Source organism: Rhizobium sp. SVR5-9E, assembly GCF_056755095.1.
This window is the reverse complement of the sequence record NZ_JBNDHS010000057.1, coordinates 1-40863: the sequence shown is the minus strand read 5'-3', so window position 1 is coordinate 40863 and position 40863 is coordinate 1. Positions and strand designations below refer to the sequence as shown.

The 40863-nt window shown below is 59.2% G+C and carries 31 protein-coding genes and 9 pseudogenes; 23 read left to right on the top strand and 17 right to left on the bottom strand.

Annotated features, from left to right (window positions below; all coding sequences use genetic code 11):
- Positions 1 to 428: 428 nt before the first annotated feature.
- The 5 genes and pseudogenes from ACPYOJ_RS22755 to ACPYOJ_RS22735 all read right to left on the bottom strand — a co-directional run.
- Positions 429 to 779, bottom strand: a pseudogene (locus tag ACPYOJ_RS22755) (DDE-type integrase/transposase/recombinase); the annotation flags it as partial.
- 86 nt (positions 780 to 865) lie between these two features.
- Entirely contained in the window at positions 866 to 3112 is a 2247-nt protein-coding gene (locus ACPYOJ_RS22750) for a glycosyltransferase (protein ID WP_481418263.1), read from the bottom strand.
- Positions 3109 to 6357: a glycosyltransferase gene (locus tag ACPYOJ_RS22745; protein ID WP_481418262.1), complete on the bottom strand. Its 3249-nt coding sequence runs from the start codon at positions 6355 to 6357 to the stop codon at positions 3109 to 3111. Before ACPYOJ_RS22745 ends, ACPYOJ_RS22750 begins: the two co-directional genes overlap by 4 nt.
- Positions 6338 to 8578 (bottom strand): UDP-galactopyranose mutase, encoded by a 2241-nt coding sequence (glf, locus tag ACPYOJ_RS22740; protein WP_481418261.1) that lies wholly within the window; start codon positions 8576 to 8578, stop codon positions 6338 to 6340. Before glf ends, ACPYOJ_RS22745 begins: the two co-directional genes overlap by 20 nt.
- Before the next feature lie 152 nt (positions 8579 to 8730).
- Positions 8731 to 9894, bottom strand: coding sequence for a glycosyltransferase (locus tag ACPYOJ_RS22735; RefSeq protein WP_481418264.1), 1164 nt, complete (start codon positions 9892 to 9894; stop codon positions 8731 to 8733).
- A gap of 483 nt (positions 9895 to 10377) precedes the next feature.
- Here ACPYOJ_RS22735 and ACPYOJ_RS22730 point away from each other — a divergent pair.
- Positions 10378 to 10641: pseudogene (locus ACPYOJ_RS22730) on the top strand (low affinity iron permease family protein); the annotation flags it as partial.
- A 248-nt stretch (positions 10642 to 10889) separates the two neighbouring features.
- Here ACPYOJ_RS22730 and ACPYOJ_RS22725 read toward each other — a convergent pair.
- Positions 10890 to 11565 (bottom strand): annotated as a pseudogene (locus ACPYOJ_RS22725) (HAD family hydrolase).
- 134 nt (positions 11566 to 11699) lie between these two features.
- A complete protein-coding gene (locus ACPYOJ_RS22720) occupies positions 11700 to 11888 on the bottom strand; it encodes a hypothetical protein (RefSeq protein ID WP_481418260.1) in 189 nt (62 codons plus the stop codon).
- 231 nt (positions 11889 to 12119) lie between these two features.
- On the opposite strand from ACPYOJ_RS22720, the pseudogene ACPYOJ_RS22715 reads away from it, so the two are divergent.
- Positions 12120 to 12466 (top strand): annotated as a pseudogene (locus ACPYOJ_RS22715) (SDR family NAD(P)-dependent oxidoreductase); the annotation flags it as partial.
- 366 nt (positions 12467 to 12832) lie between these two features.
- Here ACPYOJ_RS22715 and urtE read toward each other — a convergent pair.
- The 5 genes from urtE to urtA all read right to left on the bottom strand — a co-directional run bounded on the left by urtE (position 12833) and on the right by urtA (position 18480).
- Complete coding sequence (urtE, locus tag ACPYOJ_RS22710) at positions 12833 to 13528, bottom strand: urea ABC transporter ATP-binding subunit UrtE (RefSeq protein WP_481418259.1); 696 nt, start codon at positions 13526 to 13528, stop codon at positions 12833 to 12835.
- Position 13529: 1 nt separating this feature from the next.
- A complete protein-coding gene (gene urtD / locus ACPYOJ_RS22705) occupies positions 13530 to 14285 on the bottom strand; it encodes an urea ABC transporter ATP-binding protein UrtD (RefSeq protein ID WP_481418258.1) in 756 nt (251 codons plus the stop codon).
- Between the two features lie 6 nt (positions 14286 to 14291).
- Complete coding sequence (urtC, locus tag ACPYOJ_RS22700) at positions 14292 to 15455, bottom strand: urea ABC transporter permease subunit UrtC (protein WP_481418257.1); 1164 nt, start codon at positions 15453 to 15455, stop codon at positions 14292 to 14294.
- Positions 15452 to 17071 carry an urea ABC transporter permease subunit UrtB gene (urtB, locus tag ACPYOJ_RS22695; RefSeq protein ID WP_481418256.1) on the bottom strand — a complete coding sequence of 540 codons (1620 nt, stop codon included), beginning with the start codon at positions 17069 to 17071 and terminating at the stop codon, positions 15452 to 15454. The genes urtC and urtB overlap by 4 nt, the downstream gene beginning before the upstream one ends.
- Positions 17072 to 17187: 116 nt before the next feature.
- Entirely contained in the window at positions 17188 to 18480 is a 1293-nt protein-coding gene (gene urtA, locus ACPYOJ_RS22690; protein ID WP_481418255.1) for an urea ABC transporter substrate-binding protein, read from the bottom strand.
- Positions 18481 to 18698: 218 nt separating this feature from the next.
- Between urtA and ACPYOJ_RS22685 the strand changes: the two genes are divergently transcribed.
- From ACPYOJ_RS22685 to ACPYOJ_RS22605, 17 genes and pseudogenes are all read left to right on the top strand, one after another.
- Entirely contained in the window at positions 18699 to 22085 is a 3387-nt protein-coding gene (locus ACPYOJ_RS22685) for a hybrid sensor histidine kinase/response regulator (protein ID WP_481418254.1), read from the top strand.
- Complete coding sequence (locus ACPYOJ_RS22680) at positions 22078 to 22989, top strand: response regulator (protein WP_481418253.1); 912 nt, start codon at positions 22078 to 22080, stop codon at positions 22987 to 22989. Before ACPYOJ_RS22685 ends, ACPYOJ_RS22680 begins: the two co-directional genes overlap by 8 nt.
- 271 nt (positions 22990 to 23260) lie before the next feature.
- Complete coding sequence (locus ACPYOJ_RS22675) at positions 23261 to 23395, top strand: hypothetical protein (protein WP_481418252.1); 135 nt, start codon at positions 23261 to 23263, stop codon at positions 23393 to 23395.
- Between the two features lie 599 nt (positions 23396 to 23994).
- Positions 23995 to 24114, top strand: a pseudogene (locus ACPYOJ_RS22670) (IS6 family transposase); the annotation flags it as partial.
- A gap of 342 nt (positions 24115 to 24456) precedes the next feature.
- Entirely contained in the window at positions 24457 to 25782 is a 1326-nt protein-coding gene (locus ACPYOJ_RS22665; RefSeq protein WP_481418251.1) for an ABC transporter substrate-binding protein, read from the top strand.
- A 101-nt stretch (positions 25783 to 25883) separates the two neighbouring features.
- Positions 25884 to 26852, top strand: coding sequence for a carbohydrate ABC transporter permease (locus ACPYOJ_RS22660; RefSeq protein WP_481418250.1), 969 nt, complete (start codon positions 25884 to 25886; stop codon positions 26850 to 26852).
- Positions 26849 to 27802, top strand: coding sequence for a carbohydrate ABC transporter permease (locus tag ACPYOJ_RS22655; RefSeq protein ID WP_481418249.1), 954 nt, complete (start codon positions 26849 to 26851; stop codon positions 27800 to 27802). The genes ACPYOJ_RS22660 and ACPYOJ_RS22655 overlap by 4 nt, the downstream gene beginning before the upstream one ends.
- Positions 27799 to 28011 (top strand): hypothetical protein, encoded by a 213-nt coding sequence (locus ACPYOJ_RS22650; protein WP_168832212.1) that lies wholly within the window; start codon positions 27799 to 27801, stop codon positions 28009 to 28011. The genes ACPYOJ_RS22655 and ACPYOJ_RS22650 overlap by 4 nt, the downstream gene beginning before the upstream one ends.
- A gap of 3 nt (positions 28012 to 28014) precedes the next feature.
- The gene (locus tag ACPYOJ_RS22645) at positions 28015 to 29112 is read left to right on the top strand and encodes an ABC transporter ATP-binding protein (RefSeq protein ID WP_481418248.1); all 1098 of its coding nucleotides are present in this window, start codon (positions 28015 to 28017) and stop codon (positions 29110 to 29112) included.
- Positions 29105 to 30109 (top strand): ABC transporter ATP-binding protein, encoded by a 1005-nt coding sequence (locus ACPYOJ_RS22640; RefSeq protein WP_481418247.1) that lies wholly within the window; start codon positions 29105 to 29107, stop codon positions 30107 to 30109. Before ACPYOJ_RS22645 ends, ACPYOJ_RS22640 begins: the two co-directional genes overlap by 8 nt.
- 49 nt (positions 30110 to 30158) lie before the next feature.
- Complete coding sequence (locus ACPYOJ_RS22635) at positions 30159 to 31799, top strand: dihydroxyacetone kinase subunit DhaK (protein WP_481418246.1); 1641 nt, start codon at positions 30159 to 30161, stop codon at positions 31797 to 31799.
- 28 nt (positions 31800 to 31827) lie between these two features.
- Positions 31828 to 32442 carry a dihydroxyacetone kinase subunit DhaL gene (gene dhaL / locus ACPYOJ_RS22630; protein WP_481418245.1) on the top strand — a complete coding sequence of 205 codons (615 nt, stop codon included), beginning with the start codon at positions 31828 to 31830 and terminating at the stop codon, positions 32440 to 32442.
- Complete coding sequence (gene dhaM, locus ACPYOJ_RS22625; RefSeq protein ID WP_481418244.1) at positions 32439 to 32837, top strand: dihydroxyacetone kinase phosphoryl donor subunit DhaM; 399 nt, start codon at positions 32439 to 32441, stop codon at positions 32835 to 32837. The genes dhaL and dhaM overlap by 4 nt, the downstream gene beginning before the upstream one ends.
- A complete protein-coding gene (locus ACPYOJ_RS22620; protein ID WP_481418243.1) occupies positions 32837 to 33181 on the top strand; it encodes an HPr family phosphocarrier protein in 345 nt (114 codons plus the stop codon). The genes dhaM and ACPYOJ_RS22620 overlap by 1 nt, the downstream gene beginning before the upstream one ends.
- Positions 33165 to 34745, top strand: coding sequence for a putative PEP-binding protein (locus tag ACPYOJ_RS22615; RefSeq protein ID WP_481418242.1), 1581 nt, complete (start codon positions 33165 to 33167; stop codon positions 34743 to 34745). The genes ACPYOJ_RS22620 and ACPYOJ_RS22615 overlap by 17 nt, the downstream gene beginning before the upstream one ends.
- A gap of 2 nt (positions 34746 to 34747) precedes the next feature.
- Entirely contained in the window at positions 34748 to 35158 is a 411-nt protein-coding gene (locus ACPYOJ_RS22610) for a hypothetical protein (protein WP_481418241.1), read from the top strand.
- A gap of 55 nt (positions 35159 to 35213) precedes the next feature.
- Positions 35214 to 36206, top strand: a complete 993-nt coding sequence (locus tag ACPYOJ_RS22605; RefSeq protein WP_481418240.1) for a dihydroxyacetone kinase subunit DhaK — start codon at positions 35214 to 35216, stop codon at positions 36204 to 36206.
- Between the two features lie 69 nt (positions 36207 to 36275).
- Here the strand turns inward: ACPYOJ_RS22605 and ACPYOJ_RS22600 are convergent.
- Positions 36276 to 36371 (bottom strand): annotated as a pseudogene (locus ACPYOJ_RS22600) (flavin reductase family protein); the annotation flags it as partial.
- Between ACPYOJ_RS22600 and ACPYOJ_RS22595 the strand changes: the two are divergent.
- Together ACPYOJ_RS22595 and ACPYOJ_RS22590 are read left to right on the top strand one after the other, a co-directional pair.
- Positions 36357 to 36760, top strand: a pseudogene (locus tag ACPYOJ_RS22595) (transporter substrate-binding domain-containing protein). The pseudogenes ACPYOJ_RS22600 and ACPYOJ_RS22595 overlap by 15 nt on opposite strands.
- 158 nt (positions 36761 to 36918) lie before the next feature.
- Positions 36919 to 37143: a transporter substrate-binding domain-containing protein gene (locus tag ACPYOJ_RS22590; protein ID WP_481418239.1), complete on the top strand. Its 225-nt coding sequence runs from the start codon at positions 36919 to 36921 to the stop codon at positions 37141 to 37143.
- Between the two features lie 208 nt (positions 37144 to 37351).
- Here ACPYOJ_RS22590 and ACPYOJ_RS22585 read toward each other — a convergent pair.
- The 3 genes and pseudogenes from ACPYOJ_RS22585 to ACPYOJ_RS22575 all read right to left on the bottom strand — a co-directional run.
- A pseudogene (locus ACPYOJ_RS22585) lies at positions 37352 to 37692 on the bottom strand (type II toxin-antitoxin system RelE/ParE family toxin).
- Positions 37689 to 37928: a type II toxin-antitoxin system ParD family antitoxin gene (locus ACPYOJ_RS22580; protein ID WP_481418238.1), complete on the bottom strand. Its 240-nt coding sequence runs from the start codon at positions 37926 to 37928 to the stop codon at positions 37689 to 37691. Before ACPYOJ_RS22580 ends, ACPYOJ_RS22585 begins: the two are co-directional and overlap by 4 nt.
- A gap of 78 nt (positions 37929 to 38006) precedes the next feature.
- Positions 38007 to 38413 (bottom strand): annotated as a pseudogene (locus ACPYOJ_RS22575) (IS6 family transposase); the annotation flags it as partial.
- A 280-nt stretch (positions 38414 to 38693) separates the two neighbouring features.
- Here ACPYOJ_RS22575 and ACPYOJ_RS22570 point away from each other — a divergent pair.
- A complete protein-coding gene (locus ACPYOJ_RS22570) occupies positions 38694 to 39410 on the top strand; it encodes a transcriptional regulator (RefSeq protein ID WP_481418237.1) in 717 nt (238 codons plus the stop codon).
- 210 nt (positions 39411 to 39620) lie between these two features.
- Complete coding sequence (locus tag ACPYOJ_RS22565) at positions 39621 to 40034, top strand: hypothetical protein (protein WP_481418265.1); 414 nt, start codon at positions 39621 to 39623, stop codon at positions 40032 to 40034.
- A gap of 142 nt (positions 40035 to 40176) precedes the next feature.
- Here ACPYOJ_RS22565 and ACPYOJ_RS22560 read toward each other — a convergent pair.
- On the bottom strand, positions 40177 to 40863 hold a 687-nt coding region (locus ACPYOJ_RS22560; RefSeq protein ID WP_481418236.1), incomplete at its 5' end, for an IS3 family transposase.

Here is a 40863-nt window from a genome sequence, read left to right as displayed (position 1 = left end):
CTCCCACCGCGCCATTTGGCCTATTGAAAGCCGCCGAGGCTCTAATCGCAGTCGGATGAAAGTTCAGTGGCAGGTCAGCCGAGCTCTAATCGTATCGGATGAAAATTTAGTGGCAGGTCAGAACGGGGTCATCTCCGCGGAGGAGGCAGGTGTCGTGATGCCACGTCCTCAGCTGGATCGGTCTCCAGCAACGCCAATGCTCGCTCAAAGATTGCTTCTTTGCCGCACCTCATCGAACAGCATCCACAAAATGAAATCCCTCAATGGGTCAAGGCCACGGTTTAATACGACCGCGACCGGAACATTAGGGGCGTCTTATTGCTGGATGTCTGGGATTGCGCGGCGAGTTTAACTGCTTTGTCGCCTCCTTGCCCTTGGTTTCGTCAAACTGCCCCGCCCCGGCGGGCATCCGCAGCCGTTCTGCATCGCTTTCCTGGCGCAATATAGTGCCACTCGACCTTGTGATCCTTGGCCCAAGCTAGGATTGTGTCGAGGTAAACTCCGTCCCCGTATCGGAAACGATCATACCTGGCTTGCCGCGGCGCTCGATGAGCGTGGTCAGTTCGCGTGCGACACGACCCCGAGATCGATGTATCCGGGATCGCAGCCAGGCACTCGCGTGTCGCTTCGTCCACGACATTGAACGCGCGGAAGCGCCTGCCGCGGGCGAACTGGTCGTGGACAAAATCCAGTGACCAGCGTGCATTGGCTTTTGCTTGCGCCAGGATCGGCGTACAGGTGCCCACGACACGCCGCCTGACCTTTCGCTTGCGAACACTTGCGCTGAAAACGGGAACTGACACCTACAATGAATGCTCGTCAGACCTTCGCCGCGTCGTACGGCAACGGCATGCATGTTCTCTTCTCAAGTCAGCACGTGACGGTTCTCACCTATCTTAGCCGCGAGGGGCTGGTAAAACTTACGTCCAAACGGTGTGACCTCTGAAGCTAAAAGTCCATTCTCGCACGGTCGGTCATCGTCCCAACCCGGGTGACTAACCACGGGATAAAGGCAAATTCCCTCCAAAGGAACACCGGCTCGCATGGCACACTCTGCTTGAGCGACAACGTACTCGAACCACGAAGCGCGTCGTTCGTTCTCGATTCCTGTCTCCGCGATCACGATTGGCTTGCCATAGCGGGCATAGGTCTCAATCAAGATTTTAGCGAGAGGCTTGTAGAGTGGGTGGCCGATGTCAATTGGAGCGCCCCCATGTATCCACTGGTTCTCGAAATAGTAATTGACTCCGATTATGTCGAGATGGCGTTCGCTGCCTCCGATCTGCGGCCACAGCCGACCCGCGATCATGTCCCAGCCCTGGAACTGCGATAGCCGATGCGCCTCGGCCACGCTTTTCTCCAAGGGACGCAAAGGATCCGCGACAACGTTGATTATGGGGTCGCAATGAACGAAGCGGGCACGCGAATCGACAGCAAGGATCGCCTCCATCGCCGAGACCGTTGCACGCACGAGCTGCGCTTTGAGTTCGAAGCCTCGCCCGCAGGCAAACGGGTTCAAATAGCCTACGTCGCCTCCTCCCCATGAGAAGAAAGATATTTCGTTTACCGGGCAGTAGAAGGGAACATCATCACTCTCCTCCCGAACAACCTTGGCGCAGGCGCCGGCGAACCTCGCAAATCGATCGACAAAGCGCGGGCACCAAATATCGATATCGCTCGGCCAGCCATAATGCAGCAGATCCCAGATGACCTGTGTGCCGGTCTTGGCTGCCGCCTCCAACATCGGCCGAATACTCGTCCAATCATAGTTGCCGGCGTTATCGATCATGTGCCAGCGAAACCCGTCGCGAACAGTACGGATGTTGAAGCCTGCGAGCTGCTGATAGTCCTGGGCCGCATAGCGGTCATGTTCGACGGCCGCGATCATGTCCAGGCGGCGGCCTCCGGCTTCGTCGTGACCCGGCCTAAGTCGATGAGTTGAGCACTCGAAGCCTCCTTGCAGGAAGGATCTAAAAAGCCCCGTGGGATGCGCTGGCTTTCGCTCATCGAGAACCTCGACAAAGAGTTTCTGCCACTGAGGGAGACACGCTTCGACAGAATAGGTTAACTCGACCTTCCGCCGTAATGCTAATCCAAGTTGGCGTCTGCGGTCCGGAGCATCGATTAGCAGACGGATCTGCCGGGCAACCGCTTCCGGTTCGTTGTATGGGACAAAGATACCGGACACGCCATCCTGAATCTGCTGAGCTGCGCCGTTGTCGGGCGTGGCGATGACGGGCAGTCCCGCCGCACCCGCCTCAGCAATGACGTGGGGCATACCTTCTCCGCGTGAGAGCCAGACGAAGATATCGAAGGCCGCCAACAGATCAACGACATCCTCGCGGTCGCCAAGAAATTGAAGGCGATCCTTTAAGCCCCGTAGGCGCGCCAGTCCCTTCAATCCCTCCGCATAACCCGGATTAAAAGCGTCCGGCCCCCCGACGATGACGAACCGGGCCCGATCCTCACGGGCACTGACAAGGGCGGCGGCTTCGATAAAGTCCTCGACGTTCTTCTTCGGATCAAGCCGGCCGACCCACCCGATTAGAATTTGGTCGTCAGTTGTTCCAAAACTAGACCTCATCTTACGGCGGCACGTTGATTTGACGTCCGAGATTTCAACCATAGACGGGATCTCCACCGCAAGCTCCTCTTTTCCCGGCATGCGAGACGCTGCGGCATCACGAATCGAACGGCACACACCAACGTATCGGGTCGTATAATGCTTCGGTCCCGCCAGCGCTTCCGAGACGAGCCCTCCATGCTCGATAAGCGGCGGCCGCAGATGCAACCGCTCCAAAGCGGGATAAACGTCGGCGACGTTCTGGCACGAAACAATCACGTCATAGCTCGGGATCTTTGCGGCAAGATAGTTCACGGTGTCTTCAAATGAGAGCTCATAAGGTGTGGTATCAACATCGACATCCAAGGCGCGAAGCTGTTCGTGGGTTTGCTCCGGCATGCCGGGTCTGTGAAAACAGGCGATGACATCAATCAAAAAGCGTCTTCGATCGAGGTTCTTGGCGAGCAGTCGAACTTCGGTTTCTTCGCCACCGACAACCAGCCACGCGAAAACGAATAGAATGCGAACGGGCATCGCTTCGGTGTTCATTCGCCCACCTGGAATACGACCTGCAAGAAATCCAGGCGTTTTTCAAGAAGATCCCTCAGAAAGGCCGGCGCGTCATCCATCGGGACGACGTGGGTAATCATATGCTCTCGGATGGAACCGCCTTCGGTCGCCAGAAGGTCTACGGTGGCAAGAGCAAGCCTTCGTCGGTTCCAGAACGGTGCGAGCCCCCTCGGGACACGATTGATCTGGGCGCAGCGGATGTTGAGACCGTTGTGGTGAAATTCCTCACCGAGCCGCAGGGTGTCAGCACCTGCCTGATAAAAGGCGAGATCAATTACCGTTCCTTGCGGCCGCAAGGCCTTCAACCCGCTATGTAAGCTGCTAGCGTGGGCCCTTGTTTGAAAGACGAAATCAGCGCCCCGCCCCATCGCACCATCATGCCAGTAGGCCTTAGCATGCTGCCACGCCTGATCCTCCGACACGGCGTGCAGCCCCAAGGCTTCAGCCTTGCCACGCCGGAAATGAGAGGGATCCGCGACCACCACGTCGGAAGCTCCTAGCGATCGGGCAAATAGCGCCGTCATCAAACCCACGCTTCCAGCTCCAATGACGATCACTGGACGACCCTTTATCCCAGCGCCGAGGTAGGGAATGTTTGCACCAAATGCTTCTGCATCGGCATGTAGGATGCCGTTCGCCGCGATTGGTCCCATTTGAGCGACCAGGACACCGAGGAGTGGATCGATTCCCGGAGGTAGCGGTACGAGGAGATCATGGACGGGGTTCGCGATGTGCCCCGTCTTGTGAGCATACGTCGTGGCAACGATCGCTCCCTGGGGTAAGCAGTCGACACGAGAGTCGCATATGCGCGCGACTTCCATATACCCTAAGAATGGAACAGGGTAATGCAGTTCAGGCTCACTTTCTATAAAGACTCCGCGTTCGCCATCAAAGCGTGAGCGGAAATATGGGTTCGTATTCTTCAAGAAGGTAAGTTCTGTGCCGGCCGATAGACCGGTATAGATGGTATCCAGCCGTACCTCGCCGTCCCCCGGCGGCCCCTCCTCGTATTCAAAAAAGTAGGGTTGACCCGAGGCTTCGACCCCGAGCGAGCGGACCACGCGATAACCCGGCTGCAGCCCCCGCAGCGGCTCGGATCGGGGCCGGAACTGGAGGGGTGCGAGCGCAATCGGCTCCGTCGGCGGCTGATCAAGACGGACTGGCTCTCCGAGGCGCGCGGAAGAAACGATTGCGTGAGCAAGACGATGGGTCGCAAGTGCCTCGCTGTAGGGGCACCGAATGCGACTCTCGCCTCCGCGCACGGCGTCCACGAAGGCGCGATCCTCGCGCCAGACCGGGTCTCCGTCCGCACTCCGGACCGGTCGACCTTTTCCGACATCTACCATGATCTCCCGATCGGTCAATTCAATGGCCAACCGATCGGCGAAAATGTGCAGCCCGACGCGGTGATTCCAGCCGAGCAGACAAGTGGAAGCGATGTTCGCGATCACTCCTGTTTCGAAGGTCAGGCTCGCGGTGCTTACCGTCGGAACGTCAAGGCCGGGGAAGTCCGGCCGGTCCTTGTGTCCAATGCGGCCATACACCTCGGTGACCTCCCCCACCAGGAAGCGCACAAGGTCCAACAGGTGGGTTGTCTGCTCGACCATCTGTCCGCCCGATCTATCTTCCCTCCACCACCATCGTGGTGGCGGTGTCGAGTCCAGCCAATAGCCTGATAAGAGCTGGGCTGGGTTTTCGGCGAGAAGGCCGCGCGCTTCATCAACGATATCGAGGTAGCGCCAATGGTATCCGACGGCCGTAATAAGGCTTTGGTCGGTAATGGCTGCCGAGATCTTTTCGGCGGTGGCAAGGTCCAACGACACCGGCTTCTCCACGAAGAAGGGAATGCGGCGTTCGATCAAATCGAGCTCGAGCTCGCCATGTGCAAACGGTGGGACGCAGACGTAGACAGCGTCAGGTTGAACGGTAGCCAGCATCTCGCGTTGATGGGCAAAAGACTTTGCGCCAAAACGCATGGCCGCCTGATCGGCTCGCGAGAGGTCGGGGTCTGCGAAGCCGACGACATCGACGTCATCGAATTCAGCTAAAATGTCGAGATGGCGCTGAGCGATACCTCCGGCGCCAATGAAGGCGATACGCGTCTTTTCCATGAAGTTTTCCTCTTGCACGGATTGAGTTGGGTTGCTCAGGAAGCGGTCGTATATCGCCGCCGTCTCGGCTACCATTCGATGAGCAGAAAATTTGGCCTTGTAGCGTTTACGAGCTTCCTCGCCGATGTTCGTCGAGCGGCGTGGTTCGGCGAGGGCGCGACAGATGACGAACGCCAATGAGTTTGGATCGCCCGGTTCGGCGAAAAAGGGATAATCGTTCCCCAATGCCTCCATCGTCCCAGCAATTTTGGATGCGACGACCGGGAGGCCGAGTGACATGGCCTCGAGAACGACAAGTGGCAGGCCCTCGAAACGCGATGGAAGAACAAACAGGTCGGAAATTCGCATCAGATCAGCGATATCCGATCTATGGCCGAGAAAGCGAACATGGTCGGTTATGGCAAGTTCAATCGCCCGATGCTCAACGGCGTCCCGCTCTTCGCCCGACCCCGCAAGCAACAATATCACGGACGGCTCGGCTTCAAGTATAGAAGGCAGTGCCCGCAACAGCGTCACGTGATCCTTCTGGGCAGAGAAGCGGGCCACGGTTAGTAAAACACTCCTGCCGACCAGTCCCAGCTCCTGTTTCAGCCTGGCGGCAGAGTTCGACCGCTGAAAGGGGAAAACACCATTGTGAACGACGCTCAGACGTTCGCGTCCAATCTGCTCCAGATAGCTTTCGCGCGACGCCTCAGACACGACGATGAGATGAGAAAGAGCTTCCGTTTCAATACGGTATTGCGCGCATTGTTCGGGGTCTGTCAGGAGATAGGGTAGATGCTCAGTTCTAATGATTGGGATGCCTTTCGCCGTGCCAGCCGCGGCAAACGGGTGCCCCTCCCATCCAATACCAGCATGTACATGCAAAAGACCGAAGTTTGCTCTCATCAACCAGTGGCGAAAGTCATCGTGATTTTTGGAGAGCTTTACACGAAGGCCATATCGCGCTGCACGCGGAAGGAAGCCGCTCCTATCCTCGCCGATCATCGCCAGGGTTACGTCCCACCGCTCGGTCAGCCCGCGGCCCAACGCAAGCATGTGCTCCCCCATGCCCGACGGGTCGAGACTATCAGTCGCCAAAAGAATGCGTGGCTTATCGGTCCCGCTGGACATCGGCCATCACCCTGCCCTCATGCCGCTTTTTCAACCGCCTGTAAGTCGCAAGCGCCTGACCGACGACCTGATCCATGTTGTAGTACTTGTAGGTGCCGAGGCGACCGACGAAGGTCACTTCCGACTGCTCGCGCGCCAACGCTTCGTATCGCCTGTACAGCGCTTGGTTTTCGGGCCGTGGAATAGGATAGTAGGGATCTCCATCGGCGCAGGGATATTCGTAGCTGATACTGGTTTTTGGATGTACTTGGCCCGTCAAATGCTTGTACTCGGTGACGCGAGTATAAGGCACGTCCTCCAATGGATAGTTGATCACTGCGACAGGTAGCGCGCGTCGCAAATCCTGAGTTTCATGGCGAAACTCGAGGCTTCGATAAGGCAGCGTGCCGAAGCGATGGTCAAAGTACTCGTCGATCGGGCCGCTGAAGATAAGATGCGGTGCAAGGCCCTCCCGCCTGAGGTCGCTGAAATCGGTTGCGACCATGACGGTGATATTCTCATGATCTAGCATGTGTTCGAACAAGCGGGTGTATCCATCGCGTGGCATGGCTTGGAACGTGTCTTGGAAATAACGGTCGTCCAAGTTGGTGCGCGTTGGAAGGCGCGCGGTGACCGAACGATCCAGATCGGCCGGGTCAAGCCCCCATTGCTTGCGAGTGTAGCCTTCGAAAAAAGTTTGATAAAGGTCCAAGCCAATTTGAGAAATCACGACATCGCGCGACGTCATGACGGGATCGCAGGGAACTGCCCTTTCTGCCAAAAATCGAGCGGCATCCGCTTCGCTTGAAAGATTGATCCCGTAAAATTCGTTCAGCGTCGAGCGATTGATAGGCATCGGAAGCCGCAGATTGCCTACCTGTGCAAGAACGCGATGCTCATATGGCCGCCACGCCGTAAACCGAGAGAGATAATTGAAGACATCCTCGCTGTTGGTATGAAAAATATGAGGACCATATTTATGCACAAGGATCCCAGCCTCGTTGTAATGATCATATGCGTTGCCGGCGATGTGCGGTCGCCTGTCGCACACAAGAACTTTCTTTTTGCCGTCCTCGGCTAGTCGCTCGGCAAGTACCGATCCGGCAAAACCCGCCCCGACAATAAGATAATCATAAGGCTTCCGCAGACGGGCGTGAGCCTTGGGCAGGTATGCAACCGCGGGTTCGGGGCGGTCGGCGCCCCTGCTCGCCACTGTGCGCTCGATGATGCTCGACATGTTTCTGAAGGTGGCATCCCACGACGATTGCCCCAGCAGATGATCTACCGCGTCTACCCAGGTGTTATCAAAGCGAGCCTGTACGATTGCTGCATCGCAAGCGTCGGCGAACCCATCCGGATCGTCCGCCAAATAGACGCCCGGTAAGGATCCGTAAGTGCGAACGACATCGACAATGCGCGTACTTACGACAGGTCGCCCCGCAGCAAGATATTCCAAGGTTTTCGTAGGACTGATGAACCGCGTGGCTTCGTTCAGTGCAAAGGGCATAAGCGCTGCATCCCAGCCAGAGAGGTAGGCGGGGAGTTCCGCATAGTCTTTCTGGCCCAGGTAGTGGATATTTCGAGTTCTCGGCAGATCCTCGGGGGCAATCTTCGCTACAGGTCCGAGCATGACGAATGAAAGTTCGGGGCGTGCCGCAGCCACGGTCCCTATCAGGTCTAGATCAAGCCTTTCGTCTATGACACCGTAATATCCAAGGCGCGGCTCTGGAATCGCCGCCTGGTCGGGCGGCTGCGGCAAAATTTTTCTCGCCGCGTGGAAATGGAAGGCATCAACGCTTGAAGGGAAAGCGTGGATGTTGTCATGGCGATCTTTTTTTGCCTCGTAGAGGCTGACGCCGCCCGTAAAGACGGCGTCAGCACGTGCCATCAGAGCCTCCTCTGCTATTTTCAGTTCGGGGGGCGCGAACTTGAAATTAGCGAGTTCGTCCATGCAATCGTAGATAACCGCGACCGCGTCGACGTGCCGAGCGAACATAAACATTAGCGGTGTGTAGAACCACAATATCGGTCGACGGCCGCCATGGAGAAGAAGCAGATCGTCAAGCAAGCGCCGGAGTGACCGCTCGCGGGTCTCCTCGCCCCATTCGTGCGGTATGCGCGGGCGGATCGCCTTGACTGTCGTACCCTCAAACGGATGGATCTCCAAATAGGCGAGATGATGATCCGTCGGTATGAATTCCTCAAAAAAGAATACCTGCCGCTCCTGTGCGAAACGCTGCATAAGATGTTGCGGCCTCTGGAACACGAAATCCCATCGCAGATGGGAGAAGCACATGAGTGGAGAATCGGAGGGCAAGGCAGCGAGGGATGGTGATAACGAGCGGAGAAGATCCATGAGCAACCTCGAATAAACAGCCTCCTAAACTTCGAACGTCAGGACAGGTTCCAGGGGGGAAGCGATTTAATAATGCGCTCGAGCTTTCTCACGCTATGTGCCCAGCTCCAATTCGCGAGCACGACGTCCCGAGGGGTGAATTCGTCGAGGTTGTCGAGCATTTCTCTGATGCCGATATGAAAATACTCGGCCGTCGCCGTCCGCCCAGTTAAAGGTGTGATGTATTGTAGGCCGCATTTGAGGTGACTGTTAGCAAGTACTGGAATACCAGCTAGCATGTATTCGGTTAGGATGGCCGGAGCGCCGTCATCGATCCCACACACCACTCCGAGCCGTGCCTGGTTCATCAATCTGTTTACCTCGTCGAACGAGACCCCCGGTGGGTCAACAAAATCAACGTTAATGCCAAGCTCCGTGACCTGTCGGTGCAAATCTTCGATCATTTCGCCGTATCCGCAGACACAGAGCGCTCGTATTGACCGGGGTAGCCTTTCAAGGGCCGCAAATAGGATGTCGTGCCGCTTATAAGGCTGCGCGGCAGCAACGTAGATCACGTCGTAGGTCTTGGGCAGGTTCAAAGGCGTAAATGTCAGGTCTGAAGCAAATTCAGGCCCGATCGGCATTATTGCGGTCTGCACATGCGGATGACGCGAGAGCACTACGTCCGATTGCCACTTGGCACCAGTCAGGATTAGGTCGAAGTGACGGCTTACCTGGAATGGTACACGAAGCGCTGGCGCGTCGATCGAATTGTATATTTTTATGCTATCACGACACGACGCCATAATGTCTTCATCGACGCCGAGCCCCCACACACAAAGGATCTTTGGTGGACCGTATGCTTCGATGTGTCCCAGCATATCGTTAGAAGCAAAGGGGGGATCTGACCCGTTCAGTCGAAATGCACGCCGGGTGAGGAGCGGACTGGATCCCATCGAACTTGGAGGCGGCGTGTTGCCGCGCCAATGGGTCCATATCTCGGCACATTGAACAAGACCTGCTTTGAGAGCCGCAAGGGGAAGCCGTTCGAGATAACCTCCTCTGACCTCGACCGCTTCTGCAGATCTCAAGGCAAATGGAGCATTTCCACGCGAGCCGGCAAGCCACTGATCGCGAAACCAACTAGCAGATGGAATTTCTTGATCGCTCCAATCTCCATCTTGGAAGTCGCTGACAACTACAATACGGCTGAAGTTTCGCATTGAGTTAATGATCAAAACTGTGTCTCCAAGATCTTGTTGAGAGCAACGGCTTGCTCTTGTTGAATCCACTTTGATTCATCGGCGGCTTGCATCGCCTTTGCCCAACCGAAAGAGCTAGGAAGGAGTTCCCTGAATTTAACGAGCACAATTTTCGGCTTCGCGCGATTCGATGACGCAGGCTTTCGGTCTTCTGCCTGCCGCCTGCTATAGAGGGCATGTCTCCGGCCGGTGCTCAGCATTCTTAAACCACGCCGTGCGCTGCAAAGGATGCGCGATCTGCACGATTGGCCGGTTTGTGGTGAAGACGCTGTGTCTTGATAAGCACTGAGTCTACAATCCTCGTATGTTACCGCGGCTATCTTTGTCGCCATTTCCTCTGTGTACAACGTCGGACGGCCCTTTTCGGATTTCGCCATAAGGTTCCAAGGTCTTTGATGGATACCAGCTTGCCGCGCTGGACAGACTCCCGCTGAAGTGCCTCGGCAGCTGGCCATCAACACCAGTTCGACGATCATCATCTTCCTATTGGTCTTCGGCCTGCAGAACAGTCAGAATAGAGATGGCAATTCGTTACAGGCGAAGCTCGACGAGCTGATCCTAACGTCTCAGGCGCAGAACAAGTTCGTCGGCATCGAGAAGCTCGACGAAGCGGCCTTGCGACGGATGAGCAAGCCACTTGCTGATCAAGCAGAACGCGTCGAAGGCGTCGCCGACAAAGCATCGAAGCGAGATAAGGCATCCGCTTGACTGCAGCTTACTTTATTTCGCTTGGATTTAAGAGGCCATCGGGCCCCTCTGCAATGTCTCAATCGCGTCATGATGGCTGTCCTGACCGGATCCCATGAGAAAAGCCAGCTGTAGGATCACGCGCGGGACACGTGACAGCGACGAGCGGCCGGGCATGTATCTCGCCAGGGGCCAGGCTGCGGCTTTGCCTAGCGGAACGCCAAGCGGGGCGAGGAAGCGGCCGTCGTAGCGGCTCGTGGCGTCGACACCTATCTCCTGCCTCCGACTTCATCGATGTGGTGCAGCAGATCGGCCGGATCCTCATAGACCCTGATTGCACCGGCGTCGCGCAGTTCCTCCCGGCCATAGCCCCCGCTGAGAAGGCCGATTCCGAGCGCCCGGCAGCGGATCGCAGCGAGCATGTCCCAAATGCTGTCTCCAACGACCACAGAGTTTTCGATAGGAACCTTCAAAGCCTTGGCTGCGGCGAGGAAGAGATCAGGATCCGGCTTGGCATATTTCACCTGATCTCTCGTTATGACTGGCAGCGATCTCGGGTCTCACACCCAGAGCGGCAACGTTGACCGCGGCTGTCTCAAGCCTGCCGCTGGTGGCGACGGCATAGGGTATCCTTTCGCTGGACAACCATTGAAGCAATTCGACTGCTCCAGGCAGAGGCTTTATCTGGCTGCCCAGCCGACGGTAGGCAGCTGCGTGCAGCTGACGCAGGCGCTCGTTTTTCTCATCAGTTATCGCTACGGCAGTTTCTCTCAACAGCTGGTTGGTGAACAGTCCGCCGCTCATCCCAATCTTTCGGTGAATCCGCCAGATCGAAAGCTCGATTCCTTCTTCGTCCAACGCTTCCTTCCACGCGAGTACATGTTGATAGACGCTATCAACCAAGGTTCCGTCGAGGTCGAAAAGAAAGGCGTGTTCGATACGCATGTCCTAGCCCTTTCGTGCTGCGGCCGATGGTGACCGACGTGAAAAGTTGGCCAGAGGCCAGTGCTTGATGATCCGTTTAAGGTTCCGCGATCTCGCCGTGAGACTGAATCCTTCTTGAATCCATTTTAGACAAATCAGGAAGGGTAAGAAGCCTGGGCATATTCATTGACATCCACAAGGCCCAGGCACTTTCCCTCATCCATGCCATCCAAGACCACTCCATAGCTTAGGATAGCCACTTCTCCGGTACTTAGATCAGTGACTGACCACGACCCGTCTTCTTCCCGCTTTGGCGCATAGCTTTGCTGCTTCTGCCGCTTCATCGCACATCTCCTTCGCTAACGAGCTGTCCGCCACAGCACTCTGTCCTATCGGTCGACCTGTGTCGGTTCGACTCAGAAGCACTTTCGAGGTCTATGTTGCCTTCGCTGTCTCGACCTCGCGACAGTGCTGCGCGCCTATGGAGCGACTGGTAAGTGGCGATCCCAGGATTGCGAATGCTGCACTGCAGCAAGAATAGCTCTGCCTTTGAAAAAAGCTAGTCCCTTCGTTGCGTTCGCGCTTTCTCGCTCCATTCGGGTAAGATTTTCATGCCGCTTCAAGGCCATTTGAGGCAAGGCGAAATGGTCAGGGAAGGCTGGTCGACGAAAACGGTGCTCCGGCCGATCCAACTTTCAAGACGCCTGACCAGGGCGCTGCGACCCAAGTCTGGAGGCGACCTCGTCGCTCCTCGATGGCTTGGGCGGTGTCTATTGCGAGGATTGCGACATCGCCGTCCGGGCGGAGCCGGCGGGTGAACCGTTCATGGGTGTCAAGGCTTACGGCACCAATTCCAATGAAGCCGAGCGGCTTTGGGCGCTCGGTCGAACTCACGAAGGTCAACGCCTTCGCCCTTACTTGAAGTCCAGCGTGTAACAGAAGGCGACTAAAGGGAACGGAAAAAGAATGCGTCTTCGCTTCGGACGCATTCTCTCGCAACGTTTTGATTTTTTTGCCGTTCGAGCAGCACCACAATCCCGGGAGCAATTTTTAGCCGATATGGTCGAACGCTGTGAGTCCCGGCGATGAGGATCGCTTCGCGGCCCAAGCCAGACCGCATCCAATCCGAAGCCGTTGCCGTCGGCCGAGCCAAGACGGCTTCTTCAGGGCCCAAAAATATGCCGTAGCGATCCGCGCAACAGTCGTCCGGCGAAGATGGTTATGCAGTCTCACCTCTCAGGAGAAGTGCCATGCAGCGGCGATTAGCGATAAATGGATTACCACGGAGCTAGACTGTCAAATGACGACGGGCCTCCAGCGTATCCAGTGTCTCTGCAAGCCCCTCGTGCACGATCTCGCCGCGGTCCATGATGTAGACGTAGTCGGCAAGCTCGCGGCAGAAATCGAGATATTGCTCGACGAGCAGGATCGCCATGCCGGTGGTGTCGCGCAGATAGCGGATCGCTCGGCCGATATCCTTGATGATCGAGGGCTGGATGCCCTCGGTCGGCTCGTCGAGCACCAGGATCTTCGGCCGCGTCACCATCGCCCGGCCGATCGCCAATTGCTGCTGCTGGCCGCCCGAAAGATCGCCGCCGCGACGCGACAACATCGACTTCAGCACCGGGAAGAGGCGGAAAATGTCATCGGGGATGTTGCGGTCGCGGCGGCCAAGCGGAGCAAAGCCGGTTTCTAGGTTTTCTTTCACCGTCAGCAGCGGAAAAATCTCGCGCCCCTGAGGCACGTAGCCGATGCCCTGCTTGGCGCGGGCAAACGGCGGCAGCCCGTTCAGCTTCACATCGTTGAAGCTGACACTGCCAGCCGACAACGGATGCTGGCCGGTAACGGCGCGAAGAAGAGAGCTCTTCCCCACGCCGTTACGCCCCAGCACGCAAGTAATCTTGCCCATGTCCGCCTTGACCGAGATGCCGCGCAATGCCTGAGCCGCGCCATAGTAAAGGTTTGCGTTTTCAACTGTCAGCATCTCAGCGCCCCAGATAGTTTTCGATCACCTTCGGATCGGAGCTCACGAAGTCGATCGATCCCTCTGCGAGCACCGAGCCTTCCGCCAGACACGTCACCTTGACGCCGAGGTCGCGGATGAAGCCCATGTCGTGTTCGACGACGACGACGGAGCGGGTCTTGGCGATCTCCTTGAGCAGGATCGCGGTCTCGGCCGTTTCGGCATCGGTCATGCCGGCCACCGGCTCGTCGATCAGAAGCAGTTTCGGCTCCTGCGCCAAAAGCATGCCGATCTCCAGCCACTGCTTCTGCCCGTGGGAAAGATTGGCAGCCAGTTCGTCACGGCGATGCGTCAGGCGCACGGTTTCGAGGATCTCCTCGATGCGCGCCTTGTCGTCATCCGAGAGACGGTAGAACAGCGTCGAGAAGACGCCGCGTTTGCGGTTGAGGGCCAGTTCGAGATTGTCCCAGACCGTGTGGCTTTCGAAGACGGTCGGCTTCTGGAACTTGCGGCCGATGCCGAGCTGGGCGATGTCGGCTTCATCGAGCTTCGTCAGGTCGGTCTGGCCGTTGAAGAACACCTCGCCCTCGTCGGGCCGTGTCTTGCCGGTGATGATATCCATCATCGTCGTCTTGCCGGCGCCGTTTGGGCCGATGATGGCGCGAAGCTCGCCCGGCTCGATGACGATCGACAGCGAGTTCAGCGCTTTGAAGCCGTCGAAGGAGACGGACACGCCATCGAGATAGAGCACGCTGTTGGGTTTGACGTCAGGGATCATGCGCGCTCACTCCGCGGGCTGGATTTTTGGATCGACGCCTTCTTCTTGAAGCGAAGCAGGCGTTGCTTCCGTCCGTGGCGTCTTGCGGCCGAGATACTGGGCGATGGTGCCGACGATGCCCTTCGGCAGGAACAGCGTGACGAGCACAAAGAGGCCGCCGAGCGCGAATAGCCAGAACTCCGGGAAGAGACCCGTGAAGATCGTCTTGCCGCCATTGACTAGGATAGCGCCGATGATAGGGCCAATCAGCGTCGCGCGGCCGCCGACCGCCGTCCAGATGACGACTTCGATCGAGTTGGCCGGCGCAAATTCACCGGGGTTGATGATACCGACCTGCGGCACGTAGAGCGCACCGGCAATGCCTGCCATCATCGCCGAGACGACGAAGGTGAAGAGCTTGAAACGCTCGACACGGTAGCCGAGAAAGCGCGTACGGCTTTCGGCATCGCGCACGCCGACCAGCACCTTGCCGAACTTCGAGCGGACGATCGCCGAAGCGATCATCAGCGACAGCGCCAGGAAGATCGCGGTTGCCGCAAAGAGTGCCGCGCGCGTGCCGTCGGCCTGGACGTTGAAGCCGATGATTTCCTTGAAGTCGGTCATGCCGTTATTGCCGCCGAAACCCATGTCGTTGCGGAAAAAGGCAAGCAGCAGCGCGTAGGTCATAGCCTGGGTGATGATCGAAAGGTAGACGCCGTTGACGCGGGAGCGGAAGGCGAACCAGCCGAAGACGAAGGCCAAGAGCCCCGGCACCAGCAGAACCATCAGCGCCGCGAACCAGAACTTGTCGAAGCCGTACCAGAACCAGGGCAGTTCCTTCCAGTTCAGGAAGACCATGAAGTCGGGCAGGATAGGATCGCCATAGACGCCGCGGGAGCCGATCTGGCGCATCAGATACATCCCCATCGCATAACCGCCGAGCGCGAAGAAAGCGCCGTGACCGAGCGAGAGGATGCCGCAAAAGCCCCAGACGAGATCGAGGGCCAGCGCCAGCAGCGCATAGGTCAGGTACTTGCCGAACAGCGCCATGATGTAGGTCGGGATGTGCAGCGGGTTCTCGGGGCCGGTCATCAGGTTCAGCACCGGAACGAGGGCGGCAACCGCCAGCAGGATGGCGATGGCAATGGAGATCTTGCGATCGAGAGACCGGAGAAGGAAGGCCGTAATCATGCTTCCACCGCCCTTCCTTTGAGTGCGAAGAGCCCGCGGGGACGCTTCTGGATGAAGAGGATGATGAGGACGAGCACCAGGATCTTGCCGAGCACGGCGCCGGCGAAGGGTTCCAGGAACTTGTTGACGACGCCGAGCGACAGAGCGCCGACCAGCGTGCCCCAGAGATTGCCGACGCCGCCGAAGACCACGACCATGAAGCTGTCGATGATGTAGCTCTGGCCGAGATTAGGCGAGACGTTGTCGATCTGGCTGAGTGCGACACCCGCCATGCCGGCAATGCCGGAGCCGAGCGCGAAGGTGAAGGCATCGACCCAGCCGGTGCGGATACCCATGGACGAGGCCATGCGGCGGTTCTGGGTGACGGCGCGCATCTGCAGGCCGAAGGCGGAGCGCTTGAGCAGCATCAGCAGGGTCACGAAGACGGCCATAGAGAAGACGATGATCCAGAGGCGGTTCCAGGTAATCGACAGGCCGCCGAGCTCGAAGGCGCCGGACATCCAGCTCGGATTGCGCACTTCGCGGTTGGTCGGGCCGAAGATCGTGCGCACCGCCTGCTGCAGGATCAGCGACACGCCCCAGGTCGCCAGCAGCGTTTCCAGCGGCCGGCCGTAGAGATAGCGGATCACGACGCGCTCGATGATAAGGCCGACGAAGCCGGTGAAGACGAAGGCGGCGGGCACGGCGAAGGCCAGCGAGTAGTTGGCCATCTCGGGGAAGTTGGCGGTGATATATTCCTGCACGACATAGGTCGTGTAGGCGCCGATCATCACCATCTCGCCATGCGCCATGTTGATGACGCCCATGACGCCGAAGGTGATGGCAAGGCCGATGGCGGCCAGCAGCAGCACGGAGCCGAGTGACAGCCCGTACCAGACGTTCTGCACCACATCCCAGACCGCCAGGTTGCGCTTGATGCCATCGATATCCGACTGGATGGCGGGCTTCAGATCATCAGGCGCCGTTTCCATCGCCGTCGTCAGGATCGTCAGCGCGTTGCGATCGCCGCGGGCGGCGATCGTGTCGATGGCGGCCTTCTTGTCCTCGGCGCTGACATCGCTTTTCAGCATCATCACCGCGCGGGCGGCTTCCATCGTGTTCTTGACCTCGGCATCCTTCTCGCCCGAAAGCGCGGCGTTCAGAAGCTCGAGATTGGAGGGATCGGCATCCCTGAGCAGGCCCTGGGCGGCTGCAAGCCGCGCGGAACGATCCGGGCTCAGCAGCGTCAGCGTGCTCATGGCGCTGGCGATTGCGCCGCGCAGCGAATTGTTGATCTTCACCTTCGACATGTAGTCGGGATCGATCCCCTCGGCGGCCTCGCCGGTGATCGGATCGGCATAGGTCGGCTCATCCTCGGTGCCGCCCTGGAGCAGCACCGGGCCGCCCTCTTCGGAATTCACATAGAGCTGGCCATCGCTGAGCTGCTGCAGGATCTGGCCGACATGCGGATCTTTCGAGGCGACGAGCGCCTTGATGGCTTCGGCGCGCTGATCGAAATCGCCTTCGCCGAGCGCGTTGACGAGGGCGTGGATGTCTTCCTGAGCCTTCAGCGGCGATGCAAGCATCGGAGCCGCGAGGCAGAGGGTAAGAAGGATAAGCTTGAGGGCGCGATACATCGGCTTTCTCGCCTGGACTATCGTTGGCCTTTTGGGCAGCAACCGTTTGGGACGGAGCTTCCGCCCGGAGATGGGATCCGGACGGAAGTCATCAGGCAGGTATCGGATCGGCTAACTCAAGACCCCTTGCCACCGCACTTGCCGGTCGCAACGTTGAAGTTGCCGCAGTTCATCGGCTTGCGCCAATCGGAGATCAGGTCCTTGGAGTCCGGCAGGTAGTCGGACCATTCGTCACCGACGACGGCAGGCGTCTGCTGCACGATTTCGAACTGGCCGTCGGCCTGGATTTCGCCGATCAGGACAGGCTTGGTGATGTGGTGGTTCGGCATCACGGTCGCCGTGCCGCCGGAGAGGTTCGGAACGGAGACGCCGATGATGGTGTCGAGAACCTTGTCGGTGTCAGTCGTGCCGGCGGCCTGAACGGCCTTAACCCAGGCGTTGAAGCCGATATAGGCAGCTTCCATCGGGTCGTTGGTCACCCGCTTGTCGTTCTTCGTGAAGGCGTGCCATTCCTTGATGAACTTCTTGTTCGCAGGGCTTTCGACCGACTCGAAGTAGTTCCAGGCAGCGAGATGGCCGACGAGCGGCTTGGTGTCGAGACCGGCAAGCTCTTCTTCGCCGACCGAGAAGGCCACGACCGGGATGTCAGTTGCCTTGACGCCCTGGTTGCCGAGTTCCTTGTAGAAGGGAACGTTGGCGTCACCGTTGATCGTCGAGACGACGGCGGTCTTCTTGCCGGCCGAGCCGAATTCCTTGATCTTGGAGACTTCCGTCTGCCAGTCGGAGAAGCCGAACGGCGTGTAGTTGACGATGATGTCTTCCTTCGGAATGCCCTTGGATTCGAGATAGGCTTCCAGGATCTTGTTGGTCGTGCGCGGATAGACGTAGTCGGTGCCTTCGAGCACGAAGCGCTTAACGCCTTCCTTCTCCATCAGGTAGTCGACGGCCGGGATCGCCTGCTGGTTTGGAGCTGCACCCGTGTAGAAGATGTTGCGCGAGGATTCTTCACCCTCGTACTGGACCGGATAGAACAGGATCGAGCTCAGCTCTTCGAAGACCGGCAGGACCGACTTGCGCGACGAGGATGTCCAGCAACCGAAGACGGCCGCGACCTTGTCCTTTTCGATCAGCTCGCGCGCCTTTTCGGCAAACAGCGGCCAATCCGAAGCCGGATCGACAACGACGGCTTCAAGCTTCTTGCCGAGAAGCCCGCCCTTCTTGTTCTGCTCGTCGATGAGCATCAGCATGGCGTCCTTGAGCGTCGTCTCGGAGATGGCCATGGTGCCGGAGAGCGAGTGCAGGACGCCGACCTTGATCGTGTCCTCGGCAGCGACTGCCCCGTGGAATGCGGCCGTGGCCGACATGACGGCACCGAGAACGGCGCCTGAAACGTATGATCGCAGATTCATCTTGTGATCCCCTCTTCTTGTTCGACAACAGGCCGGAAGGCAAAAATTAACTGTTGCTTAAAGAACTATCGGGTGCTGCACTGCGAAAACACATACGTAATATGACGTAGGCAACGGGGCGAAATCTGCACGAGAATGCTGCGCTGCACTCTTAAGCCCCCAGCCCATTCATGTTACGGAAATGTGACGAAGGGGAACGAAGGGACCGGCAGATCAGCATGGCAGCGCGGCAACGCATCATTCCGGTCAGGCGCGAGTATAACCGCTGGGTCGCGAACCAGACGCTCGAAGACTATGCGCTGCGTTTCACCGCAAAGAGCGCCCGGCAATTCTCCTCGCAACGCATCTCGCAGACGGCGATCGGCGCCATCTCCTTCCTGGCGCTGGAGGCGATCGGCGGGGCGATCACCCTTTCCTACGGCACTACCAACGCCTTCTTCGCCATCATCGTCGCTTCCATCGCGATGCTCGCCATCGGCCTGCCGATCAGCCGCTACGCAATCCGCCACGGCGTCGATATCGACCTGCTCACCCGCGGCGCGAGCTTCGGCTATATCGGCTCGACGATCACCTCGCTGATCTATGCGAGCTTCACCTTCATGCTGTTCGCGATCGAGGCGTCGATCATGTCCGGCGCACTGGAGCTGACGCTCGGCATCCCGCTCTGGATCGGCTACATCGTCAGCGCCGTGATGGTGATCCCGTTGGTCACACACGGCGTCAAGCTGATCAGCCGCTTCCAGCTCGTCACCCAACCCTTCTGGATCATTCTCAACGTCCTGCCCTTCATTTTCATCGCCTTTCTCGACTGGGAGAAATTCGATGTCTGGCGTGCCTTCGCCGGCATCCGCCACGCCTCGGGACCACCGGGCACCGTCGCCGATTTCAACCTCGTGGAATTCGGCGCCGCCTCCGCCGTCATCCTGGCGCTGATGTCGCAGATCGGCGAACAGGCCGACTTCCTGCGCTTCCTGCCGCCGGACGGGCAGCGCAAGTGGCGCCACCGCCTTGCCGTCTTCCTCGCCGGGCCCGGCTGGGTGATCATCGGCGCGCCGAAACTGCTGGCCGGTTCCTTCCTTGTGGTCCTGACCTTTACGGCGGGTGTGCCCGTCGACCGCGCCGCCGATCCGGCGCAGATGTATCTGACCGCCTTCGGCTACATGATCCCTTGGCACAATGCCGCCCTGCTGCTGATGGCGGCATTCGTCGTCGTCTCGCAGTTGAAGATCAACGTCATGAACGCCTATGCGGGCTCTCTCGCCTGGTCGAACTTCTTCTCGCGCCTCACCCACAGCCATCCCGGCCGCGTCATCTGGCTGATCTTCAACGTGGCGATCGCCCTGCTTTTGATGGAACTCGGCATCTACAGGCTGCTGGAAGAAACGCTCGGCATCTTCTCGATCATCGCCATGGCCTGGCTCTGCACGATCTCGGCCGATCTCTTCATCAACAAGCCGCTCGGCCTCGCTCCTCCAGGCATCGAGTTCAAGCGCGCCCATCTCTACGACATCAACCCGGTCGGACTCGGCGCCATGACGCTCTCGGCCGGCATCGCGCTGATCGCCCATTTCGGCGCCTTCGGCCCGATCGCCGCCTCGCTCGCCCCCTATATCACGCTCGTCGTCGCGCTGACCGCCTCGCCGCTGATCGCCTGGGGTACGAAGGGCAAGTTCTACCTCGCCCGCAAGCCGCGCCACAGCTGGAAGAACCTGACTGATATCACCTGCTCGGTCTGCGAACATCCCTTCGAGCCTGAGGACATGGCCTGGTGCCCGGCCTATGCCGCGCCGATCTGCTCGCTTTGTTGCTCCCTCGACAGCCGCTGCCACGACATGTGCAAGCCGAAGGCGCGGCTGAACGCCCAGGTCGGCACCGTCGCCAAGGCCGTACTGCCGGAAACAGTGGTGCAGAAGCTTACGACCCGCCTCGGCCGGTACGGCATCGCCGTCGTGCTGGCACTGACGGCCGTCGGCGCCATCCTAGCGATGATCGCCCATCAAGTCTCCGCAGCGTCGCCGGAGACCGCCGAGGTGGTCAGCCGCACGATCCTCGCCGTGTTCTTCGTCTTCGCCGTCATCGCCGGCGTCGTCTGCTGGTTCTATGTGCTCGCCCATGACAGCCGCGTCGTCGCCGAAGAGGAATCCTCGCGCCAGAACACGCTGCTGCTGAAGGAAATCGCCGCGCACAAGAAGACCGACGCGGCCCTGCAGAACGCCAAGGAGACGGCAGAGGCCGCCAACCGCGCCAAGAGCCGCTATGTCGTCGGCCTCAGCCACGAACTGCGCACGCCGCTGAATGCCGTCCTCGGCTACGCCCAGATCCTTGAGCGCGACGAAACGATCCCCGCCCCTCGCCAGTCCTCCATCAAGGTCATCAGACGCAGCGCCGAGCATCTGTCCGGCCTGATAGACGGCCTGCTCGACATCTCGAAGATCGAGGCCGGGCGTCTGCAGGTCTATTCCAACGAGATCAACATCCAGGATTTCCTCGACCAGATCGTCGACATGTTCCGCCCGCTGGCACAGGCCAAGGGGCTAACCTTCCATCACGATCGCTCTCTCGCCCTGCCCCAGTTCGTGCGCACCGACGAAAAGCGCCTGCGCCAGATCCTCGTCAACCTGCTCTCCAACGCGATCAAATTCACCGACGAGGGCAGCGTCACCTTCGATGTCGGCTATCGCAGCCAGGTAGCGACCTTTACCGTCACCGATACCGGCCGCGGCATCGCCGAGAAGGACTTGCGCCGCATCTATGAACCTTTCCAGCGCGGCGAGGCCGACAGCATCCGGCCGACGCCAGGCCTCGGACTCGGCCTGACGATTACGCGGCTCCTGACCAACACCCTTGGCGGCGAAATCTCGGTGAAGAGCGAGAAGGATCAGGGCTCGACTTTCCGCGTTCGCCTCATGCTCTCGGCGGTGATGCGCGAAATGACGGCGCGGCCGCAGGAAAAGAAGATTGTCAGCTACGACGGCCCGCGCCGCACCATCGTCGTCGTCGACGACAACGAGGACCACCGTGAGATGATGCGCGAGGTGCTTGCCCCACTTGATTTCGTCGTCCTGACCGCAGCGAGCGGCGCCGACTGCCTGACCTTGATTGAAGGCATCCAACCAGATCTCTTCCTGGTCGATATCTCCATGCCGGGAATGAATGGGTGGCAACTCGTTTCGCGCTTGCGCGCGAGTGGCCAAACCGCTCCGATCGTGATGCTCTCCGCCAATATCGGCGACGCGGCAGCGACGGCGGAAAGCGACGACAGCCACAACGACGCGATCGGAAAGCCGGTCAACATCAAGCAGCTGCGCGACAAGCTGGCGCTGCATCTCGGCCTGAAATGGGTCTACGCTGACACGACACCAGCACCGGCTCCGCCGCCCAAGCCGCCACTCGTCAGCCCCGGTGCCGCCCATATCGAGGAACTGATGCGGCTTGCCGAGATCGGCTACATTCGAGGCATCGAAGCAAAGCTCGCCGACCTTGCCAGGATCGAAGCCAATCAGCCATTTACAGAGGAACTTCGTTCCTATGCGGTCTCATTCGATCTGAACGGCCTCATGAATTTCCTGCACCGTTTTGATGAAAAGGTAGAGACCCTTGGCTGAGCTCCCGCGCGATATTGTTCTACTGGTGGATGACTCGCCTGAGGCTTTGGGATTCCTGAGCGATGCTCTGGAGCAGTCCGGCTTCTCTGTATTGATCGCGACATCGGGCTCGGCCGCGCTGAATATCGTGGAACGCATTACCCCCGACCTCATTCTGCTGGACGCGGTCATGCCATCCATGGATGGCTTCGAGACCTGCAGGAAACTCAAATCCAACCCGGCAATCAGTCAGATACCGGTTATCTTCATGACCGGTCTGACGGAAACCGAACATGTCGTTCGCGCTCTCGAATCCGGAGGCGTCGATTACCTGACGAAGCCGATCAACATCGATGAGCTGCGAGCCCGAATCGGTGTCCACCTGCGCAACGCACGTTCGACACAAAGCGCGCGTGTTGCGCTGGACGCTGCCGGCAGACATTTGCTTGCAGTGAAGGGCGATGGCGACATTCACTGGTCGACGCCACAGGCAACACGTCTCATCAATGCTGCAATGGGTCGCAACGATGGCATGGACGCGGTGACGGCGCACATTGCCGCTTGGAAGAAGGATCGCATAGCAACCAGCCGCGACGACGCCTTCTCCGTCAGCCATGCCGGCCAGCCCGTGCTCCAGCTAGCCTTCCTCGGCGCCATCGGCCCCGACGAATATCTCTTTCGCCTCACAGCGAACAACGCGCGCGCCGATGACGAGGTGCTACGCCGGCATTTTTCGCTGACACAGAGAGAATCCGAAGTCCTGTTGTGGATTGCGAAGGGCAAGTCAAACCGGGACATCGGCGAGATTCTCGGGCTGTCGGCGCGCACCGTAAACAAGCATCTCGAACAAATCTACGTGAAGCTCGGCGTCGAAAACCGCGCCTCAGCCGCCGTCAAAGCCGCTCATGTCCTGCACGAGATGTGACTAATGCCCTAGCGTGCTCAACGATAGTTAACGGCAGGTTCGACAGTACTTGTTCTTGAACTCAAATGCTTCCCATCTCCCTCCGAGCCCATAGAGCGCCACAACTACCGAAGAAATTGGACAAGCCTCCGCTCAGGCCAGCAGAAAAGCCGTGCTGGCAGCCGCTATTGCCGAACGGTAGTGGCAAGATACAAAGGCATGGTTGGAAGAAGTCGCACAGAGCAAAAAGGATCCGCTAGGAAGCCTTCGGACATATCATGATACGTTCTGGATGTCGTCGGACAATGGCAACCGCCTCTGCCTGGGAAGCTTCCTGGGCGGGGAATATGACGATCTTCCGGAGGCGGTTAGAAAAGAGGTTCAGACCTTCGCCGACGTCAATGTGGCGTGGCTCAAGGAGCGCTGATCGATACCGGGGACATTGCAAAAGAAGATTGCGAACAGCGGGCGCGTGCGATCTTTGTAGCAGTCGCAGGAGCGCAGCTCCTTGCGCGAAGCCGATCAGATATTTCGCTCTTCGACTCGATGATAAAGAGCTATCGCGTTTCGGGCTTAATTCCGGGCCAAAGCAGTACGCGGCTTGAGTAGCACATGACACTATGTCGGTCAGGTGCTGGCGCATAGTTGCCATGCTCATCAAGGCTGCTGGTTCTAAACACCGAATCCAGGATTTGCTGTCCAGGTGCGAGCGAGACACCGCTTACCAAGAAACCGCCGCGGCTTGCAACTGCCGGGTGGCGCGGCGGATAGCTCGTAACAAAAAAGCCTGCCGCGGGAGGAGGTGCGGCAGGCTTTAAAAATGAGCGAACAGGGACTGGGAGGAGGCGTGCCGCCGTTCCAACAGACGTTCCAGGGAGGAGGAAGGAACGTCCGAAGATCGAAGCCGTACGGGAGGAGGTGCACAGCTTCCACGCTCTATCCTCTACAATATGTTTTAGCACACAAAATAGACAATGCTGCAGTGCACCTATGCGCGTTGCGCATGGTCGGCATTTCGAGTAATCGGTGATCTTGCTTTGCGTGCGCTGGTATCTGAGCTACGGCCTGAGCCTGCGCGATCTGAAGGAAATGATGGCCGGACGCGGCATCCGCGTCGATCGCTCGACCGTCCACCGCTGGGTCGTCGACATGCTCGGCTTTAAGTCGCTCAAATCCGCAGCGGCGACCCTGTCCGACATCGAGATGATCCACATGCTGCGCAAGCGTCAGTTGCAGGACGCCCCACACTTCCAGCCTGTCAATCGCCGAACAATTTGAAACTCTGGTTGCCGTTTCTTGAGCACCGCTAAATCCCACCCCGGCCCCTGTGCGTCGCAGCAACGAAACTTGCTTGCATTGTTTACAAATTCGTCTATTACTAAACATATTGCTAAACATGAGAATTGAGGAGTTCATGTAGGCATTTCTCTAAAATGGGTGAACTTGCGCGGTCGGCGGGGAGTCGGCCTTTGGTTCTGGGAGGAACTTATGCAAAAGAAATCGAAAGCCCTTCTCGGGTTGGCCTCGACGTTCATCATCTCGTCGGCTCTGCCCAATCTCGCTAAAGCCGACCAATTGACGCTCTGCTGGGCCGCCTGGGACCCGGCGAATGCGCTGGTCGAACTCTCGAAGGATTTCACCGCCAAGACCGGCACCGAGATGAAGTTCGAGTTCGTGCCCTGGACGAGCTACGCCGATCGCTTCCTCAACGAACTGAACTCCCACGGAAAACTCTGCGACCTGATCATCGGCGACAGCCAGTGGATCGGCGGATCGGCGGAAAACGGCCACTACGTAAAGCTCAACGACTTCTTCGACAAGGAAGGCATCAAGATGGATGACTTCGTGCCGGCGACGGTCGTGGGCTATTCGGAATGGCCGAAGAACACGCCGAACTACTGGGCACTGCCCGCGATGGGCGACGTCGTCGGCTGGACCTATCGCAAGGACTGGTTCGAGCGGCCGGAGTTGCAGAAAGAATTCAAGGAAAAGTATGGCCGGGATCTTGTAGCGCCGAAGACCTATGACGAGTTGAAGCGGATCGCCGAGTTCTTCCAGAAACGCGAGATCGACGGCAAGACCGTCTACGGCGCGTCGATCTATACGGAGCGCGGCTCCGAAGGCATCACGATGGGCGTAACCAACGTCCTCTATGACTGGGGCTTCCAGTACGACAACCCCGACAAGCCCTACGAGATGGAAGGCTTCGTCAACTCGCCTGATGCAGTCAAGGGACTGGAGTTCTACAAGGCGCTCTATGACTGCTGCACACCGCCTGGCAGCTCGAACGTTTACATGGTTGAATCCGCGGACGCCTTCAAGTCAGGCCAGGTCGCCATGCAGATGAACTTCGCCTTCACATGGCCGGGTCTTTACAAGGATGAGAAGGTCGGCGGCGATAAGATCGGCTTCTTCCCCAACCCGGCCCAAAAGAAGCATTTCGCTCAGCTTGGCGGACAGGGAATTTCGGTCGTCTCCTATTCCGACAAGAAGGACGCCGCTCTGCAGTACATCAAGTGGTTCGCCCAGCCTGAAGTGCAGGCCAAATGGTGGCAACTCGGCGGCTACTCGTGCCTGAAGTCGGTCGTCAATGCCCCCGACTTCGCTTCCAGCCAGCCCTACGCCCAAGCATTCTTGGACTCGATGGCGATCGTCAAGGACTTCTGGGCCGAGCCGAGCTACGCAACCCTGCTCCAGGACATGCAGAAGCGCGTTCATAACTATGTCGTGGCCGGAAACGGCACGGCCCAGGAGGCGCTTGACGGTCTGGTGAAGGACTGGGCCGAAGTCTTCAAGGACGACGGCAAGATCTAGTGTCCGGCTGGACGCACAATATTCTTGCCAGAATGGCGGCCCGGATTGCCAAGACTGCCGGGCCGCCACGTGTCGCACATATGCAAAGACCGGGTGACACCTTGAACATTTCCTCTTCCTCTATGGTCGAGCAGGCAGTGGATGCGACTGCAAGAGCAACGCCGGTATCGGTCGCTCGCCGGGTCCGCGGTCTGTCCGACCGGGCGATCGCCTGGGTGTTTATCGCCCCCACCATCATCTTGCTTCTCGCCATCAACATCTTCCCGCTTATCTGGGCGATCTATCTGTCGTTCACGAACTATCGCGCCAATCGCCCAAATGCGCCGGTTCAGAACGTCGGATTGAATAATTACGAGCGCGTGCTTACCGACCCCGACATCTGGGAGGCCATGCAGACGACAGCCCACTTCGTGTTCTGGACGATCCTGCTGCAGACGGTCATCGGCTTTGGGCTTGCCTATCTTATCGACCGCAAGTTTCGGGGCCACGCGTTCTGGACGACGGTCATCCTCATCCCGATGATGCTGTCGCCAGCGGTCGTCGGCAACTTTTGGCGCTTCCTCTACGAGCCGCAGATCGGACTCTTTGCCTATGCCGTTTCTCTGGTCACCGGCATTCCGACCGCTGACATCCAAATGCTCGGCAGCGTCACGCTTGCGCCTTGGGCGATCATCATTGTCGATACGTGGATGTGGACACCCTACGTCATGCTGATCTGCCTGGCGGGCCTACGGTCCATTCCCGACTATATCTACGAGGCAGCAGAGGTCGACCGCGCCTCCGGATGGCGGCAGTTCTGGTCGATTACCGTGCCGATGGCCCTGCCCTTCATCATGCTCGCCGTGCTGTTTCGCGGCATCGAGAACTTCAAGATGTTCGACATGGTCACGCTTTTGACCGGCGGCGGTCCGGGCTCGACCACCGAGGTCGCCTCCATCACCTTGAAACGTGCGGCCTTCGAGAGCTGGGCAACCGGACGAGCCTCGGCCTTCGCCATTGTCCTCTTCGTGGCCGTGTTCGGCCTCGCCAACATCTACGTCAAGGCACTCAACAGGGTGAAGCAACGATGAGTTCCGCCACCTCAGCCCATTCGGTCGTCGAACCGAGCCCAATCAGCAAGCGCATCGCCGGCGCCATCGTCATCCTCTACGCCCTGATCACGCTAATCCCGCTCGTCTGGATCTTCCTGACCAGCATCAAGTCACCGCCCGACTCGATCAGCTATCCCCCCAAGATCGTCTTTACGCCGACGCTGGAAGGCTACTGCAACCTTCTGACGACGAGAACGCGCCAGACGCCGGAATACATCGCCTCCCTTCCCGCGCCGACCGGCACCTGCGACGAGGTGACCCGCAAGCGCAACATGGTGATCGCCGGCCCGTCGAACTTCCTGCCGCGTTTTGCCAACTCGCTGGTGATCGCCTTCGGCTCGACGTTTCTAGCCGTCGCGTTGGGAACGCTGGCCGCCTACGGTTTCTCCCGTTTCAGGGTACCGCTTGCCGATGACCTGCTGTTCTTCATCCTGTCGACGCGCATGATGCCCCCGATCGCGGTCGCCATCCCGATCTATCTGATGTACCGCGAGCTCGGGCTTTCCGATACGGCGCTGGGCATGATCCTGCTCTACACCGCGGTCAACGTCTCCCTCGCCGTCTGGTTGCTCAAGGGCTTCATCGACGAGATTCCCCGCGAATACGAGGAAGCCGCGATGATCGACGGCTACACGCGGCTGCAGGCCTTCTGGAAAGTCGTCCTGCCGCAGGCGACCACCGGCATTGCCGCCACGGCGATCTTCTGCCTGATCTTCGCCTGGAACGAGTATGCCTTTGCCGCATTGCTGACATCCGGCGAAGCCCAGACGGCGCCGCCCTTCATTCCTACCATCATTGGCGAAGGCGGTCAGGACTGGCCAGCAGTCGCGGCGGGAACGACGATCTTCCTCATCCCAATCCTTGTCTTCACCATTCTCCTGCGCAAGCAGCTCTTGCGTGGCATTACCTTCGGAGCGGTCCGCAAATGACGCACTTGATCGAAACACCGCGCCCATCTCGTCCGAAGCGCCCGTTCTTCCTGCGGCGTGGCCCCATGGAGAATATCGCGACCACGTTGATCGCCCTCGGCTTCCTGATGCTTTTCCAGCCGTTCCTGCTGGTTCTCTACACCTATTCGCTGGTGACGCTGCTGGCCGGCACGGCTATGTTCATCATCGTGTCGAAATTCCCGGAGTGAGCCATGGCCGACATCAGGATCAAAAATCTCCGCAAGCAGTTCGGCAACTTCGTCGCGGTGCAGGATTCGAGCTTCGTCATCCATGACGGCGAATTCCTTGCACTGCTCGGCCCGTCTGGCTGCGGCAAGACGACGACATTGCGCATGATTGCCGGACTTGAACTGCCGACCAGCGGCAAGATCTATCTCGACGGCGAGGACGTTACTTTCAACCGCGCCAGCGCCCGCGACATTGCCTTCGTTTTCCAGCTCTTTGCGCTCTATCCGCACATGAACGTGCGCAAGAACATCGGCTTCCCGCTGCTCTCGCAAGACATGCCGAAGGCCGAGATCCGCCAGCGGGTCGACGAAACCGCGCGCCTGCTGCAGATCGACCATATCCTTGACCGATCCGTCTCCGGACTTGCCGGCGGCGACCGCCAGCGCGTGGCGCTCGGACGGGCGATCGTGCGCCGTCCTAAGTGCTTCCTGATGGACGAGCCGCTCGGGACGCTCGACGCGGAATTCCGCGAGGTCATGGTCCATGAACTGCGCGAACTGCACAACCGCATCCATGCGACGACGGTCTACGTGACGCATGACCAGCATGAGGCAATGGCGATGGCCGACAAGATCGCAGTGATGAACCATGGCGTCATCGAGCAGTTCGCCACCCCTCAGGAAATCTACAGCAAGCCCGCCACGATGTATGTCGCCGATTTCATCGGCTCGCCGCCGATGAATTTCATGCGTTTCACCTCGGGCCTTCGGGCAGGCGCACGATCTGTCTCGCTGCATGGCGTCGATGTCAGCATTCCTGAAGTGCACCAGGATATGGCCGAAGCCGAGTTGGTGCTTGGTGTCAGGCCGGAGCATATCCGCTTCAGCGACACCTCTCCATTGCGTGGCGCCGTCTACGGCAGCGAATATCTCGGGACCAATCAGGTGGTGGCGGTCGAGACCTCGAGCGGCGTCATCAAGGCGCGCGTACCGGCAAACCGCAATTTCCATATCGGCGAAACGGTTGGACTTGAGTTCAACCCGGCCAAGCTTGCGCTGTTCGATTACAAGTCGGGCCGAGCCATTGCCTCGGCACTCTATTCGGAGGAACGTCATGACTGACGTCGCTCTCAAGGGTCTCAACAAGCGTTTCGGCGATACCAAGGCCCTCGCTGATCTGGACCTCTCGATCCGTGACGGCGAGTTCGTGGTCCTGCTTGGGCCGACGGGCGCCGGCAAGACGACGACGCTGCGCCTCATTGCTGGCCTGGAGCGCCCCGACAGCGGCCGGATCGAAATCGGCGGTCGCAACGTCGCCGGCGAAGCTCCCGCTGAAAGGGATGTCGCCTTCGTCTTCCAGCAATATTCGCTCTACCCACACATGACGGTTTACGACAACCTCGCCTTTCCGCTGCGAGCGCCGGTGCGCAAACTCGGAGCCGAGGAGATCGACCGTCGCGTCCGGGACATTGCTCGCATGGTCAGGATCGACCACAAGCTGGAGAACCGTTCGACGCGCCTGTCGGGCGGCGAAATGCAGCGCGTCGCGATCGGCCGGGCCCTGGTGCGCCAGCCGGCCATCTACCTGATGGACGAACCACTTTCCTCGCTCGATGCGAAGCTGCGCGCGGAACTGCGCCTAGAACTGAAGCGCATCCAGAAGGAGCTCGGCTCAACGCTGCTCTACGTGACCCATGACCAGATCGAGGCAATGACGATGGCGGACCGCATCGGCATCGTGGCGGGAGGCCGGCTGCTGCAGGTTGGAACGCCGCGCGAAATCTACGGCAATCCCGCCAGCCTTCATGTCGCTGCCCGTCTCGGCCAGCCGCACATCAATCTGCTGCCCGCCGATCTTCTTGCCGGCGCCAATCCACCACCCGGAACCAGAACGGTCGGCGCGCGGACCGAACATCTCGAAATCGTCGTCGACAAGCATGCCAATGCTGAGATCGACTGGATCGAGCACCTGGGGGACCAGAACCACCTGCATATCCGGGTGCGCGACCACAAGCTCGTCACGCTTGCCGATCCCTATCTCGCAATCCGGCCGGGTGATCGAATCAGCCTCACGCTGCGCGATCCGCTCTACTTCGACGCCAGCGGCCAGCGCCTGTGATACGGAACAGAAAATAAAGCACTTGCATGAACAGACAGGTCTCCTTTCCATGAAACATTTCTTCAATCGCCGGGAAACGATCGTAACCGAGGCCCTGGATGGCTTGCTTCTGACGAGCAGCCCGGGTCGCCTCGCCCGTCTCGACAGCTTCCCTGAGATCAAGGTAATCCTCCGCGCCGAATGGGATAAATCGAAGGTCGCACTCATCTCGGGCGGTGGAGCAGGCCATGAGCCCTCGCATGCTGGCTTCGTCGGCAAGGGGATGCTGACGGCCGCGGTATCCGGCGAGATCTTCGCTTCGCCCAGCGTCGATGCCGTGCTGACCGCAATCCGGGCCGTCACCGGCCCCAAGGGCGCACTGCTCATTGTCAAGAACTACACCGGCGATCGTCTGAATTTCGGTCTTGCCGCCGAAAAGGCACGCGCCGAAGGCTTCGATGTCGAGATGGTGATCGTCGCCGACGACATCGCGATCCCCGAGATAAACCAGCCCCGCGGCGTTGCCGGTACGCTGTTTGTGCATAAGATCGCCGGCTACCACGCCGAATCCGGAGCCGACCTGACGACAGTCGCGGCACAGGCGGCGGCCGCAGCGCGCGACATCGTTTCACTCGGCATGTCGCTTTCGACCTGCAGTGTACCCGGCCAAGTGCATGAGGATCGGATGGCCGCGGACGAGGGAGAACTCGGCCTCGGCATCCACGGGGAGCCCGGCGTCGAGCGCGTCGCGCTGCAGCCGGTTGCGGACCTTGTGGCCACCATGAGCGAGCGACTGGCTGCAAGGGTTGACGGCGCAGGCGACTATGGGCTGCTGATCAACAACCTCGGCGCGGTGCCACCGCTTGAAATGAGCGTGATTGCCAACGCGGTGCTGTCCTCTCCTCTTGCCCGCCGCGTCCGGCTGATCGTCGGGCCGGCACCGATGATGACCGCGCTCAACATGAACGGCTTTTCGCTTTCGCTGATCCGTCTGGATGCCACCCGCGATGCCGCACTGAAGGCTGCTGTCGAACCGCATGCATGGACACCCGTCGTCGAACGGCACGAGATCACCATCATTCCCGCTCCCAAAAAAGCAGTGCTGCAGAGCGGGACGATGTCGGCAAGCAACGATACGCAAAGCCGCCGTCTCCTGACGGTGCTCTGCGAACATCTGATGTCCCTGGAAGGCGAATTGAACCGCCTGGACAGCCGCGTCGGGGACGGTGACACCGGATCCACCGTCGCTACCGGCGCACGCAGCATCCTGTCGCGCATCGACACCCTTCCATTGAAGGAGCCGACCGCCACAATGGCCGCCATAGGCGAGATTCTCAGCACCAGCATGGGTGGCTCAAGCGGCGTATTGCTCTCGATCTTCTTTACCGCCGCATCGAAAGCCATGGCGGAAAAAGCGGATCTTACGGCTGCCCTGCTTGCCGGGCTTGATCGGATGACGTTCTATGGTGGGGCCGCCGTCGGCGACCGCACGATGATCGACGCGCTGGCGCCAGCGCTCGCGGCCCTGAGGTCGGGTGGTGTAGCGGCTGCGGCAAACGCTGCGGCGGCCGGCGCCGAGTCGACAAGAGCGATGCGCAAGGCGAAGGCCGGACGAGCTTCTTATGTCGGCGAGAAGGATCTGGAGGGAGTGCCGGATCCGGGAGCCGTCGCGGTGGCAGGTGTATTCGAAGTCGCGGCAAGGCTGGCGTGAGCTGGTACCGCGGTTGGGAGGCTATCAGGTGCAGGCAGAACCGGTTCTTCTTGCGGGATTGATTGAGGCTTGTCGGGCGGCGATCACGGCAAACAGCGATCACCTCTGCGCACTCGATCGCGCGATCGGTGACGGCGATCATGGGACCAATATGCAGCGCGGCTGCGAGGCGGTCAGCGCCGAAGAAGCCACGGTCTCAAGCCTTCCCTTGCCCGAGGCGCTGGAACGGATCGGCCTCACACTGGTGATGAGCGTCGGCGGCGCGGCCGGTCCACTCTACGGGACATTGCTGATGGAGATGGGGCGTGAGCTTCGCAAATCGGACCAGGAACAGGATTTTTCTCTTGCCCTGAAGCAGGCCATCGATGCCGTGGCCCGCCGTGGGCGCTCGCACGCCGGCGACAAGACCCTGCTCGATGTCCTGTATCCCGTGCAGGATGCCCTTGCACAGCGTTCGCCTCTGACGGATATCGTGCGCCGCGCGGAACTTTCCGTTCGGCTCACCGCCGCCATGAAGGCCATGCGCGGCCGCGCGGCCTACCTTGGAGACCGTTCGATCGGACACGTCGATCCTGGCGCTTCGAGTTGCGCCCTTCTGACAACCGCCATCTGCCGCTACCTTGAGGAGCACCGCCCGGAATGAATGCGAAGACCCCAAACGTCGGGATCGTGATCGTCTCCCACTCGCCGCTGGTCGCGAAAGGCACCGCCGACATGGTCCGGCAGATGGTGGGTGACAGCGTGCCGCTTGCCTGGTCGGGCGGCAACAGTCGCGGCGAACTTGGCACGGATACCGGGGGAATTCTCAAGGCCATCGAAGAGGCCTGGTCGGAAGCTGGCGTCGCCGTCTTCGTCGACCTGGGAGGCGCCGAAACCAACAGCGAAATGGCGATCGAGATGCTCGGCTCGCCCCGCTCCCAAAGGGTTTCGATCTGCAACGCCCCTATTGTCGAAGGAGCCGTTATTGCTGCTGCTGAGGCCTCTGGTGGGGCATCGTTGGCCAAGGTGGTCGGAACGGCAGAGGAGCTGTCACCGTGATGAACGGCGGTTTCCGCATTGGGGCGCACGAGGCCGGGCAGGTCCATGCCAGTTGCCAGACCGAAGTCGAGGTCAAGCATGGAGTTGGGCTCCATGCTCGCCCCTCGGTGACGTTCACGCGGCTGGCAAAGTCGTTTCCCTGCTCGATCGAAGTCGCGGTCAACGGCAACGACGTCTGGCTGAACGGAAAGAGCATCATCAAGATCATGGGTGCCAAGATCCGCAAGGGTTCGGTGCTCGAGATCCGCGCAAACGGCATTCTCGCCGAAGAAGCGATCCGGGCATTGAAGGACCTCGTCGAGCGCAATTTCGATGAGGAAAAGAAGCATGGCCGAACCGCTTAGATTGAAAGCCACGAGCGCGTCCCCAGGTATTGCCAGCGGCCCGGCCTTCGTCGCCGAGCCGGTCGAACCCGCCGCGTCAATCCCATCAAGCGTCTCCGGCCAGGTCGCGCTCGCAAGTGCGATCGAGACAGCTATTCTCGAACTGCAGGAACTGGCGACCGGGACGGATCCCGACGGCGGCGATATCGTCGAGTTTCAGATTGAAGTGCTTCGCGATCCAACGCTGACCGAGGCGACCGGCGCGCGCATCGAGGCTGGCGAAAACGTAGCATTCGCCTGGGTCGGGACGCTCGATGGATACATCCGGGAACTGGAGTGCTCCGAAGAAGACCAATTGCGCGCGCGCGCCGTCGACATCCTCGACATCAAGAACCGCGTCCTGTCCGTGCTCACGGGAACGCCTGTCAACGACTTTCCAGCCGGATCCATCTATGTTGGAAAAGACATGGAACCCAGCCGCTTCCTCGCCCACGACTGGTCGGCCGGCGGCGGTATCGTTCTTTACGCAGGCAGCGCGGTCGGTCATGTCGCCCTGCTTGCCAGATCCCGGTCGGTCCCGATGGTGATCGGCGCCGGCCGCTTCGCAACAGCAGGGGGGCAATATATCGGAGTTGATGGCGACGCTGGTCTCGTCATTCTTGAGGCAGCCAGGTGGAACGCGACCTCCGTAGAGCACTGCGATCCGTCAACAGGCACTGCACCGCCACTCGACAACGGCATAGTGTACACGTCGGACGGCACGCAAGTACTCCTGTCCGTCAACGTCAACGCGCCGGAAGAAATCGACGCGATTCCTGCCGAGGTGACCGCGGGCATAGGGTTGATGCGGTCGGAATTCGCGTTGATGTCGCTCGGTGATGCAGCAAACGAAGAAAAGCAGTTTGCAATCTACCGACACCTCCTGGATTGGGCAGATGGGCGCCCTGTAACAATCCGCATGTTGGATGTCGGGGGCGACAAGCCGCTGTCGGGCATTACCGAGGCCTCCTCGCTGCGCGGCATCCGCCTGCTTCTTGCCCGGCCGCAGATTGCGCGGGTTCAGGCGCGTGCGCTCCTTCGAGCGGCGGTCTTCGGCAATCTGCGTATCATGTTGCCAATGGTGACATTCCCGTCTGAAGTTGAGGCTATGCGGCAAATCTGTCGCGAAGAAGCCGGTGAACTTCGCCGCCGCGGCGTGCCGCACCGCACTCCGCCGATCGGGATGATGGTGGAGGTACCGGCAGCTGCGCTCATGCTTGACGAATTCGAAGGCGCTGACTTCTTTTCGTTCGGCACGAACGACCTGGCGCAATACCTCGTGGCTTCCGCCCGCGAGGAGGCCGGCTTCAGCCTGGACCAAGAGCAAGCCGTACCGGCCGTGCTGCGCTTGCTGACCCAGGCGGTGAGACTTACCGGCCGCCGACCAGTCAGCATTTGCGGTGACATGGCTGGCGACCCGGTTCGCATGTCCGGTCTTCTCGCGGCAGGCATACGGCATTTTTCGGTGGCGCCAGCTCGACTTGGCGCGATAAGATCGGCACTGATCGGTCTGAAAGCCGATGGGACAAAGGCAGCCGGGGACTAGGGATGGCGCGCGAAGACACCGAAGACGCCATTATCGCCTACAAGGATATTCTGGCGCAGATCATCGACAACCGACCGTCCGGAACACGTCAGAGGCTGGCGACGGAACTCGGCAAGCATCGCAGCTTCGTCACCCAGATAACCAGCCCCACTTATGCGACGCCTCTTCCCGCGCGTCACCTCGCGACCATCTTCAGGGTGTGCCATTTTAGCCCCGCCGAACAGGACCGCTTTCTGGACGCCTATCAGGTCGCCCATCCCGGCAAACTGCCGGAGTTTGGCGCCACGGAAAAACTGCGGCATCTTTCCATAATGGTGCCTGACTTCGGCGATGAACGCCGCAACCGGCTTCTGGAAGAGGCGATCACCGACCTAGTCCAAAAGATCGCTGCAATTTCGGGGCCGCGTGATTGAACAGGCGCTTCGCGCGTGACGAGCGCTAGATGATCATCGCCTTGGGAGGGGTTTGATGAAGAAATTCATGAATGCTGCGGAAACAATGGTCGCCGAAAGCGTCGAAGGTTTCGTGCGCGCCCATGAGGAGTTCGTTGTATTCGGCGCAGACCGTCAATTTATCCGCCGTCGCCACCTCGTTCCAGGCAAGGTAGGTGTCATCTCCGGGGGTGGGGCGGGCCACGAGCCGATGCATATCGGCTTCGTCGGTCGCGGTATGCTGGATGCAGCATGCGTCGGGCATATTTTCACGTCGCCTACACCGGGCCAAATCCTCAGCGCAATAGAGGACGTGGACACCGGTGCTGGCTGCCTGCTGGTGGTAAAGAACTATGACGGCGACGTTATGAATTTCGAAATGGCGGCAGAGATGGCGTCGAGCCGCCACAGGATTGAGATGGTGATCGTAAGCGACGACATCGAAACGGCAAGGATGCGCGACGGCCGCGGTCGACGAGGCGTTGCCGGTACGGTGATCATGGAAAGGCTTCTCGGCGCCGCCGCGGAAAACGGCATGGCGCTTGCTGAGTTGAAAACCCTTGCTGCTGGCCTCGAGTCCCGTGTCAGATCGATGGGTGTCGCACTGACCGGTGTCACGGTGCCGCACACGCGGCGATCGACCTTTTCACTCGGCCCCGGCGAAATCGAAATGGGTGTCGGCATTCATGGAGAGCCAGGCCATTCAAGAGAGACCTTCTCTAACGCCGACACCATCGTGAGGCGTCTAAGCGAGGTGGTTTTCAACGAAGTCGCTCCGGTTTCCGACAAGGCGTTGCTTTTCGTGAACGGACTTGGCGGCACGCCGCCAGCGGAACTTTACCTCGCCTACAACGTCGCGCATAGCTTCATGCTGAGTCATGGTCTGCAGATCGCGCGCTCACTGGTTGGTACTTACGCCAGCTCACTTGACATGCAGGGTCTTTCCATCTCGCTCGCTCTCCTCCGTGACGAAGAGTTCATTCTATGGGATTCGCCCGTTGCGACGGCTGCATTGCGCTGGGGCTGCTAGGGATGGGCCTGTCTTAGCGAGTTAGCGTAGCGGCCTGCAACTCGTCGGATCTAGGAAGGTTGGAAACTCCTACAATTTCGGCGTCAGAATCTCGAAACGGTCACGAATCGTCGAGCGGGTATCGCCGCCAAGGCGCGCGATGGCATCGACTTGCGTGGGATCGACAACGCGTTCGCCAAGGCCTGGACGAAGGTCACGGTTGGCGTCGAAGGCGCGTTTCCGCCCTTCAATTCGACGACGCCCAGCGCCGAGCTTCAGGGCCTCGATCTGGATGCCATCAAAGAGGTCTGCAAGCGCGTTGGAATGCGATTGTCGCGCAGGACTGGGACAGCCAGATCCCTTCGCTCCTTTTAGGTAAATTCGATGTGGTCCTGACGATGGGGCCGAACGAACAGCGCCGGAAGGTAATCGACTTCTCCGATCCCTACGTCATCACGCCCAACACATTCTTGGTGGCTGCCGATGGACCGCTGGCAAAGCTGCCGCATACGGGCGAACACCTGTCCAGTGACACGAGGAAGGCCAGAAAGCCATTGCCGAAATCAAGGACGTGATGAACGTATGACGCTCGGTGCCTCGCTTTCCACGAGCCAGTTGAAGTTCGTCGAGCAGAACTTCGGCGATGTCGCGGAGATCAGGACCTATAAGTCAATCCGAGTAGGTCAAGCTCGATATCGAGGGCGGACGTCTCGATGGCCAGTTCGACAATGCCGTGTTTGCACGCGACCGCGCAGATGCCAGCAATGGCACGCTGACGACGAGCGGCCCCCTCCTCATTGGCGGCATTCAGGCCACCAATGTCTGCCTCGGTATCCGCAGGAACGAGCCGGAACTTCAGGCCATTCTCAACAAGGCGCTCGGTGAAATGGCCGCCGACGGCACGGTCGCGGAACTGTCGAAGAAGTGGTTCAAGGTCGATCTCAGCCCGAAGGGTTGATCGTATAGCCCTCCCGACAAAATCCTGCACCATCCACTAGCCCCGCCGAGTGCGGGGTTGGTTTTTGGCTCTGAGGCCACGATGGACAGGGGCGCCAAAGGCTCTTTGAAGGGATCTGAACCACTGGCCGGTAGATCGACTATCGAAGGCGCTGAAAATCACGGCATGTGAGGCGTAAGGGCTAATATGGAACTAAGTTGTTAATTATCTAATTGTGTTGGCTGGGGTTGCCGACCGTGCCAAGCCATGACGGAATGTCGCGCTTGCCATGCAAGACGCGCCAGACGTCAATGTATCCGGCTTGCTCAACATAGAATATCAGATACGGATACCGCTTAAGCTGAACGCTTCGCAGATCGGGAATCCTAGCTCATAAGCGTAACGCGGCGAACCTGAAGACGGATGGTTCGCAATCAAAGTGTAGGCATGCCGCAGGTCGTCGACAAAGCTCAGAGCGACCTGCGTATCGGCCTCCCGGAAATAATGATCGATGGCTTCGTCAACGTCCTGGCTTGCTCGTTCTCGAGGGATAACCGGCTTTGCCGTCACCTATAAAGCCGGCCTTGAACCCGATCGCGGAGGTTGTCGAAATACCGCTCGTCTACCGGCGTGGTCACGGGGGATGATGCTCCTTCGAAGAGCAAGCCGCGCAGATGTTCTCGGTCCCCGTCGCGGCGGATTAGCTCCCGTACGTACTCGCTGCTGGTGCCGTAGCCCCGCTCCGAAACCTGCTGGTCAACGAAACTCTTCAGGTTGTCGGGTAGAGAAATGTTCATCGTGCTCATGCCGATCAAATAGCCCTATGCCAAAATTTGGCAAGGTGCTGATGTGACCGTCTCTTGCAGGCCCATGACGGTGCGATTGCGGGGCGAACGGCTCTGCCCTGTCAGAAGCCTGCGCATCAAACGCATTGCAGCCTTGGTACTACGGCGGCTTTGCACCAGCCCGTCGAGGACGAAGCCGTCCTGATCGACGGCGCGCCAAAGCCAGTGCTTCTTTCCCTGATGGTGATGATGGCCTCGTCGAGATGCCATTTGTCGCCGAGCTTGCCGACTGAGCGCCCGCGAATATCATTGGCGAAACGCCTGCCGAATTTCTCAGCCCAAAGTCTCACGGTCTGGTGAGAGACGATGATGCCACGGGCCGCCAGCATATCCTCGACCATGCGCAGGCTGAGCGGAAACCGCAAATAGAGCCAGACGGCATGGGCAATCACTTCCGCTGGAAACCTGTGGCGACGAGAGAGAGGATCACGTGCAAATCTGGTCATACCGCCAGATCCCACATTTTCATCGCTGCTCGGTTAACGTTACGGTGCCAGCGGAACCGAAAGTCCGACGCACTGAGCCGAGCTTGCCGCGTTGATTCACGCTTATAGGAGCATTCCACGCGTTCGAAACCAAGCTTGGTTGCAATACTTGGCCTCGTGAGGAATAGCGGATCGTCTCGCCTCAGGGATTTGCGGCACGCTGATGACTTAGCTTCGACACTTCGTTAAAGGTGGCGAAGCCCCAATCCTGTGGCCAGAGATCCCAACCGACGAAGAGATCATGGCCGATCGACCGGCCAATCGATACGAAGGACTAGACTTTATGAAAAAGCCACAGAGGAACTTCGTGGTCGAGTTTAAATCCAGTAGCCGACGACAGTCTCCGAAGCCAACCTCCATCTGGGGAAACGTGGATCTCAAGGCCATTTCGCTGGAGGTCGAAGCAAATGCGCCGGGTCAGGTTCTTCAAGCAACAGAGAGAAACGCGAACAGTCCACCGCCGGGCCCACAAACACGCGAGCAGCTGTTGACTAAAACCGTCGAGCAGCCAAAAACTGTACTGCCACCACAGGAGGAACGTATGGCCGAAGAAACCACCCCAGTGCTAAGTGCCGACAACTCAAGCATCGAGACTGCGACGACGATCACAGAACCGAAAAAGCGTCGTGGACGCCAGGCCAAAACTGTTGGTCCAAAAATGGCGGCGGGTGACGAAACGTCCGCGGTTCCTGGTGATGCAAAGACCACCCCCGCAAAGCCCGCAAAGAAACCACGCATAAAAAAATCCGTAGCAGCGGCAGAGGCAAAGGTTGCGACAAAGCAGCCCCGCAAGACGCGCATGCGTAAAGCGGCAACTGCGGCCGTGAATACTCCTGCAGCAGACGACATGGCCGATCTTCTTCAGCTTGAAGAAGAAAACCGGAATTTGCGGAAACAGCTTGCAGAAAAGTTGCGCAGCGAAAACGCGGATCTTCGCAAGCGTCTCGGCCAATCCTAAGCATCACGAAGAGCTGGTTGACCGAAACCTCCCGAGGTTCGGGCCCGTTTGGTCTGATCATGATTTCGGCGGCGCAAGAGCGTTGCCGAAATTGACCGCGCGATTGAAAGCAGATGAGGTTAAACAGCGATCATGAAGTCTCCCTGGAAATTTCTAGTCGGCCTCACCAGGCGACACGACAAGAAAGACCCGGTGGAACCTCCGGCCCATTTGACTGACGATGTACATTCCAACTCCGATCGACGCGAGACGCAATCGGTTTTGCCAACCGCCCCTGAGCCCGCTGCAGAGGTCGATAGAAATGCCCCAGTTGAGCCTGATGGAGACGGGTTTGAGCCGGTTGATGACGTTGCCGCTCTAGCGGTTATTGCGTCTACAGCCGCAGGGCTCAAACCGCAGAAGCAAACACAAGCCCTTAGGAAGAAGCCAGCTCCTCGGGCTCGAAAGCAAGCTCAGCTTGTCCATCGCAACGACATTCAAACACCTCCAGTATTACCGCACAGCATTTTGAACAATGACCAAGAGCTTGACGATGACATTCGTCAACTGCGCCTCCAGCTAACAGAGAAGCTCCGGCTGCAAAATGCGCAGTTGAGACGAATGCTGGCGCGGTTCGATCGTTGATTAGCCACATGCCGCCGGCGGCGGAATGGTGGATTTGCCCACGGTGGATAGGTGCTTTCATTGAACATACGTTGAAATCAAGCTGCGAAAGACCTATAGTGTGCATGTAAGAGGATTTTGCCATTGACCTGCCACTGAAGTTTCATCCGGCTGCGATTAGAGTCTCGATGGTTTTGGATACGCCAAATGGCGCGGTGTGAGCAACCGGCGGAAACGCGAAGCTTTCATCTTGCGTAGTGTTGGAGCCGGTTGCGGCGATGGACCCGGCATAGTCTGCCGGGGTCTGGTATCCGAGCGATGAGTGCGGCCGGAAATTATTGTAATCTTCGGCCCACTCAGCAATGGCACTGCGGGCATGGTCGAGGCCGAAGAACAAGCTTTCATTGAGCAGCTCGTCGCGCATGCGGCCGTTGAAACTCTCGACATAGCCGTTCTGCATCGGTTTGCCCGGCGCGATGTAGTGCCACTCGACCTTGTGATCTTTCGACCAGGCAAGGATGGCATTCGACGTGAGTTCGGTGCCGTTGTCAGAGACGATCATCCCCGGTTTGCCGCGCCGCTCGATCAGCGTTGTCAGTTCTCGCGCGACACGGCGACCGGAGATCGACGTATCGGCGATCGCTGCCAGGCATTCACGCGTCACATCGTCGACGATGTTGAGAACGCGAAAGCGTCTGCCGCAGGCAAACTGGTCATGCACGAAATCCAGCGACCATCGGGCATTTGCCTTCGCTTCGACCAGGATCGGCGCACGCGTGCCGACAGCACGCCGTCTGGCTTTCCGTTTGCGAACAGAAAGCCCTTCCTCGCGATACAGCCGATAGATGCG

Excerpts from the sequence above, each read along its gene's own strand:
- ACPYOJ_RS22750 (WP_481418263.1), bottom strand. The coding sequence starts at position 3,112 with ATGAACACCGAAGCGATGCCCGTTCGCATTCTATTCGTTTTCGCGTGG.
- ACPYOJ_RS22745 (WP_481418262.1), bottom strand. The coding sequence starts at position 6,357 with ATGTCCAGCGGGACCGATAAGCCACGCATTCTTTTGGCGACTGATAGT.
- glf (WP_481418261.1), bottom strand. The coding sequence starts at position 8,578 with ATGCAGCGTTTCGCACAGGAGCGGCAGGTATTCTTTTTTGAGGAATTC.
- ACPYOJ_RS22735 (WP_481418264.1), bottom strand. The coding sequence starts at position 9,894 with ATGCGAAACTTCAGCCGTATTGTAGTTGTCAGCGACTTCCAAGATGGA.
- ACPYOJ_RS22720 (WP_481418260.1), bottom strand. The coding sequence starts at position 11,888 with ATGAAGCGGCAGAAGCAGCAAAGCTATGCGCCAAAGCGGGAAGAAGAC.
- urtE (WP_481418259.1), bottom strand. The coding sequence starts at position 13,528 with ATGCTGACAGTTGAAAACGCAAACCTTTACTATGGCGCGGCTCAGGCA.
- urtD (WP_481418258.1), bottom strand. The coding sequence starts at position 14,285 with ATGATCCCTGACGTCAAACCCAACAGCGTGCTCTATCTCGATGGCGTG.
- urtC (WP_481418257.1), bottom strand. The coding sequence starts at position 15,455 with ATGATTACGGCCTTCCTTCTCCGGTCTCTCGATCGCAAGATCTCCATT.
- urtB (WP_481418256.1), bottom strand. The coding sequence starts at position 17,071 with ATGTATCGCGCCCTCAAGCTTATCCTTCTTACCCTCTGCCTCGCGGCT.
- urtA (WP_481418255.1), bottom strand. The coding sequence starts at position 18,480 with ATGAATCTGCGATCATACGTTTCAGGCGCCGTTCTCGGTGCCGTCATG.
- ACPYOJ_RS22685 (WP_481418254.1), top strand. The coding sequence starts at position 18,699 with ATGGCAGCGCGGCAACGCATCATTCCGGTCAGGCGCGAGTATAACCGC.
- ACPYOJ_RS22675 (WP_481418252.1), top strand. The coding sequence starts at position 23,261 with ATGTCGTCGGACAATGGCAACCGCCTCTGCCTGGGAAGCTTCCTGGGC.
- ACPYOJ_RS22665 (WP_481418251.1), top strand. The coding sequence starts at position 24,457 with ATGCAAAAGAAATCGAAAGCCCTTCTCGGGTTGGCCTCGACGTTCATC.
- ACPYOJ_RS22655 (WP_481418249.1), top strand. The coding sequence starts at position 26,849 with ATGAGTTCCGCCACCTCAGCCCATTCGGTCGTCGAACCGAGCCCAATC.
- ACPYOJ_RS22650 (WP_168832212.1), top strand. The coding sequence starts at position 27,799 with ATGACGCACTTGATCGAAACACCGCGCCCATCTCGTCCGAAGCGCCCG.
- ACPYOJ_RS22645 (WP_481418248.1), top strand. The coding sequence starts at position 28,015 with ATGGCCGACATCAGGATCAAAAATCTCCGCAAGCAGTTCGGCAACTTC.
- ACPYOJ_RS22640 (WP_481418247.1), top strand. The coding sequence starts at position 29,105 with ATGACTGACGTCGCTCTCAAGGGTCTCAACAAGCGTTTCGGCGATACC.
- ACPYOJ_RS22635 (WP_481418246.1), top strand. The coding sequence starts at position 30,159 with ATGAAACATTTCTTCAATCGCCGGGAAACGATCGTAACCGAGGCCCTG.
- dhaM (WP_481418244.1), top strand. The coding sequence starts at position 32,439 with ATGAATGCGAAGACCCCAAACGTCGGGATCGTGATCGTCTCCCACTCG.
- ACPYOJ_RS22620 (WP_481418243.1), top strand. The coding sequence starts at position 32,837 with ATGAACGGCGGTTTCCGCATTGGGGCGCACGAGGCCGGGCAGGTCCAT.
- ACPYOJ_RS22615 (WP_481418242.1), top strand. The coding sequence starts at position 33,165 with ATGGCCGAACCGCTTAGATTGAAAGCCACGAGCGCGTCCCCAGGTATT.
- ACPYOJ_RS22610 (WP_481418241.1), top strand. The coding sequence starts at position 34,748 with ATGGCGCGCGAAGACACCGAAGACGCCATTATCGCCTACAAGGATATT.
- ACPYOJ_RS22605 (WP_481418240.1), top strand. The coding sequence starts at position 35,214 with ATGAAGAAATTCATGAATGCTGCGGAAACAATGGTCGCCGAAAGCGTC.
- ACPYOJ_RS22580 (WP_481418238.1), bottom strand. The coding sequence starts at position 37,928 with ATGAGCACGATGAACATTTCTCTACCCGACAACCTGAAGAGTTTCGTT.
- ACPYOJ_RS22570 (WP_481418237.1), top strand. The coding sequence starts at position 38,694 with ATGGCCGATCGACCGGCCAATCGATACGAAGGACTAGACTTTATGAAA.